Annotated in this window: 53 protein-coding genes and 1 pseudogene (2 of these 54 only partly in view); 43 read left to right on the top strand and 11 right to left on the bottom strand. The window is 44.3% G+C overall.

The genetic code is table 11. From position 1 onward, the window contains the following. From V1225_RS14620 to V1225_RS14555, 14 genes are all read left to right on the top strand, one after another. Positions 1–906, top strand: the 3' portion of a protein-coding gene (locus V1225_RS14620) for a hypothetical protein (RefSeq protein WP_338547059.1). Its footprint begins 78 nt before the window's first position; only the last 906 of its 984 coding nucleotides appear in the window; the start codon falls outside the window, past its left edge; its stop codon occupies positions 904–906. Positions 907–931: 25 nt separating this feature from the next. After that, positions 932–1,993: an NAD(P)H-dependent oxidoreductase gene (locus V1225_RS14615; protein ID WP_338547057.1), complete on the top strand. Its 1,062-nt coding sequence runs from the start codon at positions 932–934 to the stop codon at positions 1,991–1,993. 65 nt (positions 1,994–2,058) lie between these two features. Continuing rightward, positions 2,059–2,673 carry a cytidylate kinase-like family protein gene (locus V1225_RS14610; protein WP_338547056.1) on the top strand — a complete coding sequence of 205 codons (615 nt, stop codon included), beginning with the start codon at positions 2,059–2,061 and terminating at the stop codon, positions 2,671–2,673. Between the two features lie 55 nt (positions 2,674–2,728). Beyond that, positions 2,729–2,956 carry a hypothetical protein gene (locus V1225_RS14605; protein ID WP_160202321.1) on the top strand — a complete coding sequence of 76 codons (228 nt, stop codon included), beginning with the start codon at positions 2,729–2,731 and terminating at the stop codon, positions 2,954–2,956. A gap of 1,656 nt (positions 2,957–4,612) precedes the next feature. Continuing rightward, entirely contained in the window at positions 4,613–5,395 is a 783-nt protein-coding gene (locus V1225_RS14600) for an IclR family transcriptional regulator (protein ID WP_338547054.1), read from the top strand. A gap of 184 nt (positions 5,396–5,579) precedes the next feature. After that, positions 5,580–7,103 (top strand): CoA-acylating methylmalonate-semialdehyde dehydrogenase, encoded by a 1,524-nt coding sequence (locus tag V1225_RS14595; RefSeq protein WP_338547052.1) that lies wholly within the window; start codon positions 5,580–5,582, stop codon positions 7,101–7,103. Between the two features lie 60 nt (positions 7,104–7,163). Further along, positions 7,164–8,564 carry an AbgT family transporter gene (locus V1225_RS14590; RefSeq protein ID WP_160202325.1) on the top strand — a complete coding sequence of 467 codons (1,401 nt, stop codon included), beginning with the start codon at positions 7,164–7,166 and terminating at the stop codon, positions 8,562–8,564. Between the two features lie 67 nt (positions 8,565–8,631). Beyond that, entirely contained in the window at positions 8,632–9,483 is an 852-nt protein-coding gene (locus V1225_RS14585; RefSeq protein ID WP_338547050.1) for an FAD binding domain-containing protein, read from the top strand. Between the two features lies 1 nt (position 9,484). Next, entirely contained in the window at positions 9,485–9,961 is a 477-nt protein-coding gene (locus tag V1225_RS14580) for a (2Fe-2S)-binding protein (protein WP_338547049.1), read from the top strand. A gap of 21 nt (positions 9,962–9,982) precedes the next feature. Further along, positions 9,983–10,327: a RidA family protein gene (locus V1225_RS14575; RefSeq protein ID WP_201759581.1), complete on the top strand. Its 345-nt coding sequence runs from the start codon at positions 9,983–9,985 to the stop codon at positions 10,325–10,327. Positions 10,328–10,431: 104 nt separating this feature from the next. Beyond that, the gene (locus tag V1225_RS14570; RefSeq protein ID WP_338547046.1) at positions 10,432–12,747 is read left to right on the top strand and encodes a xanthine dehydrogenase family protein molybdopterin-binding subunit; all 2,316 of its coding nucleotides are present in this window, start codon (positions 10,432–10,434) and stop codon (positions 12,745–12,747) included. Between the two features lie 3 nt (positions 12,748–12,750). Then, a complete protein-coding gene (locus V1225_RS14565) occupies positions 12,751–13,806 on the top strand; it encodes an ABC transporter substrate-binding protein (protein ID WP_338547044.1) in 1,056 nt (351 codons plus the stop codon). Then, complete coding sequence (locus tag V1225_RS14560; protein ID WP_338547042.1) at positions 13,803–14,810, top strand: iron ABC transporter permease; 1,008 nt, start codon at positions 13,803–13,805, stop codon at positions 14,808–14,810. The genes V1225_RS14565 and V1225_RS14560 overlap by 4 nt, the downstream gene beginning before the upstream one ends. Then, positions 14,795–15,574 carry an ABC transporter ATP-binding protein gene (locus V1225_RS14555; protein ID WP_338547040.1) on the top strand — a complete coding sequence of 260 codons (780 nt, stop codon included), beginning with the start codon at positions 14,795–14,797 and terminating at the stop codon, positions 15,572–15,574. The genes V1225_RS14560 and V1225_RS14555 overlap by 16 nt, the downstream gene beginning before the upstream one ends. Before the next feature lie 27 nt (positions 15,575–15,601). Here V1225_RS14555 and V1225_RS14550 read toward each other — a convergent pair whose 3' ends face one another. Then, the gene (locus V1225_RS14550) at positions 15,602–16,186 is read right to left on the bottom strand and encodes a nucleotidyltransferase family protein (protein ID WP_160202331.1); all 585 of its coding nucleotides are present in this window, start codon (positions 16,184–16,186) and stop codon (positions 15,602–15,604) included. A gap of 212 nt (positions 16,187–16,398) precedes the next feature. Between V1225_RS14550 and metG the strand changes: the two genes are divergently transcribed. Both metG and gap read left to right on the top strand, forming a co-directional pair. Next, complete coding sequence (gene metG, locus V1225_RS14545; protein ID WP_338547038.1) at positions 16,399–18,324, top strand: methionine--tRNA ligase; 1,926 nt, start codon at positions 16,399–16,401, stop codon at positions 18,322–18,324. 537 nt (positions 18,325–18,861) lie between these two features. Beyond that, positions 18,862–19,878, top strand: coding sequence for a type I glyceraldehyde-3-phosphate dehydrogenase (gene gap, locus V1225_RS14540; RefSeq protein WP_251615386.1), 1,017 nt, complete (start codon positions 18,862–18,864; stop codon positions 19,876–19,878). Between the two features lie 71 nt (positions 19,879–19,949). Here gap and V1225_RS14535 read toward each other — a convergent pair whose 3' ends face one another. Continuing rightward, entirely contained in the window at positions 19,950–21,458 is a 1,509-nt protein-coding gene (locus V1225_RS14535; RefSeq protein WP_338547037.1) for a Na+/H+ antiporter NhaC family protein, read from the bottom strand. 280 nt (positions 21,459–21,738) lie between these two features. On the opposite strand from V1225_RS14535, the gene V1225_RS14530 reads away from it, so the two are divergent. Beyond that, a complete protein-coding gene (locus tag V1225_RS14530; protein ID WP_160202335.1) occupies positions 21,739–23,820 on the top strand; it encodes a sigma 54-interacting transcriptional regulator in 2,082 nt (693 codons plus the stop codon). Positions 23,821–23,881: 61 nt separating this feature from the next. Here V1225_RS14530 and V1225_RS14525 read toward each other — a convergent pair whose 3' ends face one another. Further along, positions 23,882–24,388: a hypothetical protein gene (locus V1225_RS14525; RefSeq protein ID WP_160202336.1), complete on the bottom strand. Its 507-nt coding sequence runs from the start codon at positions 24,386–24,388 to the stop codon at positions 23,882–23,884. A 334-nt stretch (positions 24,389–24,722) separates the two neighbouring features. Here V1225_RS14525 and V1225_RS14520 point away from each other — a divergent pair, with 334 nt between their 5' ends. Beyond that, positions 24,723–26,027, top strand: coding sequence for a D-serine ammonia-lyase (locus V1225_RS14520; protein ID WP_160202337.1), 1,305 nt, complete (start codon positions 24,723–24,725; stop codon positions 26,025–26,027). Positions 26,028–26,042: 15 nt separating this feature from the next. Here the strand turns inward: V1225_RS14520 and V1225_RS14515 are convergent, their stop codons facing one another. Further along, on the bottom strand, positions 26,043–26,642 hold the full coding sequence (locus tag V1225_RS14515) for a metallophosphoesterase (RefSeq protein WP_160202338.1): 600 nt from the start codon (positions 26,640–26,642) through the stop codon (positions 26,043–26,045). A gap of 73 nt (positions 26,643–26,715) precedes the next feature. On the opposite strand from V1225_RS14515, the gene V1225_RS14510 reads away from it, so the two are divergent. Next, positions 26,716–27,348 (top strand): Fic family protein, encoded by a 633-nt coding sequence (locus tag V1225_RS14510; protein ID WP_161908100.1) that lies wholly within the window; start codon positions 26,716–26,718, stop codon positions 27,346–27,348. Positions 27,349–27,444: 96 nt separating this feature from the next. On the opposite strand, the gene V1225_RS14505 is transcribed toward V1225_RS14510, so the two are convergent. Next, positions 27,445–27,684 (bottom strand): hypothetical protein, encoded by a 240-nt coding sequence (locus V1225_RS14505; protein ID WP_160202340.1) that lies wholly within the window; start codon positions 27,682–27,684, stop codon positions 27,445–27,447. A 217-nt stretch (positions 27,685–27,901) separates the two neighbouring features. On the opposite strand from V1225_RS14505, the gene V1225_RS14500 reads away from it, so the two are divergent. The 5 genes from V1225_RS14500 to V1225_RS14480 all read left to right on the top strand — a co-directional run bounded on the left by V1225_RS14500 (position 27,902) and on the right by V1225_RS14480 (position 32,641). Next, positions 27,902–29,137, top strand: coding sequence for an AI-2E family transporter (locus tag V1225_RS14500; protein ID WP_160202341.1), 1,236 nt, complete (start codon positions 27,902–27,904; stop codon positions 29,135–29,137). Further along, the gene (murB, locus tag V1225_RS14495; RefSeq protein WP_251631121.1) at positions 29,138–30,013 is read left to right on the top strand and encodes a UDP-N-acetylmuramate dehydrogenase; all 876 of its coding nucleotides are present in this window, start codon (positions 29,138–29,140) and stop codon (positions 30,011–30,013) included. Then, entirely contained in the window at positions 30,003–30,749 is a 747-nt protein-coding gene (locus tag V1225_RS14490; protein ID WP_160202343.1) for a PHP domain-containing protein, read from the top strand. Before murB ends, V1225_RS14490 begins: the two co-directional genes overlap by 11 nt. A gap of 15 nt (positions 30,750–30,764) precedes the next feature. Continuing rightward, on the top strand, positions 30,765–31,625 hold the full coding sequence (gene rapZ / locus V1225_RS14485; protein WP_160202344.1) for an RNase adapter RapZ: 861 nt from the start codon (positions 30,765–30,767) through the stop codon (positions 31,623–31,625). A gap of 185 nt (positions 31,626–31,810) precedes the next feature. After that, positions 31,811–32,641, top strand: coding sequence for a 3-keto-5-aminohexanoate cleavage protein (locus V1225_RS14480; RefSeq protein ID WP_160202345.1), 831 nt, complete (start codon positions 31,811–31,813; stop codon positions 32,639–32,641). Positions 32,642–33,146: 505 nt separating this feature from the next. Here the strand turns inward: V1225_RS14480 and V1225_RS14475 are convergent. Beyond that, entirely contained in the window at positions 33,147–33,380 is a 234-nt protein-coding gene (locus V1225_RS14475) for a helix-turn-helix transcriptional regulator (RefSeq protein WP_160202346.1), read from the bottom strand. A 365-nt stretch (positions 33,381–33,745) separates the two neighbouring features. Between V1225_RS14475 and whiA the strand changes: the two genes are divergently transcribed. Together whiA and V1225_RS14465 are read left to right on the top strand one after the other, a co-directional pair. Next, complete coding sequence (gene whiA, locus V1225_RS14470; protein WP_161908084.1) at positions 33,746–34,687, top strand: DNA-binding protein WhiA; 942 nt, start codon at positions 33,746–33,748, stop codon at positions 34,685–34,687. 305 nt (positions 34,688–34,992) lie between these two features. Further along, the gene (locus V1225_RS14465; RefSeq protein ID WP_338547030.1) at positions 34,993–35,115 is read left to right on the top strand and encodes a hypothetical protein; all 123 of its coding nucleotides are present in this window, start codon (positions 34,993–34,995) and stop codon (positions 35,113–35,115) included. A 318-nt stretch (positions 35,116–35,433) separates the two neighbouring features. Here V1225_RS14465 and V1225_RS14460 read toward each other — a convergent pair whose 3' ends face one another. Next, complete coding sequence (locus tag V1225_RS14460) at positions 35,434–35,667, bottom strand: helix-turn-helix transcriptional regulator (protein ID WP_161908083.1); 234 nt, start codon at positions 35,665–35,667, stop codon at positions 35,434–35,436. Between the two features lie 908 nt (positions 35,668–36,575). Here V1225_RS14460 and V1225_RS14455 point away from each other — a divergent pair. The 3 genes and pseudogenes from V1225_RS14455 to V1225_RS14445 form a co-directional block, all read left to right on the top strand. Next, a complete protein-coding gene (locus V1225_RS14455) occupies positions 36,576–37,085 on the top strand; it encodes a helix-turn-helix domain-containing protein (RefSeq protein ID WP_160202118.1) in 510 nt (169 codons plus the stop codon). A gap of 236 nt (positions 37,086–37,321) precedes the next feature. Next, positions 37,322–37,588, top strand: a complete 267-nt coding sequence (locus tag V1225_RS14450) for a type II toxin-antitoxin system RelB/DinJ family antitoxin (RefSeq protein WP_251615356.1) — start codon at positions 37,322–37,324, stop codon at positions 37,586–37,588. Between the two features lie 6 nt (positions 37,589–37,594). Beyond that, positions 37,595–37,843, top strand: a pseudogene (locus V1225_RS14445) (Txe/YoeB family addiction module toxin); the annotation flags it as partial. Positions 37,844–38,181: 338 nt separating this feature from the next. Here the strand turns inward: V1225_RS14445 and V1225_RS14440 are convergent. From V1225_RS14440 to V1225_RS14430, 3 genes are all read right to left on the bottom strand, one after another. After that, a complete protein-coding gene (locus tag V1225_RS14440; protein WP_160202183.1) occupies positions 38,182–38,727 on the bottom strand; it encodes an NADH peroxidase in 546 nt (181 codons plus the stop codon). A 223-nt stretch (positions 38,728–38,950) separates the two neighbouring features. Further along, on the bottom strand, positions 38,951–39,373 hold the full coding sequence (locus tag V1225_RS14435) for a DUF2000 domain-containing protein (RefSeq protein WP_338547027.1): 423 nt from the start codon (positions 39,371–39,373) through the stop codon (positions 38,951–38,953). A 10-nt stretch (positions 39,374–39,383) separates the two neighbouring features. Next, positions 39,384–40,220: an AraC family transcriptional regulator gene (locus tag V1225_RS14430; RefSeq protein ID WP_160202120.1), complete on the bottom strand. Its 837-nt coding sequence runs from the start codon at positions 40,218–40,220 to the stop codon at positions 39,384–39,386. A gap of 132 nt (positions 40,221–40,352) precedes the next feature. On the opposite strand from V1225_RS14430, the gene V1225_RS14425 reads away from it, so the two are divergent. The 11 genes from V1225_RS14425 to V1225_RS14375 all read left to right on the top strand — a co-directional run bounded on the left by V1225_RS14425 (position 40,353) and on the right by V1225_RS14375 (position 51,818). After that, the gene (locus tag V1225_RS14425; protein WP_160202121.1) at positions 40,353–40,865 is read left to right on the top strand and encodes a hypothetical protein; all 513 of its coding nucleotides are present in this window, start codon (positions 40,353–40,355) and stop codon (positions 40,863–40,865) included. Between the two features lie 444 nt (positions 40,866–41,309). After that, a complete protein-coding gene (locus tag V1225_RS14420) occupies positions 41,310–42,014 on the top strand; it encodes a phenylalanine--tRNA ligase beta subunit-related protein (protein ID WP_338547024.1) in 705 nt (234 codons plus the stop codon). 218 nt (positions 42,015–42,232) lie between these two features. Continuing rightward, on the top strand, positions 42,233–42,658 hold the full coding sequence (locus V1225_RS14415; RefSeq protein WP_160202123.1) for a GtrA family protein: 426 nt from the start codon (positions 42,233–42,235) through the stop codon (positions 42,656–42,658). Continuing rightward, positions 42,651–43,277, top strand: a complete 627-nt coding sequence (locus V1225_RS14410; RefSeq protein ID WP_338547021.1) for a hypothetical protein — start codon at positions 42,651–42,653, stop codon at positions 43,275–43,277. Before V1225_RS14415 ends, V1225_RS14410 begins: the two co-directional genes overlap by 8 nt. Then, positions 43,267–43,857 carry a class II aldolase/adducin family protein gene (locus V1225_RS14405; protein ID WP_338547020.1) on the top strand — a complete coding sequence of 197 codons (591 nt, stop codon included), beginning with the start codon at positions 43,267–43,269 and terminating at the stop codon, positions 43,855–43,857. The genes V1225_RS14410 and V1225_RS14405 overlap by 11 nt, the downstream gene beginning before the upstream one ends. Beyond that, positions 43,844–45,211 (top strand): aldehyde dehydrogenase, encoded by a 1,368-nt coding sequence (locus tag V1225_RS14400; RefSeq protein WP_338547019.1) that lies wholly within the window; start codon positions 43,844–43,846, stop codon positions 45,209–45,211. Before V1225_RS14405 ends, V1225_RS14400 begins: the two co-directional genes overlap by 14 nt. Positions 45,212–45,244: 33 nt before the next feature. Continuing rightward, the gene (glsA, locus tag V1225_RS14395; RefSeq protein WP_251615335.1) at positions 45,245–46,156 is read left to right on the top strand and encodes a glutaminase A; all 912 of its coding nucleotides are present in this window, start codon (positions 45,245–45,247) and stop codon (positions 46,154–46,156) included. Positions 46,157–46,325: 169 nt separating this feature from the next. Next, on the top strand, positions 46,326–47,522 hold the full coding sequence (locus V1225_RS14390; protein WP_338548193.1) for an FprA family A-type flavoprotein: 1,197 nt from the start codon (positions 46,326–46,328) through the stop codon (positions 47,520–47,522). A 228-nt stretch (positions 47,523–47,750) separates the two neighbouring features. Continuing rightward, positions 47,751–48,224, top strand: coding sequence for an NAD(P)H-dependent oxidoreductase subunit E (locus V1225_RS14385; protein ID WP_160202128.1), 474 nt, complete (start codon positions 47,751–47,753; stop codon positions 48,222–48,224). 1 nt (position 48,225) lies between these two features. After that, entirely contained in the window at positions 48,226–50,112 is a 1,887-nt protein-coding gene (locus V1225_RS14380) for an NADH-quinone oxidoreductase subunit NuoF (RefSeq protein ID WP_338547015.1), read from the top strand. A gap of 14 nt (positions 50,113–50,126) precedes the next feature. Beyond that, positions 50,127–51,818, top strand: coding sequence for a [FeFe] hydrogenase, group A (locus tag V1225_RS14375; RefSeq protein ID WP_251631091.1), 1,692 nt, complete (start codon positions 50,127–50,129; stop codon positions 51,816–51,818). A gap of 183 nt (positions 51,819–52,001) precedes the next feature. On the opposite strand, the gene V1225_RS14370 is transcribed toward V1225_RS14375, so the two are convergent. Beyond that, positions 52,002–53,102, bottom strand: coding sequence for a hypothetical protein (locus tag V1225_RS14370; protein WP_251615324.1), 1,101 nt, complete (start codon positions 53,100–53,102; stop codon positions 52,002–52,004). Positions 53,103–53,289: 187 nt separating this feature from the next. Here V1225_RS14370 and V1225_RS14365 point away from each other — a divergent pair, with 187 nt between their 5' ends. The 3 genes from V1225_RS14365 to nuoF all read left to right on the top strand — a co-directional run. Next, on the top strand, positions 53,290–55,281 hold the full coding sequence (locus tag V1225_RS14365; protein ID WP_160202132.1) for an Ig-like domain-containing protein: 1,992 nt from the start codon (positions 53,290–53,292) through the stop codon (positions 55,279–55,281). A 324-nt stretch (positions 55,282–55,605) separates the two neighbouring features. Continuing rightward, positions 55,606–56,091 (top strand): NAD(P)H-dependent oxidoreductase subunit E, encoded by a 486-nt coding sequence (locus V1225_RS14360; protein ID WP_160202133.1) that lies wholly within the window; start codon positions 55,606–55,608, stop codon positions 56,089–56,091. Positions 56,092–56,199: 108 nt separating this feature from the next. Further along, a protein-coding gene (nuoF, locus tag V1225_RS14355; RefSeq protein ID WP_243151062.1) for an NADH-quinone oxidoreductase subunit NuoF crosses the window boundary here: on the top strand, positions 56,200–57,671 show its 5' portion. The gene runs 268 nt beyond the window's last position; the window shows 1,472 of its 1,740 coding nt (coding positions 1–1,472); its start codon is at positions 56,200–56,202; its stop codon lies off the right edge, out of view.

Below are 57,671 nucleotides of genomic sequence, written 5' to 3'. Positions count from 1 at the left end.
GTCAGGCCTGGGAAGAAGCACCGGGTTAACGTTCTGGCTCTCGGCGACGTGGGAAGAACAGTTCTTCTGGGGCTGAAGCTGCTGGGTGGTGATGTGATTTCGTCCATCGGTATTTGCGACCTTTCAGCGGAAAACCTGCAGCGCCTTGAGATGGAAATGAATCAGATTTCCTATCCTTTTGAGGAGGCAGGATCGCTGCCGCAGGTTACGCCTGTAGCCGAAGAACAGCTCTTTGACTGTGATGTGTTTGTTTTCTGTGCAAGCAAAGGTGTGCCGCCGCTGGGAAGTCAAGGCGATGTGCGCATGGCACAGCTTGAAGCAAATAAGGAACTAATCAGTCGCTACGGAAAAATGGCGGCTGACACCGGTTTCAAAGGACTGGTGGCGGTGGTATCAGACCCCGTAGATCCACTTTGCAAGACATTTCTTACTTCCAGCGGTCTTGCGCCTTCCCAGATCCAGGGCTACGGCTTGGGGGTCATGAATGCAAGAGCTATATATTTTGCTGGAAGAGACCAAAGGCTGGCGCATTATCGAGAAGAGGGGCGCGCTTTCGGACCTCACGGAGAAGATTTGGTGATTGCAGACAGCATTGTGCATTACGACGATGAACTGTCAAAGGAGCTGACTGCGCTAACGGTGAATGCCAATGTAGCGGTTCGGGAGCTAGGCTTTAAGCCGTATATCGCGCCTGCTATCTCATCTGCGGCCATCTCTATTCTGCTGACTTTGCGGGGAGCGTGGCACTACAGCTCTCTATATCTGGGAGATGAGAATACCGGCGCTTTTCTCGGCATTAAAAACCGCATGGAGGCAGACGGTCCTGTCTACGAGGATTTACCTTTGCCGGAGGCCCTGTATGAACGGATTAATAAGGCATATAGGCATCTGTTGATTTTAAAATGACGTATGTGAAAAGGAAAAGAGGCGATTGAATTTGCTGACAGTGATTAAACCGTTTTGCAAAGAATTTAAAAGGGAAAGTCGGATGGATCAGGTGCTTTCGGAAGCACTTAAAAATGTCAAGGCGGAATATCTTCTGACCGCTGACGATTTAGAAAGAACCGACCTCAGAGGCAGGAGACTGCTCTTTGCTGTCTGCCTTTCTGAATCCGGTATCAATTTGGAATACTATCGTATGCTGGAGTATTTCCGCAAAGTGCCGGACTGCCTTGCAGGGGCTTGTGCAGGAGTCATTGTGGACGGCAGCGGAGAGCTTTTTACCAAAAGTCTCGCCCGACGCCTGGTATTTTCTGCGAACATGGCAGGCTGTACTTTCCCTGGCAAACCTCTGGTGGAAGCAACCGGATCCTTATACAATTTTCAGATTATCAGCAAAGTGAATCATACGGATTTGGCGGAGGCTTATGCCGGGCAGGTGAAAAAACTGGTGCAGCGGCTTCTTTCTTTCGAAATTCATGGGGAAAAGACGCAAAAAGTGTTGATGGTTCACGCTAGCAGCAGGAAGACGTCCAACAGTCTGCTTCTTTGGGAAAAGGTACGCAGATATTTTGATGACGATGTAGAGGTGGAGGAGATTTCTCTGCGAAACGGTCAGCTTCTTGACTGCCGCGGCTGTAAATACGAGACCTGTCTGCATTTTGGCGAAAAGGACGACTGCTTTTATGGCGGCGTCATGGTGGAAAAGGTTTATCCTGCTATCATTAAATGCGATACGCTGGTGATGGTTTGCCCTAATTACAATGATGCGGTCAGCGCTAACCTGACAGCCTTTATTAACCGGCTGACCTCTGTGTTCCGCACCCACGACTTCTCAAAGAAAAGAGTCTTTGCTCTAGTGATATCCGGCTACAGCGGCGGAGATATTGTGGCGGAGCAGGTGATTGGTGCGATGAATTTCAACAAGAACTTTATTTTACCGGGAAATTTTGCTCTGGTAGAAACCGCTAATAATCCGGGAAGCATTCTAAAAGTGGAAAATCTGGAAGAAAAAGCCGCCGCCTTCGCGGAGAGAATTTATTCTTCACTTTAGAACACTTTTGCGGTATAATAGAAGTATCCAAAGGGATAGGATAGAGAACAGAAAGGGTGTTTTTTATGAAGAAACTAGTTACAATCAGCAGAGAGTACGGAAGCGGTGGGCGCATTATCGGAAGACTTGTTGCGGAGAAACTGGGCGTGCCATTTTACGATAAGGAGATTATCGATATGGCGGTAGAAAAGAGTGGATTATCCAGAGAAATTGTGGAGACCGCGGAGCTTCGTGCAAAGAGTAGCTTCTCGTATAGCCTTTCTTCAGCAATGAACTTCGGTGAGGGCATGATGAGCGAGGCAGTTTCCGTTAACGTAAAGCTTTTTATCACCCAATTTGATGTGATTAATCAGATTGGCGAGGAGGGTGAAGGCGTCATCGTCGGAAGGTGTGCTGATTACATTCTCAAGGATATGCCAGGGGTGACGAATATCTTTGTTTATGCGGAACTGGAAGACAGAATTCGCCGTTGCATCGATGTTTATGGCATTGATGCCGCCGATGCAAAGGAGACAGTGCATACTTATGACAAAGCTCGTGCAAACTACTATAACTACCATACCTGCCAGAAATGGGGGCAGTTCTCCAACTATAATTTGGCAATCAACAGCAGTTATATTTCAGAAGAAGAGGCTGCAAGCTTAATTGTGGAATACGTTAATAAGAGAACATATAGATAAATTAAAGTGAAAATCAAGTGGATGAGTCGAGAATTTTGACCACGGAGGAAATGAAATGAGCAAGAAAAATAAACTGGAGCCGAATAAGGCGGATAAAGGAAGAAAAAGCGGCACGTCTGCAGCAGCAAAGGTAGCCCTTGCAATTTTAGGTGTAGGCTTTGTGGCAGGAACTACGTTGGTAGTGGGTATGGACCACATCATGAAGAAAATCTTTGTGAACGAAGACTGGCCAGATGAAGAATGGTCGAGAGATGACTGGGCTGAAGAAGATTTAGAAGGATAAGTGACACGACCGGTGAAAGGGCAGGAATTTCCGCCTTTTCATCGGCTTTATTTTTGCTTTGTTTATTACAGCTTAAGACTGGTCGGCCTATCATGAAGCACTTGTTTGGTGATACCCAGTTTTCGGCGGCTTCTGTTTTGGGGCGGCAGGAGGCAAGGGTTTTTGACAAAAGTTCCCGCTCAAAATCCTTTAAAAAATCTTGATAAGCTTGTTTTGACGAAGTGATTTCCAACGTCGTTTTTTGTGTGGAAAAATAGGCAGGCAAATCGGAAGGTGTAATCCATTCGCTTTCCGCAGAAGCAAATGCGCCTTCGATGACATTGCGCAGCTCCCGAATGTTGCCGGATCAGTGATAGCTTTGAAACAGTGATGCGGTGTCAGATGACAGACCTTTGATTTCTATAGAATATTAAAAAGCGACAATAAAATACAAAATTTAAACAGGACACTTTCACTTGTATAGAGACTGTCAAAACAGTTGTATATGTAACGGAGATAGAATGTTTATATGAAAAAGATACAGAATTTAGATGATAGGAAAGTTTTTCATCCTTTTTCCAACAAAAATATATATGCTATGGTCATGCACGACGAGATGCGCTGCAGAGAATTTTTAAAGTGAATTTTTCCGGAAAGAAAGGCTCGCCAGGTGCGCCTGTCGAAGGAATACAAATATTCTGAGCGAGAAGATGGATGCCGAGTCGAAGTAGAAAAGACAATTCTTAATGGTTCGTTTTACAAAAGCATCCAATTGAATGTACTTTTTGAGGATGATACTGCATGGTATGATCTTGAAATGCAGGTGGCAGATAGCGATAGTATTCCCAAGAGACGCAGATATTACCATAGCATGATAGATATCGATATTTAAACGAAGGATCGTGATTATGAAGCACTGAGACCATGTTATGTCATCTTTGTCTGTCAATTTGGTTTGTTTGGAAACGCGGAGACGGTATATCAATTTGAAAACTTTGACAGAAAAAATGACTTGCCATTAGGGGACTTTACAAATACAATAATATTAAATACAACCTGTGAAAAGGAGAAAATGCCGGAGTTTCTTCGACCGCTTCTGGAATATATCAGGAGCGGAAAGATTTCGGAAGACGATGTTTTGTGGAAGAGATCCATCATCAGGTGATAGAACTGAATGAAAAGAGGGATTTGATGGGTTTTATGACATTGAAGAGGATTCCAGACTCAGAGAAAAATGGGCAAGAGAAAAGGGTCTTGCCGAAGACGAGCAGAAGGGCAGGCTTGAAATCGCCAGGAACATGAAAGCGGATGGAATACCGGTAGAGCTAATCATGAAGTACACACAATTGACAGAAGAAGTTAGAAATCTTTAAGTGAAACAAAAACTGGCTTTTAAGAGCCAGTTTTTGTTTCATTGTACTTTATTAGGAAACCCTTGGAATGTACATATCTAAATAGATTTCTTCGATTTTATGTATGTTCGTGTGCATATTTCGGAGATTTTTTGATTTTTATGCATGACGCGGAAACAGGTGCAGCGAATTTGAGCAAGTCAAGCTTTCATACGTTTGCAGTAATAGGGCGTGCCAACAGCATTGACAGAAATTGGATTATACGGTATATTGATATAGAAAAGAATCACGTTGACTACTTGAAAGAAAGAGCAAGGATCGTACCATGGGGGAAAAGAAAGTATCGAATCAGACAGTATCCAAATTAGTACAATTAATATCTTGTATTGCAGAAAGTCGTACGCCGATGCGGCTGCAGGATATTTCAGAACATATTGGTGTGCCGGTAGCGACGGCATTCCGCTATTTGAATGCATTGGTGGAGGAAGGACTGGTATTTCAGGATGGGGCGACAAATCGTTATGCGATGACGTGGCGGGTCTGTGAATATGGAAAATTGGTACGAAATCATATGACGATAAGGAACCTTTCCGGAAGTTTGGTCAGCGAATTATCGGTTAAGCTTTCGCGAGGCGTAAGCTTGTCCATAGAAAGAGGAATGGAGTGCGTCTATATCGACTGCGTATATGATCCGACCAGTATCAGCGGCGGGGTACCGCTGCAGCGCATTGGGCTGCAGGCACCAATTCATGCGGTTTCTTCGGGAAAATTGTTTTTGACTGCATACGAAGAAAGTGATATTGATTTGCTGGTCAATCAAAAAGGACTGGAACAGCTGACAGAGAAAACTATTACGACAAAAGACGCCTTAATGGAGGAAATTCGTAGTACGAAGAATAATCAATATGCCCTGGATGATCAGGAATGTGAGCCGGGTCTGCGTTGTGTTGCGGTTCCCATTTATGACTATAGCGGTGAGATTGCAGCAGCGTTGAGCTGCTTCGGAAAAGTAGAGAATATGTCCTTTGAACAGATTCACAGTGACATTTTACCAGAACTTAGAAGTGTGGCAAAAGAAATCTCTTTTAGAATGGGCAGCTATGAATAAGTGAGAAGCGTGGTCTCTGTATAAGAAATAGAAAATCCCTTTGACAGAATCGAATCTGGACAAAGGGATTTTTTGTCGCATAATCAAAAATGAAATTAATTTTCATTTTTGATTGACAAAATAAAAAATATGGAATAAAATGAAATTAACTTCTAAAAAACTAAAAATTTGGAGGAATGCGAAAATGAATGTTGAAAGGAAGAAATATTGTGTAAATGGAGAATGGCATCTGTCAAAAACAGACAAGTATATGCCTGTCACTGATTCAAGCACAGGAGAAATGATTGCAGAAGTTCCCTGTTGTACGGCAGAGGAAGTAGAATCGGCTATTGCGTCGGCACAGGAGGCTTTTCCTGCATGGTCGAAGCTTTCGTTAAGTCAGAGAACGCAGATGATGTTTAAATGGAGAAACATTCTGATAGAACATCTGGAAGAATTGACACTGTTATGCGCGAAAGAGTTGGGTAAGACCTTAGCAGAGGCGAGAGGCGACGTGTTGAAAGCGATTGAGCCGACAGAACATGCTTGCTCCTTACCGACACTGATGCAGGGCGATGCATCTTTGCAGGTAACAACCGGATTTGATACAGCGACTTATCGGATGCCGTTAGGCGTTGTAGCGGGGATTGTACCGTTTAACTTCCCGGCGATGATTCCATGGGGCTGGATGGTACCGCTTGCGATCGCCTCTGGAAATACAGTTGTATTGAAAGCATCCAGCGCGACGCCACTTACAGCGATGCGCATATTAGAGCTTTTCTATGAAGAAGGAGGATTCCCGAAGGGCGTTGTCAATCTGGTAACCTGCAGCAGAAAAGAAGCAGATATTTTCTTGACAGATTCACGAGTTAAGGCAGTTACTTTTGTAGGTACGACAGGCGTTGGCAAGCAGATTTACTCTACAGCTGCGGCAAACGGAAAGCGTGTGCAGGCACAGTGTGAAGCGAAAAATCATGCGCTTGTTTTGGAGGATGCTGATTTGGAAAGTGCTGCAAGCGCAATTATCAACTCTACATATGGATGTGCTGGTATGAGATGTATGGCTCTTCCGGTTATTGTAGTACAGGAATCCATTGCTGATACGTTCGTTGCTTTGCTGAAGGAAAAGGCTATGGCAATGAAGGTCGGCTGCGCGTATGATCCGGAAACAAGTCTGGGGCCGGTTGTATCGGCGGAGCATAAGACAAAGGTATGTGATTGGATTCAGAAAGGAATTGACGAGGGCGCTGAACTCGTGTTAGATGGCCGTAACGTTACAGTTCCAGGCTTTGAAAAAGGCTTTTTCGTCGGGCCAACGATTTTTGACCATGTAAAGTCGGGCATGACTATTGGCGACAGAGAAATCTTTGGTCCGGTGACATTGATAAAACGGGTGAAGAATTTTGAAGAGGGACTTGCTTTGATGAATGAAAATCCATTTGCCAACGGCTCTGTAATCTTCACACAAAACGGATATTATGCCAGAGAATTTGAGTTCCGTACTGACGGCGGAATGGTAGGCATTAACGTAGGAATTCCTGTGCCGTCCGCATATTTTCCATTTTCCGGAAACAAGGATTCCTTCTTTGGAGATTTGCATGTACTTGGAAAAGACGGCGTTCGATTCTATACGCGGGCTAAGACCGTGACGAAGCATTGGTATGATGAGACAGCAAGAAAAAAGAAAAAAGAAGTTGATACCTGGGAAGGAACCGTTGAAAGAATTTAGCAATCGGATTTCAAGCGGTATTTATAAATGAAAGTTCACATTATGGAAAGGAGAAAAGGAATGGAAAAAGGAAAGAAAAAGAAAAGGTTTGCTGTGCCAAATGTTTTTATCATTCTGTTTGCAATGATTTTTGTTTGCAGCATATTATCCTATATTGTGCCGGCAGGTACATATGAGATGATGGAATTGGACGGCAGATCTGTTGTTGACCCGGATTCTTATCACACCATAGAGCAAACACCGGTGTCTCTAATGCAAATGCTGACTTCCATTACCAGAGGCCTGCAGGAGAGTGCGCAGATTGTATTCTTCCTCTTTATTGTAGGAGGTGCTATGGCAGTCATACAGTCTACAGGCGCACTGGAGGCAGGCGTTGGTAAACTTGCAAAGAGTTTAAAAGGAAAAGATCTGATTATTATTCCGATTGTTCTGGCATTGTTTGGCTTGGGCGGCGCAATTTTCGGTATGTGTGAAGAATCCGTACCTTTAGTTCCTCTCTTTGTTGCCCTATGTTTGGCTATGGGATATGACTCCATCGTTGGCGTAGCCATTGTTATGATTGGCGGAGCGATTGGTTGGGCCGGTGAGTTTATGAATCCATTCTGTTTGCAGGTTGCGCAGGGCATTTCGGAGTTGCCGCCGCTTTCCGGTATGGGTCTTAGAATTGCGCTGTTTGTGACGATGCTGGTAGTAACCTCTCTGTGGATTATGCGGTATGCGAGAAAAGTAAAAAAAGACCCGCAGCTTTCGCCGATGTATGAATTGGACAAGCAGAGAGAGGATACCCTGGATCTTGAACATTTGCCGAAGTTTGGCGGACGTGAAAAGGCTATTTTAATCGTATTCCTCTTGATGATTGTACTGCTTGTTTACGGTGTAATTGAGCTGGGTTGGTATATGGATGAAATCTGTGCGTTGTTCCTTGGAACTTCCATTATCTGTGCAATCATCGGAAAAATTGGTTTCAACCGTTATGCCGAGGTTCTTGGAAAGGGCATGATGGATCTTGCTACAGGCGCGTTAATCGTTGGTTTCTCCAAGGCTATTGTAGTCGTATTGACCGACGGCAGTATCCTTCACGTAATCTTACACGGCGCGGCTTCTGTACTCGGTGTGCTGCCGCCAATCTTCTCCGCAATCGGTATGTACATTTTCCAAAATTTGTTGAACTTAGTCGTTGTATCAGGATCCGGACAGGCTGCGCTTACCATGCCTCTCATGGCGCCGCTGGCAGATCTGGTAGATGTAACGAGACAGACGGCAGTTATGGCGTTGTCAGTGGGTAATGGACTGTCCAATGTATTGACACCGGTTTCAGGCTTCCTGATGGCGGGGCTTGCACTTGCAAAGGTTCCTTGGGAGAAATGGGCAAAATGGATGCTGCCTCTGATTGGAATTCAGTTTGTAATTGGTCTCGTGTTTATCATCATCGCCCATGTGACACAGTATGGACCGTTCTAAGAAAACACCGCGATAGAAAAAGAGATTGCTAAACAGAAGAACAAATTCTGTGAAAGGAGGCCTGTTCATGGCAGAATTTTTTAGACCCGACACATTGCAGGAGGCATTAGAAATTCTTGGGCACTATAAAGAGAAGGCGGTTATTGTAAACGGAGGCAGTGATATTGTAATAGATATCAGCCAGAAAAGGATTGCGCCTTCAGCTATCGTTTATATTGGACAGCTAGCGGAGCTACGATATGTTCGGGAAGAAAAGGACTGCGTTATGCTGGGTGGGAATATGACCTACAGGGAGATGGCGCAGGATCCCATATGCCAGAAAATTGAGGGATTGATTACGGCAATCTCCAATCTGGGAAGTCCAGGCGTTCGAGCTGTTGCAACGCCGGCAGGTAATATTGGTACGGCTGCGCCGGCGGCTGATTGCGCAACGATGTTAATGGCACTTAAGTCTGAAATCGTGCTTGTCAGTGAGCAAGGTGAGAGAAAAGTACCGCTGCAGGACTTGTATTTAGGAAGAAATCGAACAGTGAAGCATGCCGATGAAATCATTCGAGAGATTTGTTTTCCGGCAATACAGCTGGAAGAAGGTACCGGTTATTGCAAAGTGGCTCGCCGTAAGGCGCAGGACATTGGTAAAATACTGGTTGGTGCAAGAGTACAGCTAGAGGGTGATGTAATCAGTCGCGCCTCCATATCCCTGGGGGCGTTAAATGCAAATATTGTGCGCGCGTTCAGTCTGGAGGAAGCTGTGACAGGTATGAAACCAGAGCAAGCGCGGCAATATCTGAAAGAGACTTTTCCGAAGGAAGCGGTTTTGCGGGAGTCCTACTTTAAGGAATATAAAGAGCTTACAACCAGAGCTGTTATTGCGCAGGCATTTTCCAGGGCGCTTGCCAGCGCTGAAAGGAGGAAGTAATATGCGCCGTATATCATTTGTTCTAAATGGAGAACCTGTTAGCTGTGAAATTGAGGGTGATGAAATTCTGACAGATACGATAAGAAACAGGTTTAAGCTTACAGGTACAAAAAAGGGATGCGGTACAGGAGATTGCGGAGCATGTACAGTATTGGTTGACGACGTGGCTGTCAGGTCATGTACCATGCTTACCGGAATGATTGAGGGAAAACGAGTCATGACCATAGAAGGTCTTGGAACGACGGATCAGCTTCATCCGGTGCAACAGGCTTTTGTCGATGTAAACGCTGTACAATGTGGTTTTTGTATTCCGGGTATGGTTCTGGCGGCGTATGCCTTGCTCAAGGAGAATCCCAATCCGACAGAAGAAGAAATTCGCATTGCAATCTCAGGTAATCTTTGCCGCTGCACAGGATATCAAAAAATTGTAGAAGCGATTCAGCTTGCTGCCATGCGCATGCAGGCTCAGAAAGCATAAGAACATAGAAAGGAAGAAATTATGATTAAATATTATGAAGGCGACGGACGTTTATCTTTAGTAACGGAGCATAATGGAGTGCTGTATTTGACAGGAAGAACCAGTGAAGGTAAAGATATCAAAGAACAGACCCAGGGAGTTCTGAATATTATTGATGAAACATTAGCAAAATACAATTCGGATAAGGAGCATATCGTTCGCGTTCAGATCTTTTTGAAAGACGTCCTCAGAGATTTCGATGATATGAATGAGGTGTGGGAAGCCTGGGTTGTAGAAGGAAAGGAACCTGCAAGAGCGACAGTATCCGCTGATATGGCGTTAGAGGACAGACTGGTGGAAATGGTCGTTACTGCTGTTGTAAAATAAGAGCGTAACGCTGAATAGAAAAGATACCTTCGGTTGACACCGCTGTCTTTGGCTTCGGATACCAGCCGAAGGCGTTGTTTTTGCAAAATAGGAGTAAGAACATCATGAATAGGAATAACAGTCTTATTGGAAAACGAATGGTAAAGCCTGATACCATCGCAAAGGTGACGGGCGCGGCAAAATTCACTGCGGATTTAGCTGTTCACCGTACAGACCTGTTGTATGCAAAGGCCTTGTTTTCCCCTTATGGGCATGCTAAAATAGTGTCCATTGATACTTCACAGGCAGAAGCCCTCGATGGAGTGGAAGCTGTCATGACTGCTAAGGATTTGCCGCCGGGATGTGTGAATGGATATGGTTTAGACGAATATGATAAGCCTGTTTTGGCGGAAAATAAAGTGATCTACGAGGGTGACGCGGTAGCGATTTTAGCAGCTCGGGATTTGGCGACGGCGGAAAAAGCAATTTCTTTGATTCAAGTAGAGTATGAACCCCTTCCTGCTTATGACGATCCGAGAGAAGTTTTTGAGATGGAAGCCGGGGCGATTCATGAGAAACATCCTTTTTCTGGCGATCGTAATATTTCCTATAGCGCAAAGGTGCTGCGAGGCGATGTGGAGGCGGCTTTCGAGAAAGCAGACGTAATTCTCGATCATTACTTTGAAACGCCTATGGTTGACCACGCGTACATTGAACCAGATGTGTGCATTGCAGAACCAGATTTGATACAGGGCGGTATTACAATTTACAGTCCTCAGCATAATGTGCAGGGTGCGAAAAAATCACTCTGTAAAGTGTTTGGACTGCCGCAGAGCAAAATTCATGTGATCAGTACCATTGTAGGCGGCGCGTTTGGAGGAAAGGAAGACTCGACCTTTGATGTTTCTGCAATTGCCGGTGTATTGGCTCTGAGGACAGGAAGACCTGTATTTTACGAGGAGACACGGGAAGAAGTATTCCGTACTACTGGAAAGAGACATGCGGCATTTCTGCATCATCGGTTAGCCGCGGATAAAACGGGAAAAATACTAGGAATAGATGTATTCAATATTATAGATAAGGGTGCGTATCAGTCAGTAGACGCGATTCCAGACAGAACGGTGCTATATGCGGGCGGTCCGTATAAAATTCCAGTATCGAGAGCCCATGGCCATTCTGTTTATACAAATCATCCATATGGATGCGCGTTTAGAGGATTAGGCGCGCCGCAGGCACATTTCGCGATCGAATGTCAAATGGATATGTTGGCTCATGAGCTGGGAATGGATCCGATTGAATTACGATTAAAGAACATCGTAAGGGACGGCGATCGCATTCATACCGGACAGGTTATGCTGGGAGAGCGCGGCGTTGGCCTGGAAGAATGTCTGCTCAAGGTGAAGGAAGCGCTTTGCTGGGACGCGCCTAGAGATAGAGGAACCGGTGTGAAGAAACGGGGAAAGGGCGTGGCCTGCTTTATGTACGGCATAGGAACAGGCAGTTCTCCGGACGGCGCCCATTGTATCGTACAGGCGCAGCGGGACGGCTCTATTAACATTGGATTGTCTTCTAATGAATTGGGACAGGGACTTCTTGTGGCGATGAAGCAGATTGCAGCGGAAGCGATGGGAGTTTCCTATGAAAAGGTATACGTGGATTACTCTAATTCAGCAACCTCATTAGAAGCTGGCGCCACAGTTTCTTCAAGAACGACAGCCCTGATGGGAAACGCGGTTCTGGCAGGCTGCAAAACGCTGCGGGAACGGTTTATCAAATATGCGGCGGACGAGGTTTTCAAGGTAGGAACAGAGTCTCTAGCTATGGCAGAGGACACAGTTTTCGTCAAAGGAAAACCGGAAACCGCCATTCCACTGGAGAAAATCGTGACAGGCGCTTACAGAGCGCAGATACCGCTTGCAGCGATCGGGTCATGGTTTCCTCCGAGAGTACACCCGAATCCTAAGGGCACCCACGATCAAATGCATGCATTTACATTTGGAACCTGCGGTGTAGAGCTGGAAGTAGATACAGAGACAGGAGAGCTTACTGTTTTGCGGTGCATTTTGGCATGTGACGTCGGAAAAGCGATTAACCCGAGTACAGTAGAGGGTCAGATGGAAGGCGGCATGGCCCAGGGCATCGGCTGGGGCATCATGGAGGAGCATTTTATGAGCCAGGGCCGGATGAAGAATCATACCTATCATGACTTTTTAATTCCGACAGCTGTCGACGTGCCGAATCTGGAAACGATCATCGTAGAGCATCCGAATGTACTCGGTCCATTTGGCGCAAAAGGAATCGGAGAGCCGCCGGTGGTTGGCATCGCGCCAGCGATCAGAAACGCTTTCTTTGACGCGACGGGGGTCTTTATCAATACGATTCCGCTCACGCCGGTTCGGGTTATGGAAGCATTGCATAAATGTGACAAAGGAAAGGAATAGATTATGAATATAAGAAATGAAAATAGGAGATTTAAAAAGCTTCTCGTGCTGATGCTGATCTTCTCTATGATGTTCTCGGCAGCAGCTTGTGGATCTGAAAACGATGCGTCGAAGGACGGCAATACTTCTTGGGAGAAGGTGACCGTAACTGACCAGGCGGGTCGTGAGGTGACGATTGAAAGCAGGCCAGAGAAAATCGTAAGCGGTTATTATATCTCTACATCTATATTGCTTGCGTTGGATTGCAAGGAACGGTTGGTAGGCATTGAGGCGAAGGCGAAAGAGAGAAATATCTATACACTTGCCGCGCCTGAAATTATTGATCTGCCGAATACAGGGTCAGCAAAGGATTTCAACTTAGAGGCATGTATCGCGTTAGAACCGGATTTGGTGGTTTTGCCGAAAAAGCTTCAGGAACCGGCGCGGGCATTAGAGGAAATGGGTATTCCAGTATTACTGATCAGTCCCGAAGACGATCAACTGCTTGAGGAAGCGATCAGTATGATCGCTACTGCAGTAGGAGAAGGCGAGAGAGCCGAAGCGCTGCTGCATTACTACGATGAGGTGAATGAAAAGCTTCAGGAAAAAGGAAAAGAGGAAGATGCGCCGATTATTTATCTGGCGGGCAACAGTGATATGCTTAGAACCTGTCCGGCGGATATGTATCAGAATACGCTGATTGAAGCGGCGAAAGGTAAAAATGCAGCTGCTGAAATTAAAGGCGACAGCTGGTCCGGCGTTTCTTATGAACAGCTTCTGGCATGGGATCCTGACTATATTGTGATCGTACCGGAAGCCAGCTATACAGCAGAAGACCTGTGCGCTGTGCCTGAGCTTGCTAATTTAACCGCCGTAAAGGAAGGTAAAGTGCTGACTATGCCTTCAGACTTTGAGGCCTGGGACTCGCCTGTTCCATCAGGCGCGCTTGGAAAGCTGTGGCTTTTTGCCGCACTGCATCCGGAAGCGTATAGTTTAGATGAGCTGAGAGAAGACGTGGCAGATTTTTATCAGCGTTTTTATGGATTTGAAGCAGATAAGGAGCTTGTAACACTGTCGTGAACGGTAAAAAAGAAAATCGACTGATTTACATTTTTGGGATAGCGCTGCTGTGTTTTACTGGTATAGCGCTGCTGATTGGAAAATATCCCATTTCATTAGACGAGATTGTTAAGATTCTGACCGGCAGAGGACATGAGGTCGCCGGGGTAACCTATGACGTCTTTATGAGACTGCGGCTGCCGCGTACATTGATGGCGCTTATGGCAGGCGTAGGTTTAAGCTTGGCAGGATATATTTATCAGCTTCTGTTTAAGAATATTTTGGCGTCTCCCGATTTAATTGGCGTGGCCAGTGGCGCTAATGCGGGAGCTGCTGTGGGAATTGTAATGATGGGCGCAGGTTCAATACTTGTGCCCATTTACGCATTCCTCGGAGGGATAGGGGCTGTTCTGCTGGTGTTGTTTTTCTCGAAGAACGGACACAAAAATTCATTGGCCTCTATTGTACTTTCGGGCATTGTAATTAGCGCTATGGCTGAAGCTGTCATCATGGTACTGAAACTATTCGCGGATCCCAATCGTGAGTTGGCGCCTCTGGAATACTGGTCTATGGGAGGGCTTTCTGCAATTACGTTTTCTAAGGTTTTATGGGTATTTCCTTTCTTTGCAGCAGGTATGGCCGCCCTGTTTTTCGTTCGCTATCAGATTACAATCCTCGGATTATCCAATGAGGAAGCCGCAGCTCTGGGCGTTAGAGTAGGTTTGACGCGAACTGTGATTCTCGCGGCGACGACTATTATTGTGTCTGCCATCGTATCGGTTACGGGATTGATTACCTTTATCGGTCTGGTCGCGCCTCATGCTGCAAGAATGTTAACCCAGAAAAGTAATCTTAAGACGGCGGCGCTAGCCTGTATTTTAGGGGGGATTTTGATGGTTATGGCGGATTGTGCTTCTCGGGGATTTTTCGACATTGAAATTCCTATCAGCATCTTGACGTCATTGATTGGCGCGCCGTTTTTAGTTCTGTTGATGATAAAAAGGAGGGATTGGAGATTTTACTGAGAATAGAGGATTTGAAGTTTTCCTACAAGCGGGAAACGGTGCTGGACGGCGTTTCTTTGCAGGTGGAGGCCGGACAGCTTTGCGCGCTGCTGGGAGAGAATGGCTCTGGAAAATCTACTCTTTTAAAGCTGATCGGAGGTATGGAGAAGCAGCAGGATGGACAAATATTCATCGAGGAGAATCATGTATGGGATTTTTCAGCGAAGCAGCGCGCAAAATTGGCGGCGTATCTGCCGCAGCGATTTGGCGTATACTTTGATACAGGCGTATTGGATATGGTTCTTATGGGTGTGAATCCTGAGTTGTCTTTCGGGCAGACGCCATCGGAACGTCATATACGCAAAGCGCGGGCAGCATTAGAGTACCTCCACTTATCCTATTTAGGGGAGGCGAATTATATGTATCTGAGTGAAGGCGAGAAGCAGATGGTAATGATCGCCAGAGCAATGGTGCAGGGCGCTCCGCTTCTCCTATTTGATGAACCGGACAGCGCGCTCGATGTAAATAACAGGTATCATCTTATGCAGATGCTGCGAAAATTAGCTGATGAAGAAAATTTGGGCGCGCTGCTTGTACTTCACGATCCCCAGCTAACCTTATCCTATTGTGATAAAGTGTATCTGTTAAAGGCAGGTAAAATCTGTGCGGAGATGAAAATGACAGAAGTATCAGCAGAGGAAATGGAAGATAATTTGCGGCAAGTATTCCCTGGCGTGAAAGTGTACAGTAGAGGCAAAGAACTTTATATCGGTTACAGACAGTAACAGGCCGGGCAGTTTTCGCCCAGCCTGTTATTTGCGGACAGAGAGTAAATCTGTTTTTTTATCTATATCCTTTAGTTCCAGAGGATTGAGAACAGGCAGAAAGGAAACTGCTTCTGGATACTTTTTGCAAAGATATTTTCCACCGTGATTAGGGGGCAGAGCGCTAAGTTCCATGAAGTAACGCGATGGAAAGATAACCGGATTTCCCTGTTTACCGTTGCAAAGCGGAACGTGAATTTTCTCCGATTCTTCGCTGAAGTGAGCAGCGAGATTTTGAATGGTCCGTGTTGTGAGCCAGGGTTGATCGGAAACAAAGAACATACAGCCTCGGCAAAGAGGATTGATTTCAGCCATACCAAGGGCTATGGTTTTTGCGATATCATTGGTAGTATCCTCATTCCGGACTGCCATATAACCATATTTTTTTGATATTGTCAGAATATCGCTATAGGTGGATACGACGATGACCTGCTCAAACAGGCCGGACGGAATGGAGGAAAATAATTTCTCTATCATCGGCTTGCCGTCAACCGGATGGAGAAGCTTGTTTTCACCGAAACGACTGGCGCGGCCGGAAGCTAAAATGATAGCGGAAAGATGCGAAAGTTTCATATGATCTGTTTTTCCTTTCTGAGGATTTGCTTGTTACATTATATAATAAAAAACGAAGTGCGTACAGCCCCCCCGACTGAGAAATCTAAACCAAAGGATTTACGGATGGACTTTCTTTCCTTTTATTGACTAACCCAACCATTGTGTGGTATCCTAAAAGATAGAAACTGCCTCGCCCCATTCGGCGCAGGAGACGAAAGGAATGAATAGAAATGACTGAGAAAAAGGGAACTTATTATATTACGACCCCGATTTACTATCCAAGCTCCAACCTTCATATAGGACACACATACTGTACAGTTATGGCAGATGCTATGGCAAGATTCAAGAGACTGTCAGGCTATGACGTGCGTTTCCTTACAGGAACAGATGAGCATGGACAGAAGATCCAGACCATTGCAGAAGAAAAGGGCGTTAGCCCGCAGGAATACGTGGATGGTGTAGTTGCTGGCATTAAAGAGCTGTGGAAGACCATGGAAATTTCTTATGATGACTTTATCAGAACCACTGAGGATAGACACGTAAAGCGGGTGCAGGCTATTTTTAATAAAATGTACGAAAAAGGCGATATCTATAAAGGCGAGTACGAAGGTCTGTACTGCACGCCGTGCGAATCTTTCTGGACAGGAAGTCAGCTTGTGGACGGCTGCTGTCCGGACTGCGGAAGACCTGTGCAGAAAGCCAAGGAAGAAGCTTATTTCTTTAAACTTTCCAAATATCAGGACAAGCTGATTGACCTTTTGGAAAATACCAACTTCCTTGAACCTGAAACCAGAAGAAACGAAATGCTGGGATTTATCAGACAGGGGCTTGATGACCTTTGCATTTCCCGCTCTACCTTTGACTGGGGTATTCAGGTACCAATTGATGAAAAGCATGTCATCTATGTATGGCTGGATGCACTTTCAAACTATATCACTGCCTTGGGCTATCCTGACGATCCGGAACTTTTCGAAAAATACTGGCCGGCTGATGTGCACCTTGTAGGAAAAGAAATTGTTAGATTCCATTCTATTATCTGGCCCGCAATGCTGATGTCTTTAGATTTGCCGGTTCCAAAGCAGGTTTTGGGTCACGGCTGGCTGCTTCTTGAAGGCGGCAAGATGAGCAAGTCCAAGGGCAATGTGGTTGACCCGGTGAAGCTCATCGACCGTTATGGCATCGACGCGCTGAAATATTTCCTGCTTCGCGAGTATACCTTTGGACAGGACGGCGTGTTCACCAATGAAGTGATGCTGAAACGGATGAACTACGACCTTGCTAACGACCTTGGAAATCTGGTGTCCAGAACGGCTTCCATGATTGAAAAATACTGCGGCGGCGTCGTGCCGGAAAGCAACACGGAAGACGATATCGACAAAGACCTGAAAGCAATCGCGACTGGCGCGGCCTCCAAGGTGGAAGCACAGATGGACAAGTTCGCGTTCAATATGGCGCTGGAAGAAATCTGGATTCTTGTTAGACGTGCCAATAAATATATCGACGAAAAAGCACCTTGGATTCTTGCAAAGGACGAAGCAAAGAAGCCGGAACTGGATACCTGCCTGCACAATCTGGCAGAATCCCTGAGAATTATTTCTATTCTGATTCACCCATTCATGCACACGACTTCTGAGAAAATCAGAAAGCAGATGGGACTTTGGTATGCAGACGTTGTATGGGAAGATGCATTTACTTTTGATATGATGTATCAGGAACAGGTGAAGAAGGGTGAAGCCATTTTCCCGAGACTTGATATCGAAAAGGAACTTGAGGAACTGGATGCTATGCAGAAAGCTGGCGCAGAGCCTGAAGAAGAGAATATTCCGCTGGAATTGAAGGCGGAAATCGAATACGATGATTTTGACAAGATTGATTTCCGTGTAGGTCTTATCGAAAAGGCAGAGAAGCACCCGAAGGCTGATAAGCTTCTGGTCTTCCAGATTAAGATGGGAACAGAACGCCGCCAGATTATCTCCGGCGTAGCAGAAGATTTTAAGCCGGAAGATATGGTCGGAAAGAAAGTAATCATCGTCGCAAACCTGAAGCCACGCAAACTGCGCGGTCTGGAGTCAAAGGGCATGATTATGTTCGCTGAAAACGGTGAAAGATGTGAAATCGTTACTACCATAGCTGAAGACGGCGTAGTGGTAGATTAGAAGAATGGGTTTTAAAAGCCGCCTGCTTGTGAATTGCAGGCGGCTTTTTGCAAGGTGAATCCTCTTAGTTTGCCTATTGAAAAGAAAGTCTTCTATAGAACTATAAATAATTCACGGCAAATGCACGAAAAAACTTTCAAAAATTGAACATTGACAAATTCCTGGATATTTTGTATTTTTGTCAATAAATAAGCGTTAAAATACCGATTATTTCATATTTTACGTTCTAATATTGACAAGATTGACAAACTCTCAATTTTTTGTCAATTTTGGCAAGGTAGAAGGGATTCAAGAGCGGTTTTGACCTGCTGCACTGATGGTTTATTGACAAAAATACGCGGGATGAAAGAATTTTGTCAATGTTAGCTGGCATAGAACGTCTTCGTGCGTTTGCCATGATAAATAATTTGACTGAACTCGATTTTTGTGATTAACTTTGGTTGGGTTTGTGCTATACTATAGTTAACAGACTGCCTGCTGACAGGGGATTACATGCGGGTGTTAAAAACGGGCAGTACAATGAGGAGGGTGTGAAACATGACAAAGATTGCAATTAATGGATTTGGACGAATCGGCAGGCTGGCATTCAGACAGATTTTTGAAGATGAAACTATGGAGGTCACAGCCATCAACGACCTGACAGAACCGGCGATGCTGGCACATTTACTGAAGTATGATAGTGTGCAGGGAGGCTATCGTGGTCATACTGTGACCTGCGATGACAATTCTATCACTGTAGATGGTAAGAAAATCACGATTCTCTCTGAAAAAGATCCGGGGCAGCTGCCATGGAAAGAACTGGGTATAGATATCGTGCTGGAATGCACAGGCTTTTTCTGCTCTAAGGCAAAGTCAGAAGCCCATCTTCGCGCTGGTGCAAAGAAGGTTCTAATCTCTGCTCCTGCTGGAAACGATTTAAAGACTATCGTTTACGGAACTAACCATGAAACATTGACTGCCGAAGATGATATCATTTCCGCAGCGTCCTGCACCACCAACTGTCTGGCTCCTATGGCAAAGGCTCTTAATGATTACAGGGAAATTCGTACCGGCTTTATGACGACCATCCATGCGTATACTGGAGATCAGATGCTTTTGGACGGACCCCACAGAAAAGGCGATTTTCGCCGTGCAAGGGCTGGTGCAGTCAATATCGTGCCTAATAGCACCGGTGCAGCAAAGGCTATCGGTCTGGTGATTCCAGAACTTGATGGAAAGCTGATTGGCTCTGCACAGCGTGTACCAGTGCCTTCCGGATCTATCACTATTTTGGATGCTACACTGAAAGACGAGACAGAGTCTGTAACGGTAGAAGGCATTAATGCGGCCATGAAGGCTGCTGCCAGCGAGTCTTTTGGCTATACAGAGGAAGAGTTGGTATCCAGCGATATCATCGGCATGAACTACGGTTCCCTCTTTGACGCTACACAAACCCTTGCTCAAAGATGCGGCACCAAGATTTATGAGGTTCGTGTGGTTGCATGGTATGATAACGAATGCAGCTACGTGTCTCAGATGATAAGAACGCTGAAATATCTGAGAAATTTCCTTTAATATGCGGATAAGAAAAGGCGCAGGCTTCTTTGATGAGAGCCTGCGCCTTTTAGGTGGGATTATACTGGAATTTACGCGATGTTTTCTTTGTCTGTTTTTTTCCTGAGTTTGACTTTTGGTTCTTTTGGCAGTCCGAAGAGCGGAATCACTCTATCCAGACCGGTGACAGTCAGAATCAGAATAGAAGCTACAGCAATCATTGCCATAAAATTATACTTGATGAAGTCTGTGTTAGAGAATTGGAACAGCGGATATACGTTTGCTGCGATACCAACATAGAATCCAAGGTATACGTGCCATGGAATTAGCTGAGAGCCGAATACACCCATTGCGTCACCGAAAGTAGCATTTCGCAGTTTCAGCTTATACATGTCTTCTTCTGTTTCAGCCTCTACGTTTTCTTCTGTAATTCCTTTGATGATTGGACCAACCGTTACAATCTGTGCCATCTCATCGGACAGGATTGCATTACCAGTAAGGCAAAGCAAGCCGTTGCAGAACATTAGCTGTCTTACATTGTGGGAAACTCTTACAATCAAGTTTGCCAGCGGATCGAAGGCTTTCATCTTGCCCATGATGCCGCCGAATGCAGCAACCCACATCATCATGATGATTACCCAGCTGCCTGCGTCAGCAAAGCCGTCCATACACATGTTCAGATAGTCCTGCAGTCCGCCGCCGTTGAAGGAAGTAGTGCCTGCGAAAAGTCCAAGAACGTAGGCAGATACGATACCGGTGCCGATACAGCCGAATGTGTTCAGCCCTGAAATTGCAAGGCCAATTACCAGAATGAGAGGAACTATCATGTAAAGTGCTACGCCGTTTTGTACCTGATCCAGAAGATTAATCGCTTCAGGCTTTTCTTCAGCCAGATAATCCAGCGCGCTCTGTGGAACGGAGTCCAGTACGTTGGGGGCTTCTACCGCCTGATTAGGAAGCCCCATTACGGTAGCGGCAATGAAGAATACGATAGCAGCAAGAACCAGACACAGTACAGACCATACGCCCTGACTTCTGATTCTGTCTACAACTTCTACGCCCTGAATACCGGAGGATACGATGGTAGTATCGGAAATCAGACCGATGTTGTCACCAAAGCATGCGCCCCCTGCGATTGCACAGGTAGTCAGAAGCAGGCTGCCGGTTTCGATGCAGTTAGGGTCAACGATATGCACCAGCCACAGGAAAATCGGAGCACATGCTGCAAAGGTGCCCCAAGATGTGCCAGTAGCAACAGAGAGTATGCCTGTTACGCAAAGCCCTACAATCGCAACAGTTCTCGCTGTGATACCCAGTGATAAAGCGATGTTTACAACAGAAGCCCCTACGCCTGTTGACATGAAGGCGCTGGCCATTGCATAGGCAAACATCAGAATAAATAATGCCACAATAATGTTTTTTACACTGTCCATAGCAGCGTCCATACATTCTTTAAAAGAAATTTTTTCTGTCAGCTTAGCTACAACAACCGCAGCAACTGCAGCGATAGTAGCAGCAAGCAAAGCGTCCTGTCCGGACATCATCAGTCCTGCCAGAATAAAAATTGGCACGAACTTGAAGATTGCTTTTAAAACGTTCATTTTTTTCTCCTTTACTTAATAAATCCCACCCATGTAAAGAGCAATATCTGTGCCAAGAGTAGAAAGTTGTCTGAAAATTACGCAATGAGACAGTATTTGCAAGGTATGAAAAGGACTTTAAGAACATAGAAAAATTGTGTCTTGTTCACGCATACGAACCATTTTTGAGAAAAATATAAAAATTACACGCCAAAAATGACTCAAAAGGTTGACTTTTTTCTGGTTCTATCATAGGATTAAGAAAGGATAGCCTTGCATTGTTAAGGAATAGGAGTTAGGAATGGACAGAAATTATGGTTTAAATCGGGTATTAGAACCCAAAGGTGTCGTGCCGGCGACGGCATGGAAAGTTGACAACAGCCGCACGCTTTTTAGCAAGGAAGCGAGAGTTTCTCTTGAACGAATTCACTTAGAATGGGGGAATTTTCAGCAGATTTGTACCAGCAGCGGATATGATGAAAACAAAATTCGGAGTAAGATTTTGGATTTAGTGGAGAAGCGAGGCAAACTGCATAATCCTTTTATTGGTTCCGGCGGTGTGCTGATAGGTACGGTGGAAGAGATTGCAGAAGATCTGACTTCGGAGGTAGGTGCAGTGGAAGGCGACCGAATTTACTGTATCGCCTCGTTGAGCAGCATTCCTGTATATATTGAAGAAATTCACGAGATAGATTTTAACTATGGACAGATTGTTTGTAGTGGTTATGCGATTCTCTTTGAGACATCGCCCGTTCACGTAGCAGATAGGGATCTAAGTCCGGACTACACCTTGGCGGCAATTGATGAGGCGGGCAGTCTCTTTGGGGCGTATAATATTGCGCTGGAGCATGCCAACAAAAAATTGGTCATTATCGGAAGAACTGTCTATGGTACACTGCTGTATGCGGCGGCTTTGAAAGAAGCGGGAATTGCAGATTCTCATGTGACGGTGGTGATGGATGAGGAAAGCAGGGAAGGACTTTCGCAAAAAGAAATTAGAAATGTGATGAAACCCCTTGTAGGGCAAGTTTTCTTTACGAATCTAGCAATGCCGGTTGCGTCCTTTGAAGCACTGCGAAAAGAAGAACCGAATTTGGATCAGGTAGATCAGATTATCGTAGCGGAAGATATTTTTGGTGCAGAAACCTTAGCGGTACTGATGATAAAGCCTTTTGGCGATGTGTATTTTACGTCGGTAGAAAATCATTATGGCGCAGCCCAATTGGCGGCGGAGTCTCTTGGTAAGATGACCACCATGTATGCTTTCGACCAGTATCTGAAGGATTATCCCCAGTTTACTTTGCGAATTGTGCGTAAAATCAGGAATCAGCTGGAGGAAATCAATCGTCTTTACGAGAAAAAGAATCGGAAGAAAATACTGACAAAAAGTCAGGCGGAGAACATCATGCGGATTGCAGCGGGCAAAGAGGATGATTTTGTCTATCAAAGCAAGGTGACGAAAAGTATGATTGAGGAAGTCATGAATGTGGCAAAGTACGACTGCAACGTAATTATTCAGGGAGAAACCGGCGTCGGCAAGGAAAAGATTCTTTCTCTGATTCATCAGAACAGCGATCGCTGTTTAAAGCCCTGTGTGAAAATTAACTGCGCCACTATTGCAGAAGGTCTAGCGGAGTCTGAGTTCTTTGGATATGAGGCGGGCGCTTTCACCGGGGCAGCATCATCTGGAAAAACGGGGTATTTTGAGCTTGCTGACGGAGGAATTTTATTCCTCGATGAAATCGGCACCCTGTCAATGAACATGCAGTCAAAGCTTCTTCGGGTGCTCCAGGAAAATCAGTTCTTCAAAGTAGGCGGTACCAGACAGATTTCTGTCAATGTGCGGGTTATTGTTGCCAATAATGTGCCTTTAAAGGACCTAGTGGAGCAGGGAACCTTCAGAGAAGATTTGTACTACAGGCTGAATATTTGTAAAATTGATGTACCTGCTTTGAGGGAAAGAAAGGAAGATGTGCTGTGTCTTGCCCAGACTTTTGCCGACAGCTGGACGAAAAAATACAGAATCCACAAGGAACTGTCGCCGGAGGCTTTAGGTCAGCTTTATAAGTATCACTGGCCGGGCAACGTGCGGGAACTGGAAAATGTCATGCATCGCCTAATTATCAGCAGCAGGAACGTGGTGATTACAGCCGAAGATGTGGATGAGATTCTCAATGAAAATGCTTATGGAGATATGATGATTAATATCAGGAAAAGCTTTGAATATAGCGACAGTCTGGACTTTCATCAGCTGATGAATCAGCAGGAGAAGCAGATTATTGAGTATGCTCTGAAAAAAGAGGGAACCACCAGACGGGCGGCAGAACTTCTGGGTTTGCCCCAGACCACCCTCGCAAGAAAGAAATTAAAATACGGATTATAATAGGAGAAATGAAAAAGCTGCGAGACCGAAGGAAAACGCAGCTTTTTTAGTGTGGGAAAAACTATTTCATTGCATTAAATTCATAGGAAAAGTCTTTTGCAGCTTCATTCATTTCGTGGAAAGATTTTTTGATATAATCTACGATTTCCTGTTCAGTGACTTCGATATTGCATTCCTTTGCGAATTCTGCCATACCATTTTTGATGATAGTGAAATCAAGTTTTTTGTCATAAAATGCGATAGCCGGATTTGAAGCAGCACGGGCAAATGCTTCTTTTAACATCTCATCTTTGGAAATTTCCAGCGGTTTGTAGTTTTCGGAAATCTGCTCTATATCTACATGCACACCGTCGCCGGTGATTTTAGTGGAGAGACTTTTTAACTTTTTCTGCTGGTCCTTGATGAAACTTTCAACTTCTGCGGCGGAAATATCGACACTGTTCTTCTTTGCATAGTCCAGAATATAGGTTTTGATGACTAAAAGGTCGGTGTCTGCGTCGGTAAAGCGAACTGCGCCAGTGGCGACAGCCTGATTAAAGGCTCTTTTCAGCATAACTGTATTGCTCATTTTTTTACCTCCATGTTTTTATATAGGGAAAGAGAAATTATATTGATTACTGTTAATTATAGCATAAACTGTGCCAAAAAGAGTAGGACTTTTCGAAAAAATCCATAATTTTTGCAGGGATGAAGAATGTGTATTTTTCAATGTGTAGCGGCATGAAAATTTGGAAGAATAATGACGTACGTCGAATTTTGCAGAATGTACGGGAAAAACTTGCTGAAATTGAGCCGATTATGGGTCAAAAGAGTGAAAATCGTACCGAAATTGAAACTTTTTTTTATACCAGAAATAGTGTATAATAGTAGCGACTCTTTGTATGTATAGAAAGGAGCGGACAATGGACATCGACAAATTAATTGTGGAACATCCCATAATACAGAATATGATAAATTGTGATGAGATTTTCTGGCTTAATGAGAAAGCTGGAAGAGAGAAAGAGTTGCCTTTTTCTTTAGCAGATATCGAGGATGCCGGTGCACGGCTTGCACGTTTTGCATCGTATATTAAGACGGCCTTTCCTGAAACGGAAAATACGGACGGTATCATTGAGTCGCCTCTTACGGAAATCACCAGAATGAAGAAAGTTTTTGAGGAGGAGATGAATCGGGAAATTCCGGGCAGAATGTTTTTAAAGTGTGACAGTCACCTGGCTGTTTCTGGCTCCATCAAAGCACGGGGCGGTATTTATGAGGTGCTGAAATTTGCAGAAACCATCGCCATAGAACGAGGCATGCTTTCTATCGGGGATGATTACGCAGTACTTGCGCAAGAGCGCTTTAAGAAAGTTTTCGGGGAATACAGTGTAGCAGTAGGATCTACGGGGAACCTGGGACTATCTATCGGCATTATCAGTGCAAAGCTGGGTTTTAAGGTGACAGTGCATATGTCAGCTGATGCAAGAGCATGGAAAAAGGAACTGCTGCGCCAGAAGGGAGTTACTGTTATTGAATATCAAGATGACTATCAGAAAGCAGTTGCGGAAGGGCGTAAAGAAGCAGCAAAAGATCCTATGTGTCATTTTGTAGATGATGAAGGCTCTTCGGATTTATTTTTAGGGTATTCAGTAGCAGCAAAGAGACTGGCAGATCAGTTCAAGAGGCAGATGATTACCTGTGATGAAGATAACCCGGTTTTCGTGTATATTCCATGCGGCGTTGGCGGCGCACCGGGTGGTGTGGCATTTGGACTGAAAATGCTTTTTGGAGAACATATTCATATTTTTTTTGCTGAACCAACCCATGCGCCATGTATGACACTGGGTATGCTGACAGGTCTTCACGATGAGATTTCCGTCGGAGATGTAGGCCTTGACGGAAAGACGGCGGCAGACGGACTGGCTGTAGGAAGACCGTCCAGACTTGTGGGCAGTATTATGGAAACTCTTTTGGACGGTTGCTATACCATCGAAGATGACAAGCTCTACCCATATCTGGCAAAGCTGGCAGATTCTGAGGATTTGTGGATTGAACCGTCGGCATGCGCGTCTTTTACAGGACCGGGGCATGTGCTTTCTGCGGAAGGCTATCTGATTAAAAACAATTTAAAGGACAAACTAAAAAACGCCACACATATTCTCTGGGCTACCGGCGGAAGCATGGTGCCGGAAGCAGAAATGCAGGCGTATTATGCGATGGGAAAATAATTGGAACTGGTGTCTTTAAAACCGGTCGCTATAGTTGAGTAATTTGCGCAGGAAGCCGCCTTTGACTTTCGGCGCATTTTTCTTTTGGGAATTGGACTCGGAATTGACAGGAGGTTCGGCTTTTCGGTGAGAGTCCATGAACGTGTCGTAGCGGACGATGTCCACGTAGAAGTCATTTTCTGTGCTGGTAATGATAGCAAAGGTGCCGCCGCTGCCGTCTCTGGGGTCTGTTAGACTGCCCGGATTAATCAGATGGATGCCATCCACTTCTTCATAGGCGGCAATATGGGTATGACCGTAGCAGGCTGCAGTGCAGTCCTTTTCCATTGCCTGATAGAGCAAGTTGTCAAGACGAAACTCTACCAGCTGCATGTGACCATGGATGACCAGTATTTTGCCGTAAGGGGTGTCAACGGTAGTGAAATCGGAAGGATTGCACCGGTCGCTGTTTCCGTGGACACAGACAGCGGGGATGCCAGTCACTTCGCTGAGCCACTGGCCGTCATCTTTGTAGTCGCCGCAGTGGATAATCAGGTCAATATCGGAAAGGTTCGCAAGGACTTCCTGGGCTTTTGTGATAGAGCCGTGGGTGTCGCTGGTTAAAAAAATCTTCATAAATTGTTCCTCCGTAAATATAGTATAACACACCTGCGCACTTTTGTGTTAAAATAATAGTATGAAACGAGATATGAACAGAGATGAAAAGCGAATACAATGGGTTTTGATGAATCTGCGCCTTTCGGGAAGTGCTATGGATATGGAGCAGGCGGCACGAATTGCGGGAGGGGAATATGTACTGGAGGCCTCTCTGGAAGAGCACCTGCTGGTAACCAATCTGCTGGAAGCGCTGACGGAGATGGAACGGGTTTTAGGAATTGAAGAGGAACTTTGCGTGCGCACTTTGCAGCGTTTTTACAGTGTGTTTTCCGGAGGAGAGGAAGGGGTGTTTCGCAAACGAACACCGATTTTGACCCACCTCAGCTATAACCCGGTACTGCCGCAGGAAATCGAGGGAGAACTTTCCAAGCTGTTTCGCGGGCTTCATGCACACCCGGTGGTAAACGGGCTGGAAGCTGCCGTGTTTGTCCATAATGAGCTGATTAGAATCTACCCTTTCGATAGGTATAATGAACTCATTGCCCGTGCGGCGATGGAATATGAATTGCTTTACTGTGGTCTGGACTTGTATCCTCTGACCTTGAGTGAGAGCGAGTATAACAGCGCTCTGGCGGATTATGTGCGGTTCGGCAGGGAATCAAGGATTTTGGAAAACCTTAAACTGAACAGGCTGATGGCGGAAAGTAAAGAAACGCCGCTGTAAATTTTTTGCAGACATAAACAAAAGAACTGTTTCCCTGGGGGTGCCGGATTTCCGGCGGGAAAACAGTTCTTTTTAGTGTAGAATAAAATGAAGTTGTTATACGGCAGTTACCATGCCGTCATAAAGTTTGAGAGTAACAACACCATTTACGGTATTTAGCATCTGGACTTTTTCGAATACGTCTTCTGCCTTTACATCTACTTCTTGTCCCAGATAGTTGATGACGTGCTCGACGCCTTCCTTATTCAGTTCTTTGCCATTAATCATAGATATTTCGTTGTTTGTCAGTTCTAGTTCAAGATAAGTAGGACATTCTGCATGAAGTTTCTTTTGCATAGTGTATATCCTCCGTATGTTTATTTGAATGATAAAATAATTATACAACTTGAAGCGGAATTGTCAAGGGGAAATTTATAAAAATTTAAAACTATTTATGAATATTCTATGGGAGATATTATGGTAAAGATAGGAGTTTTGTGGTAGTATAAAATAGTATAGAAGTATAGGCGAAAGGTTTTATGAAAATGAGAATTAGAAATAGGGGTGTAAGTCATTGAAAGAACGTTTTCAGAGTCATTATGCAAAACTGGGGCTTACTATTTTTGCTTCTGGTGCAGCACTGATTGTGCTGTTTGAGTGTATTATACATTTAGATAGTATCAGAGAAGCCTGGTCGGAGGTCACTTCCATATTATTCCCATTTATTTTTGGTCTGGTGGTGGCATATTTGCTCTGTCCGATTTACAATGCGGTGGTGCGAAGAGTGTACCGGGTTTCGGCATGCAGATTCAGAGAGAAAAAAACGGCATTTCGTCTTGCCAGAGTTGTAGGAACGCTGGTTTCTCTTTTCGTGTTCTTCGGTGTGGTTGGAGGACTTTTTGCCATGGTGCTGCCGGAGACCATTCGCAGCATTGTAGGTCTGGTGCAGGAGGCACCGGATAAGTTTAATGATTTGATTCTATGGATTGAGAATACTTTTACAGCGGAGCGCTTTCCGGAACTTGCAGGTACGGCGGAGGCTATTTTAAGCAGGGCCAGAGATTCCTTTATGACTTGGACAGAGGCAGAGTTTTTGCCAAGAATCGGTGAATATATGACCCAGATTTCTCAGGGAGTCATCGTAACGGTGCGTACTCTGATGGATATGTTTATCGGTGTGATTATCTGTGTATATTTTCTTAACAGCAAGGAGCAGTTTAAGGCACAGACAAAGAAACTGATTGCAGCAACGATGAGCAGAAAGCAGGGGCAGGAGCTGCAGGAATTTGCGAACTTCTGCAATAAGACTTTTGGGGGCTTTATTAACGGGAAGCTGATAGATTCTTTAATTATTGGGATTTTGTGTTTTATACTGATGACTATATTTGGACTCCCTTATACGGTGCTGGTCAGCACTATTGTGGGCGTTACCAATATTATTCCGTTTTTTGGACCGTTTATCGGTGCTGTTCCGTCAGCTGTGATTATTTGCTTTTCCAGTCCAATGCAGGCGCTGTATTTCCTGTTATTGATTTTGGCTCTGCAGCAGTTTGACGGAAACATTCTGGGGCCGAAGATTCTGGGAGGAACTACTGGTCTTGCCAGCTTCTGGGTACTTTTTGCCATTTTGATGGGCGGCGGGCTCTTTGGATTTGTCGGTATGGTGCTGGGGGTACCGGTTTGTGCAATCGTATTCTACTATCTGAACCAGTATCTGAGAAAACGGCTGATACGCAAGAGTATGCCAGCTGATACAGTGGATTATCAGGACTTTAACAAATATGACATAAATAGGAAGGACGTATTATAGATGGAGAGATTAAAAAATATAGAGATGAAGGAGTATACTTCTTTTAAGGCAGGGGGAAAGGCTGCAGAACTTATCATCGTAGAGTCTGTAGATGAGTTGAGGCAGGTGCTTGCTGAGATTGACAGAGAACAGAAGCCTTATCTGATTCTTGGAAATGGTTCTAACACGCTAGTAAAGGACAGCGGATTTGCTGGCACAGTGGTGAAGCTGGGTGAAAATTTTAATCAGGTGAAGGTTCATGGAGAAACCGGGGAAAAGCTGGTCTGCGGCTGCGGCGCACTGATGTCTTCTGTGGCAAAGTTTGCGCTGGCAGAGTCTTTGACTGGCTTTGAATTTGCAAGCGGTATTCCGGGCAGCATTGGCGGCGCTGTATTTATGAATGCAGGTGCTTACGGTGGCGAGATGAAAGATATCGTCGAAAGTGTGAATCTGGTCAGCAGAGACGGTCGCATTTTGCGAACGGTGTCCGGCGCGGAAATGGATTTTTCCTATCGCCATAGCATTTTACAAGAGACCGGTGAGGTGGCGGTCTCGGTAGTGCTTCGTCTGTCTAAAGGAGATTCCGCAGAGATTTCGGATACTATGCGGGAGTTGACCAGGCGGCGCAACGAAAAGCAGCCGGTGCAGTATCCAAGCGCCGGAAGCTTTTTCAAAAGACCGGAGGGCTTTTTTGCAGGTAAGCTGATTCAGGATGCAGGACTGAAGGGGATTTCTGTAGGTGGTGCGCAGGTGTCTGAGCTTCACAGCGGATTTATTGTCAATAGAGGCGGCGCCACGGCAACGGATATCATCGACCTGATGCATCTTGTACAGAATACGGTTTTCGACCAATTTGGTGTTCAACTGGAACCGGAGGTAAGAATTATTGGAGATTAAAGGCAGACAATACAAAATGATCTTTGACTATCACACCCATACTACCTTTTCTCACGGTAAAGGGTCCATCGAAGATAATGTCAAAGCGGCAGTTGCCGCAGGGCTTTCCGGGATTGCTATTACAGATCATGGACCGGGACATTTAACTTATGGTGTAAAGAGAAGTGATTTTCCGGTGATGCGTGCGGAAGTGGACAGACTGCGGAATATTTATCCGCAGATAGACATTTATCTTGGTGTGGAAGCAAATGTGGTGGCAAGGGAGCCATATCTGGATGTGAATACTGAAGAATTGCAGTATTTTGATTTTATCATCGGCGGTTATCACTATGGAATCCCTCACGGTTATTGTATAGGAAACTGGCTGGATTCCCATGGTTTTGTGGGTCAGCGTACCGGTAGAAAACTGCTTGCAAAGAATACAGATATGACCCTAAAGGCTCTTTATGAGAATGATATGCGGATTCTGACCCACCCAGGAGATAAGGGCAGGTTTGATATTGCAGCGATTGCGGCAGCCTGTGCTGAGACCGATACGCTGATGGAGATCAGCACATGGCATGCCCATTTGACTGTGGAAGAAATCAGAATTGCGGCAAAGACAGAGGCGAACTTTGTAATCAGCAGTGATGCACATACCCCGGGCAGAGTGGGAAGCTTTGCAGGCGGTGTGGAGCGAGCGCTTGAGGCTGGGCTTGACATAGAAAGAATTGTGAATATTGCTTTGGTGAAGTAACAGGGAGAATTTTGCATGGAGAAGATGAAAGTAGTCATCGTGACGGGTCTTTCAGGTGCGGGGAAGACCAATGCGGCAGACTGGTTTGAGGATCAGGGCTATTACTGTGTGGATAATATGCCGCCTGCACTGATGAAGAATTTTATTGATTTGGCTGCTTATTCGGGGCAGCGCATTGAAAAGGCGGCTTTCGTGGTTGACGTGCGAGGCGGCGAGTTTTTTGGTGATTTAAATCAGTGTCTGGAATTTTTGTCGGAGAGTCCTGCGGTCAGCTGCAAGATTTTGTTTATCGAAGCTTCCGATGAAACCTTAATTAAGAGATATAACGAGACTCGGCGCAGCCATCCGCTTTCGGCAGGTTCCACCACGCGTGAAGTCATCGAAAAGGAACGAGAACAGCTTTTGGAACTTCGCAGACGCGCTGACTACATCATCGATACCACCAATATGAAAACAGCAGGGTTTAAGAACGAGATGGAAAGAATTTTCGTTGGTGAAAATCCGCAGACCACTTTTTCGGTCAACGTGACGTCTTTTGGATATAAGCATGGTATTCCGATTGAAACAGATCTGGTATTTGATATGCGGTTTATTCCAAACCCGTACTATGTGCCAAGCTTGAAGCGGTTGACAGGCAACAATAAAAAGGTCTTTCAGTATGTGATGAAGCAGCAGATTGCAAAGGATTTTGCAGCGCAGCTTACTGTTATGATGGACACTGTTATTCCATGCTATATAAAAGAAGGCAAGTACCATCTGAACGTTGCTTTCGGCTGCACAGGCGGTCAGCACCGGTCTGTTACCATGGCAAATCATATGGCGGAGGTTTTTCGTGAAAAAGGTTACCGTGTTACGCTGCGGCATAGGGATTTGTAAGCGATGGGCAGGTGATTCATTGTCGACTCACTGCCGCAGAATCGGGCAGAGGAGCAGGGATTTCTGAATTTCACCCCTATCCAGGAAGTGGAATTTATGGTATACTACATGTATGCTAGTTTGAAGAGGAGCATTGCGCAGATTATCTTGCGTGAAGAAGAATATATTTATAAAGGAGAAGACCAATGGACAAATTAATTATCAGTGCTTGCATTTGCGGCGCAGAAGTAACCAAGGAACAGAATCCGAACGTTCCTTACACTGTAGAAGAAATCGTTAGAGAAGCAAAATCTGCTTATGATGCCGGCGCATCCTTAATCCACCTGCACGTTAGATGGGATGACGGTACACCAACTCAGGATAAGGGCAGATTCCAGGAATGTATCGATGCAATCAGAAAAGAATGTCCGGACGCAATCATTCAGCCTTCCACCGGTGGTGCTGTTGGTATGACCGATTTGGAAAGATTACAGTCCACAGAGGTAGTTCCAACTCCAGAAATGGCTACTTTAGACTGTGGTACCTGCAACTTCGGCGGAGACGAAATCTTTGTAAACACTGACAACACAATTGTCAACTTTGCAAAGATCATGCAGGAAAGGGGCATTAAGCCTGAATGTGAAGTATTCGACAAGGGTATGATTGATATTGCTATGAAGACTGCACACAAGAAGGGTTTCCTGCCTAAGCCAATTCACTGGGACTTCGTACTGGGCGTACAGATGAGCGCTACCATCAGAGACCTGGTTTACATGGTAGAATCCATTCCTGAAGGTTCCACCTGGACTGCAACAGGTCTTGGCAAGAACGCTTGGCACATCGCTGCTGCTACTATTTCCTTAGGCGGACACGTTCGTGTAGGTTTCGAAGATAACCTTTACATGGAAAAAGGCGTTTTAGCTGAATCCAATGGACAGATGGTCGCTAAGGTTGTAGAACTGGCTAAGCTGCTCGGCAGAGAAGTTGCTACACCTGCTGAAGCAAGAGAAATTCTGGGTCTTGCTCCACTGAAATAAGTATATTAAGCAAAGATCTTTAAAGCCGCTGGGGGATTATACCGGCGGCTTTTGCTGTGCTTATATATATGGCTGCTGGTCATGTTAACTTCTAGGATGGTGGAGTTCAGCAAACGAAGTGTTTTTTGCTTTTGCAGAATTTTGCCCTTTATCCGTGCAAAAAAAGGAAAAATTTCGTATGGAGCAGTGAATCAGAATGGAAAGTGAGATATTTGGTGAACGTTTAAAGAAACTAGAAAGAAATTCATCAAATTTTCTTGGACAGAAATACTTCTCAGTTCAAAAGTTAATGCGAAATAGCCGTGGAGGCGTTATTTGAGTTGAAACGATAAACACTTTTTCCTTTTTTTGCGCCTGCAAAGGGTAAAGTTCTGCAAAGGGAATTTTTGTTTCAGAAGTGCAGGCAGGAAGAGATTGAACGAAGTAGACAAAGACACCGCTTTCGCGATGTCTTTAGTCTTTCTATCAGTGCGTGGCAACTGATAGATTTACAGCTTTACATCAGCTAGTCTTCAGCATTATTTCCGAAGATTAAATAATCAGCGGAAACATTCAGGATTTGAACCAGCAGTATGAATTTTTGCATTGAGAGTCCTCTGCTGCCGCGCTCAATGTTAGCGAGAAATTTTGGCGTAATACCCAGACATTCAGCTAACTGTTCTCTGGAAAGTGCTGCATGTTCTCTGCTGAGACAGATCCGCATACCCATGGCTACTTGGTCAAATGTTTGTAATGACATATCCTATTTACCTCCTTTCGTTCTTGATGGTTTTGGTATGACATAAGTTGTAAAGTAATGTCAATAGTAAAAAGGGGAATAGGTCAAATTGACCTAAAAACTATGCAACGGTTTTCCTCACATAACCAACGGTTATATAGATTTTTTTATCGGAAATTGCATTTATCATGTTGGAAGGGGATGGGTATTAACAAAGGGCTTGAGTTTAGAATAAAAATCTGTCATAATAAAACAATAGATTTATTTCGGGAAATGTTATTGTGATTGCTGGCAAATGAAAGGAAATGCAACCCCATAAATTTGGGTTTTAAGCAATCCCGTGTAGAATATAAAAAGATGCAGATGTGATAGATGGAGGACAGATCATGTCATTTGCGGCGGAAACGAAAAACGAGTTGGCTAGAATTGAGCCAGAAAAGAAATGCTGTATGCTTGCAGAAATTGCGGGCTTTCTTAGAGTGTCTGGCAGTCTCAGGCTGGCAGGAGGCGGAAAGTTTAAGATTGTCATTACTACGGAAAATCCGGCAGTGGCGCGGCATTATAAAAAACTGATTAAAGAATATTTTCAAGTAGATACGGAATTAGAAGTGGAGGACGCACCACCGCCCAAGAAAGGCAGAATCTATATGCTTGCCATCAGTCCTGAAATGCGCAGTGAGCAAATTTTGCGTGAAACAGGAATTTTGATGGTGCGGGAAGGCAACAATTATATTTCTGATGGGATATTTGATGGTCTTATTCGCAGCAAGTGCTGTAAGAAAGCGTATTTGCGCGGCATTTTTATGGGTGCGGGAACGATGAATGACCCTGCGAAAAGCTACCATTTAGAATTTGTGTGCGCCAGCAAGAATCTTGCCATGGATCTTCGAAAAATGATAAACAGCTTTGTGGATTTATCCGCAAAGGTGGTGCAGCGAAAAGAAAGCTATATTGTATATATGAAAAATTCGGAGTATATCAGTGATACGCTGGCTATTATGGGTGCTCATACTCAGGTTTTTGCCTTTGAAGATGTGAAGATAAAGAAGGAGCTTGTCAACAACGCGGTGAGGATTACAAACTGTGACAACGCTAATACGGATAGAACTTTGGACGCTTCTCAGCGGCAAATTTCAGCAATCCGAAAAATTGAGAACGCAAAGGGGCTTGGATGGCTACCTGAAAAACTACAGGAGGTTGCAGAGTTGCGCCTGGCGCATCCGGAGGCGAATCTATTGCAGTTAGCGGAGATGATGAACCCGCCGATGAAAAAATCAGGTATCAATAACAGGTTCAGAAGAATAGAGGAACTGGCTGCAAAACTGTAAGGCTTCAGATTAATGTTTTTGGAATCTTAAAAATTGAGAATGAAATATATTAAATAAGAAAAATTTTGAAATTTACTATTGAAAAGTTAATCGTTTAGATGTAGAATGAAAGAACCTAAAAAATGGTGTTACGGTCAGGCAAAGGCTTTACTCCCCTCTGCACGACTTTAACATAAATTATCATATTGCATCTATGAAAAGAAAGACTGCTGCTGCGGTCTTTCTTTTCATTTGAGCACAAGCTTTACTTGGACATAAGAGAAAATATAAGTATTATTTAACAGAAGGTTTAGAGAGAGGGAGCTATGGATGCGATGAAGATGTTTGGAACAAAGATTAAGGTTTTCATTTGCACTGCAGCAGTGATTTCGCTGTTTTTTGTGCCGATGAGCGTGTATGGAATGCAGAAACGAGCTTGGGTTATATAAACCGTATGGGAGGATTTTATAGGGGAAGAAAAAGTAAGCGTTGAAGGAAAGGCACTTACACAATTTCTACAAGTCCGTCTGGAGTATTCTCTTCTACTGGAAATAACAATAGTGTAGAATTGAGTCGGTTGATTTACGTTCTTTCAAAGAAAAATGTAAGTATTCGTATATCAGGAAAGATTGGCATATTTTCAGAGAGGGATGCTTCATCTCGTATAGAACGTTATCATTAAAACGAAAAGACCAAGGCACCGCTTTTGCGGTGCCTTCAATCTTCCTATCAGCATGGAAGCTGATGGAATTACAGTCCTACTTTAGTTAGTCTTCGGCAGTATTTCCAAAGATTAAATAATCTGCAGAAACGTCCAGGATTTGAATAAGTAGTATGAATGTCTGCATAGAGAGTCCTCTGTTGCCGCATTCAATGTCAGATAGAAATTTAGGCGTAATATCCAGATGTTCAGAAAGTTGTTCTCTGGAAAAATTTGCACGTTCTCTGCTGAGACGGATGCGAACACCCATTCCTACCCGGTCAAATTCTTTTAATGTCATATCCTATTTACCTCCTTTCATTATTATGATTTTGGTATGACATAAGCAACGAGGTAATGTCAAGACTTAAAATAAAAATAGGTCGGATTGCCCTAAAAGACTGCAAAGTTTAAAAGGGTACGGATATTTTTGTAGTCATACCTTTTTATGCGGCATTTGCAGCAATTTCTTTTATAAATTTAACTGAGAAGAGGTTGTCGAAAAGTACTAATAAGTATAAGGAATCTTATAATAAATAATTATAATTTATTATAGTAAAAATCATAGTGGGTTACCTATATCAGAAATGATATAATATACTTGCCAAGAGGACAAGCGAAAGCGGTTAGCCTTCCTCGAAACTCGAAAGGGGTTTTGGACTAAAAGGAAGGTGGTAATATGATGAGGATTACAATTACCTTTGGTAGAGTAAGAATCACTATTTACATAAAAAAATAACTGCCCACAGCTTGCAACTTTGGCAGTTATTCGTAAACTGTTAGGTTAGCCGTTTTCAATGGCTTTCCTCTTGAAACCAATATACCACAAAGAAGAATAAAATTCAATATCAAAGCAATATTTTCCACATAGCAGCGGCTGTGTTTTTGTCTACTAAAATTTCCAACCTCTTCAAAATTTGAACCTTTTTTAAAATCTATATAATATTATAGAAAGAGAATAAAAGAGAAATTGCGGCAGACGCAATTTTACCGCAAAGGAATCGACCTTAAAATTTATGGCACTTTTACCATCTGAAATTAGTAGAGGAGGTCGCTCCAAATACGTGCATATATAGATATAATATATTAAAATTCTTTACTACGGCTTAGCCGTTATAGATATATGTGAAGCGCGCGGCAGAACTCCACCTGCTACGCGTTTCTTTTTTATCCTTTTCAAAGAAATTTTTAAGATAGGAGGAATACAAAATGAGTTATAAACAGAGTTTTGTATTATATGAAAGCGCATATGCGCAGTTTGAAAGGCTTTTAAAGGCAAAGCAAGTAGAGGGTGCGAACAATTATATTAATGCGGTTATGCAATATGGATTATATGGCGTACTGCCAGATGAAGAAGATAAAGTATGGCTTTATGGTCTTGATAATGTGATAGCGAGCATTGATAGCGCCAAGCCAAACTATCGAAAGAAAATCAATATTCAAAAAGATGAACTTGCAAAGTGCTTGATGGAGGGAAGAACGCAAGCAAATATTGCGGAAATATTTAACTGTTCAGTAGATACGATTCAAAGAAGAATTAAAGAGTATGGTTTAAATACTCTGCCGCCAGAGGATTATTTTTTTGAGGACGATACCGCAGATACCGCAACAAGCAGTATAGAAACAGGGCGCAATTATCTTTCTCATTCACATTCTTTTTCCCATTCTGATTTCTATTCTACTTCTCCAAGGAGTAAAGAAGATAATAACGGGAAATGATGACGGCGAAAGTCCTAGGATTTTAAGGGAAGAATGAAATGGGAGATGGATTTTAAAAAATCGGTTATAGGTATCTGCAGAATTCTTTCATGGGACGTATGTTTCTGGGGTAAAATAGTTTTACTTTAGAAATTCGCTCTTTTCACAGAATCTATCCTCTGACTCGCGAAAAGCGAATACGTTGTATTGACATAGTATGAAAAAGAAGTACAATAATCTTGAAAGGAGTTGATAACATGGCTACTATTTCCATTAGAATGGACGATAATCTGAAAAAGGATGTTGAAAATGTATGTGAGGAACTAGGTTTGAGCATGAGCACGGCATTTACTATTTTTGCCAAAAAGCTTAGCCGGGAAAAGAGAATTCCTTTTGATGTTTCCATAGACCCGTTTTATAGTGATATGAATATGACCTGCTTACGTGAAAGCATTGAACAGATGGAAAAGGGAAACGTGATAGTGAAAACGATGGAAGAATTAGAGGCAATGGCAGATGAGTAAAATCATTTTACACAAAGGGCTTTTGAAGGATATCTTTATTGGCAGTCGCAGGATAAGAAAACCTTAAAAAGAATCAATGCTTTGCTAAAGGATATTGGGCGAAATCCTTTTGAAGGATTTGGAAAACCTGAAGGATTAAAAGTAAATCTGAATGGCTACTGGAGCAGACGTATAGATGGGGTGAATCGCTTGGTTTATCGCATAGTAGATGGTGAAATAGAGGTTTATCAGTGCAAAGGTCATTATGGTAACTAAAGAACTCAAAAACGCAGAAAAGGCGTGGCTGCTTTTGCAGTCATACCTTTTCTTTTTTTTATGCACATTTGCGGTAACTTTCTTAAGCTGTTGTGAGATGTTACGATGTAGTTCGGATTTGTAAAATGATGTTAAAATATGTTGCGAAAATGTTTTAAAACGTTGAAATTTCAATGAAATTGTAGTATAATGTTATTGTAAAAAGTGACAAGTTCTTTAAGAATTATTGATTGCACAATCAGAAAGTGACAACTTCATCCGCTTTCTCACGCTGAATCTCCCACGAAAAAAGGAAGCCTTTCCAAGCTTCCTCTATCTTCTAAGCATTGAATTTTCAATTAACCGAAGTATCTCTTTAACAGACCTTCGAAAGCAGCGCCGTGTCTTGCCTCATCCTTAGCCATTTCATGTACGGTGTCGTGAATTGCATCCAGATTCTGCTGTTTAGCCATAGTAGCCAGAGCTTTTTTACCAGCGCAAGCGCCAGCTTCAGCTTCTACTCTCATTTCCAGATTCTTCTTAGTGGAGTCGGTTACAACTTCGCCCAGCAGTTCTGCAAATTTAGCAGCGTGCTCAGCTTCTTCCCAAGCAGCCTTTTCCCAGTACAGACCGATTTCCGGATAACCTTCTCTGTGAGCAACTCTAGCCATTGCTAAGTACATGCCTACCTCAGAACATTCACCTTCAAAGTTAGCGCGAAGACCGTCGATGATTTCCTGGTCAACTCCCTGAGCAACGCCTACAACGTGCTTGTCTGCAAATTCTACTTTACCTTCTTCCTGCTTGATGAACTTGTCTGCAGGAACTTTGCACTGTGGACATTTTTCAGGTGGCTGGTCGCCTTCGTGAACATATCCGCAAACTGAACATACCCATTTCATAATGTTAAATCCTCCTTGAATTTCATTTTTTAATTATGTCTATTGTACCACATTTTTTCTTAAATCTAACACTTTTTTATAAAAGTTCTATGGAATTTTTATAAAAACTTTATGAACAGTGAAAGATATCGATTAGGGTTAGAGTGTACCCGCAGAAAAACCTTGACGAAGGGTCACGAACAGAAACAGCAGATTGCTGCTGTTTCTGCCTTTTTATGCATCTATTTTATCGAAGCAGTGCAATACTGCCTGCTAGTTTATTGACTTTTTTCTTGGATCCGCATATGGCAATTCCCATGTAATTGAGGTTGCTTTCGGCAGTGTTGCCCATCTTGAAAGTGAACTCTTCATAGGTTTTACAGGTCTGCGCCAAATCCGAAAAATCTACTGTCAGCAAGTCGGAAAATTCCGGTCTGCAGAGTTTTTCTCGAATTTCCCGCAGAATTTTTTTGTTTCCTGAAAGGATGGGAACAGGAAATTCGATGATTCCTTTGTGTAAAGAGCCGGAACTGTCGGTCACATCACAGCCAACGACCTCAGGCAGTTCTTTGCCCAGAGTAATTCCCAAAATTGCTGCGGTGTTGGCAATAATGCCAAGGGGCAGCGTCTCATCAATAATCATAACACATTTTTCTTCTTGTAAATTCATGACAAAATTCTCACTTTCTTGTTAATTTTTTTTGAAGGATATCACGGTACAGGGCTGGTGTCAGACCGGTAAACATGGTGAAATAGCGATTGAAATGGCTTTGGTCCGAAAAGCCTGTGTTGAGAGCAGCCTCAGCAGGATTTAAACCGTCCTCCAGAAGTTGGCGGGCTTTGTTAATCCGAACCGTTTCCAGATATCGATAGGGTGTGATTCCCTTTTCCCTGGTAAACGTGCGCAGCAGGGTGGACTTGCTCTGACAGGCAATATCGCATAGGTCATTCAGTGAAATGTGCCGATCAAAATTTTCGTCGATATAATTACAGACTTTTTCTATGCTGCTAGGATTAGCGCAGTCTTTCTGCGAATCATCCTCTTGGACAAACCCATGACGGCGGAGCAGACGTTCAATGAGGCAAAGGAAAAGTTCCTCTTTCTGAAATTCCTTACTTTCTTCAAAGATTAACTGGTTAAGCTGGTAGATGTACGAGTAAAGTTCCTCGTCCTGCAGCAGCGGTGATACGAAAGCAGGAAGAAACTTTTTGCCGGTTAGCTCTAGGCATCTTTCTTCCATGATTTTCGAGGAAACGTTGAGCCCATAATAGGAAAGAGCGGCGTTGCCATCGGGCAGGCATGCGTGATTCTGGTAAGGAGAAAAGACTATCACATCACCTGCGCGAGCACAGTAGTCGATATTTTTGACAGTCATATTCCGCGAACCCTCAGCGATAATTCCAAGTACATAGTAACCGTGGAAGTGATTGGGAAAGGGCTGCCTTATATGTGCGAAGCGATAGGCTTCAATTTTTAAATCGGTATCGTAGCAGATTGTTCTAGTTTCTTTTTCCATGGAAAGCCATCCTTTCTGGTTTTGATTAGTGATAGTGTATCATGGATTTTAAATACATGCTTGTAAGATATCTTCATTTTGAGTTCTGTTTTTTTTGTCCGCACATACACTGTTTGCAGGAGGCGGTATGGAATGAAAGTAAAAATAAGGACAATCACTCTAGTTTCTTTTGCAGCGGTGATGATGTTTCTCGTGACAGCATGCTCAGGCAAAACCCAAGTGCAGACAAAAGGACAGATTTTAATGGAAAAAAGCTGCGCAGCCTGGACTGACGTCATCGAAAAAGCGTGTGAAATCAAAGACTTTGGGAGACCTTGTGGTACAGCAAAAGAGAGTTTGGAAGTAGTGGATGGTACATATAGTATCCTTTTTGACATTGATGAAGAAATGAACCAGGAACTGGTGGACGGCTATGCGCAAAGCGTATGGCGCGCTTGTGAAAAACGAAGTGGAGAGTCAAATCAAAGCAGCAGCGGCTATCACTATGCCAGCATGACGGAGGCTTCCAAACGGCAGGAACCGCTCAATTATTATATCTGGTATTATCGGGCAGGCGAACAGAAATTTCGCGTGGGGCTTTACCCGACCAATATGGAGACTGGTATTCCTGGCGGACTGGTGCTTCGGATTGAACCCTGGGAGTAACGTAGAAGGCAAGCAGAGGTAACACGGCAGATGCATGAATCCCCTTCCTACGAAATGTAGGACTAGTACCTTTAGTCGTTTTTTACAAAAAAGGTACTAAAACCTTTGAATTGTACTATCCATTATATGGAATTTGAGGGGTTGACTTTCATAAGATGGCAAGTTTTTACGAGAATAGACGCATGAAAAACAGAAAAATACGATAAATTCCGTTTTATTTGCTAAAAATCTTTTAATTAATATAAAATAGCTCCTAATTCTTAGTACCTTTTTTGCAAAAAAACGGATTAGGTATGAAAATCCAATATCCATGGCATTTCACAGGTTTGCCGTGGCAGAAGTAAAATATACTCTTGTACTTTACTCCAGAACTGTGTTAGACTAAAAAAATAGGAGAAGTTGTAGACTTTACTGGGGCAAAAAATGTAAAGGAGACAAGAGAATATGAGATTTGAAATTGCAAAAGAAGTATTTGACCTTCTGCCTAATGGATATTTTGGTATTGTAGCAGTAAAGGGCATGGACAATACCAAGGAAATTCCGGAACTTGAGGCAATGCTGCAGGCAAATATCGAAGTCTGCGAGAAGGATTTTGAGGGAATTAAAGTAAAGAATGCTGACGATATCGTTCCTTACAGAGAAGCATTTCGTGCAATGGGCATCAACCCTAACAGATATATGTGTTCCATAGAGGCACTGCTTGACCGCATTGCTAAGGGCAAGGGATTCCCGCACATCAACGCCATCGTAGATTTGGGCAATGCTGTATCGATTAAGTATCATCTGCCGATTGGCGCCCATGATATGGCGACCATCGATGAAGCGCTGGAAGTGCGTCATTCGAAGCCGGAAGATACATTCATTCCTTTTGGTAACGGCGAGATGGAAAAGCCAGAAGAGGGAGAAGTCGTATATGTTTCCGCAGGTGAGGTCAGAACACGCCGCTGGACATGGAGACAGAGCGAGATTGGTAAGATTACAGAGGAAACCCGTGATGTGCTGTTCCCGATCGATGGATTTACAGATCTGAATAAGGACAAGGTAGAGGAAGCGGCGCAGGAACTGGCAGCCCTTGCTGAGAAATTTTTCGGAGTCAAGGCATCTGTCGGATATATCGACAAGAATAATAGAGTCTTTGAGGTAGAATAGGGGCAGCCGCTCTAAAGCGCTGAACCAGCGTTGACGGATTTCTATTTTTGTCAACGAATTTGGCCATGACAGCAAGGCAAGACCCCACATTTTCTGCCTGACACGTTTGCCATGGACGCATTAGGCAGCCGGCTTGACTTTAGGTTGAATTATTGAGATAATATTACCGTAGCCAATGGCTGCGGTATATTTTTTTAAAAGTAAGGGTGGAGAAGGAGATGAAGAAACTATCGAAGCAAGAAAATCGTTTACAGGTGTTAAAGTTTGTATTGTTTTCCATATCGGCAGGTGTCATTCAGACCGGTGTGTTTACACTGCTCAATGAGTTGTTGCACTGGAGGTATTGGCCGTGTTATCTGATTGCGCTGATCGCATCAGTACTGTGGAACTTTACGCTGAATCGGGAATTTACCTTTAAATCGGCGGGCAACGTGCCTCTTGCCATGGCAAAGGTATTCGGGTTTTACTGTGTGTTTACACCGCTATCTACCTGGTGGGGCAGCGTACTGACTGATGGCGGCATAAACGAGTATATTGTGCTCTTTGGCACCATGTTAATCAACCTGATAACCGAATTTCTTTATGACAGATTTTTTGTATTTGGTAGCAGTATCAATACGAATAAGAGGGCAAACCGTGAATAAGCAAATTGCTGTAATGATAAATAAATACGCCAAAATGCTGACGCAGATAGATGATAGTCAGCTGGCGAAGTATAAAGTCCTCGTAAGGGTGGACGGCGTTTTTTACGAGACTGAGGGTGATCTTGCCGGCGCATTTACGATTAGAGAAAATGCTGGTGATAGACTTCGGCAGATCTATCCTGTCGAAGGATCAATCCTTATGGGCGGCAGTGAAGTCTGTGCAATCGTGCTTTCCAATACTCGTTATTGCAGGCAGGCAGCACAGGGACAAAAACCTCTTAGGGCTTCCCTCGATGATATGGCGCAGGTTATAGGTCCGAAAGTAGAAGTGCTGCCTTACGAGGAACCCCAGATTAAAGCGGCGCTGCAGCATGCCGCAGGCTGTTTTGTAAAAGATCGTTATACCATCTGCACGGGGCGCAGCCTTTTCGAAGCGGTAACTGCGCTGCAGGTTTTGGAAAAACAGGCAGAAGTCGCACTCAAAGCCCAGGTACTCGGCGGTGCGGTCCCTGTTTCCGAAGAAGAGGCGGTTTTCATGCGGGAGAATTATCTGCAGAATTATTCTAAGGCAGAAAACGCTGTGAAATCCCAGGAAGGAAGGGCGAACCATGGAGCATGAGTACAGAGAGAATTTAGTCGTCTATGGGAAAAAACTTTTGGAAACTGGACTCGTCCAAGGTACTTATGGCAATCTGTCTGTGAGGCGGGACGAACGCTCTATGCTGGTGACGCCTTCGGGATTGGACTATGCAGGGCTTCAGCCGAAGGATATGGTAAAGGTAAATCTGGAAACTCTTGTCTGGGAAGGTTCATTGAGACCTACTTCTGAGAAGGGACTACATGGGGAAATTTACAGGGTGCGAAGGGATGTGGGCGCAGTAATCCATACCCACTCCAAATACTGCGCTATTTTTGCGGCGGCAAGAAAAGACGTTCCCATAGAAGATGTGAAAGTGCAGGAAATATTTGGAAAGACGGTAAAGCTGGCAGCTTATGCACTGCCGGGAACCGAGGAACTCTGGACGCATACGCTGGAGGCTTTAGGGGAAAATAACGGATGTATCATGGCAAATCACGGCATGTTATGTGTGGGAAAAACTCTTAAAGACGCTTTCGAAAACTGTTGCATGCTGGAAGAGTATTGCGGCAGATATATCGAAAGAAGATGGAAAGCGGGTGGAGCAAATGGAATTATATGAGATTTTAGAAAAACAGAGAACTTTTTTTCGAGAGGGTATTAGTAGGAATCTGCAGTATAGACGGCGGGGACTTTTGCGACTTCGGGAGAATCTTAGACGTCACGAAGAGGAACTCTATGCGGCATTATATGCGGATCTGGGCAAATCCAGGTACGAAGCCTATGAAACGGAGATTGGGATTGTATACAGCGAAATCACCTATATGGTGCGACATCTCTCGTCTCTGGCAAGACCTCAGCGGGCGCGCACGGCGCTGGCAAATTTTCCGGCAAAGAGTACCATTTACAAAGACCCTTACGGTGTTGTTTTGATCATGTCGCCGTGGAATTATCCGCTGCAGCTTACGCTGGTGCCGCTGATCGGTGCGCTGGCAGCAGGCAACTGCGCAGTCGTAAAACCTTCGGCATATTCACCGGAAACGTCCAAAGTCATCGAAAAGATCTTGCATGAGACTTTCAGCGAAGGCTATGTGTACACGGTAACTGGCGGCAGGCAGGCCAATGAGAATTTGCTTGCTGAAAAGTTTGACTATATCTTCTTTACCGGTGGAAAAACAGTGGGCCGGCAGGTCATGGAAGCCGCAGCAAAGCATCTGTGTCCAGTTACCTTGGAGCTTGGCGGAAAAAGCCCCTGCATTGTAGATGAAACTGCCGATATTGCTATGGCAGCACGGCGTATTGTCTGGGGCAAATTTTTAAACTGCGGGCAGACTTGTGTAGCGCCGGATTACGTGCTGGTGCACAGCAGTATAAAGGAAAAACTCCTTGCAGCAATGGTTGCTAATATAGAAGCGCTCTATGGACCGTATCCGCTGGAAAGCAAGGATTATGGCAAGATTATCAGCGAAAAGCATTTTTACAGGCTGGGCGCAATGTTAGAGGGAGAAGCCCCTTACTACTTTGGTGGTGCAGACGACAAGTACTGCAAGATTGGACCGGTGATTCTGGATGACGCTGACTGGAGCAGTCTGTCCATGCAGGAAGAAATCTTCGGACCTATTCTGCCGGTGCTGACCTTTACGGATCTGGCAGAGGTAAAGCGGGAAATCGAGGCTCGCCCGAAGCCACTGGCGTTGTATTTCTTTACAAAGTCAAAAGAAAGGGAACGGTATCTCATGACTCATTTGTCCTTTGGCGGCGGCTGCGTCAACGATACCATCATGCACCTTGTCAGCAACTCCATGCCTTTTGGCGGCGTGGGAGCAAGCGGCATGGGCTGTTACCATGGAAAATACAGCTTCAGGACATTCACCCATGAAAAGAGTGTGCTGAAAAAATCTACGCTGATCGATATGCCGATGCGCTATGCACCTTATCCGGACAGCTTGAGATTTCTGAAAAAGTTTTTGAAATAAATTGAGATCGTTTGATAATGAGAGGATTTTATTATGGAAAAAGTTTTAAATGCAGTGCTGGAGGACTGCAGAAGGTACACCCTGGAAGGGCAGGTTGCCTCCTATATTCCTGAACTTGCTAAGGCTGACAATGAGAAAATCGGCGTTTATGTAGCGATGAAAGAAGGAGAATTTTGTGCAGGCGATTGGGACAAGAATTTTACCATTCAAAGTATTGCCAAAACCATTTTTCTCATGCTCGCCGCCATTGACAATGGTATTGATGTGGTGAAGTCCCATGTAGGTGTAGAAGCAACGGGAAAACCGTTTAATGCCATTGACTACGGTGATTCGGTGATTTTGAAGGAGCATATCAATCCAATGGTAAATATTGGTGCGATTGCAGTCTGCGGCATGGTAAAGGCGAAGGATAATGAAGAGCGATTCCGCCGTCTGATGGAGTTTTCTAAAAAAATTACGGGAAACCCGGATCTGGAAATCGACAGAGAGGTCTACCGCTCAGAGCGGGAAACGGGAAACAAGAACCGGGCGCTGGGCTATCTTCTGAAAAATTCCGGCATGATTTACGGCAGTGTAGATGAACTTTTAGATGTGTATTTTGCTATGTGTTCGATGAAAGTCAACTGCCGGGACCTTGCAAATATCGCGCTGATGCTTGCGAATCACGGAAAGAATCGTCAGGGAGAGCAGATTATTCCAAAAGCTGATGCTCGTTTTCTCAATGCAGTACTGATTACCAGCGGCATGTACGATGGCTCCGGCGAATTTGCAACGACAGTAGGCATTCCTGCAAAGAGCGGCGTTGGCGGTGGTATTATGGCGGACTGCCCGAATCGCATGGGAATCGGAATCTATTCACCTGCCTTGGATCGCAAAGGCAACAGCGTTGCCGGGATTAAAATGCTGGAAGCACTGAGCAGAGAATGGGAACTGAGTATCTTTTAATGGAACCCATCTTTTAAGCTGAAAGAAATAGGGTATAAAGGAACTATTAAAGATTTTTATACTTTTGCTGAGATTTTTCATGATACGAAAAATCCCAGCAGTGTTTGACATTGAAGAACTCTGTGGTAAAATGATAACGATTAGAGTGATAAAGGAGGAATGAGTGATTATGCATTGTGTTAGAAAGGTAACAGATGATCTCTACTGGGTTGGAGCAAACGACAAGAGATTAAATTTATTTGAAAATATTCATCCGATTCCGAGAGGAACTTCTTACAATTCCTATTTGCTGATGGATGAGCAGACGGTTCTGTTTGATACAGCGGACTGGTCTGTCTGCAGGCAGTTCCTGGACAATATTGAATATGTATTAGACGGAAAAAAACTGGATTACATGGTGATCAACCATATGGAGCCGGACCATGGTGCATCTATTGAGGAGATTCTTCTCAGATATCCGGATGTAAAGATTATCTGCAGTGTCAAGGCAGCTGACTTTATGAGACAGTTCAGATTCCATACAGACAATGTGGAAACCGTGAAAGAAGGCGACGTGAAGTCCTTTGGAAAACATCAGGTGACTTTCGTTATGGCGCCGATGGTGCACTGGCCTGAGGCGATGGTATCCTTCGATACGACAAACGGTGTGCTCTTTGCTGCTGATGCGTTTGGATCTTTTGGATCTCTGGATGGTAAACTCTTTGCAGATGAAGTGAACTTCGATAGAGACTGGCTGGACGATGCCAGAAGATACTACACCAATATCGTTGGCAAGTTTGGAGCCAACGTGCAGAACCTACTGAAAAAAGCGGCTGGTCTGGATATTAAATATATCTGCCCGCTCCACGGACCGGTTTGGAGACAGGATTTTGACTACATTCTGGACAAATATAACAAGTGGTCCACTTATACGCCGGAAGAAAAGGGCGTGATGATCGCTTATGCTTCCATGTATGGGAATACAGAGGCGGCAGCTAATATTCTGGCAACAAAGCTGTGCGAAAAAGGCATTGCTAACGTAGCGCTTTACGATGTGTCCTGCACTCACGTATCCTATCTAATCGCAGAGGCATTTAAGTACAGCCATCTGGCGCTGTTTTCCGTTACATATAACCTGAATGTGTTCCCGGTTATGGCAAATTTCCTGGAGGACATGGCGGCGCTGAACCTGCAGAACCGAACTGTGGCCACGGTTTGCAACGGCACATGGGCACCGCAGGCAGGTCCAAAGATAATCGAAGCTGTCAGCAAGATGAAGAACACGACCCTTTTAAACGAAGGGCTGACTGTGGCTTCTTCCTTGAACGAAGATACTTATGCACAGCTGGAACAGCTGGCTGATACGATTGCAGAAAGCCTGCAGTAAGATAACAGTCCATATTACAATAAAATAGGATTATTACCCAAAAACTGCTGCTAAAAAGTAGCAGTTTTTGTTCTTTTTACGCATTTTTATATATTTTTTTGGATAATTTCGCGTTTGCCTGTTGACAAGCAAATATCAAACCAATAGAATGAAAGCATAACAAAAAGATAGAAAGGAAAAGGCGTCGTTTTTGCCGAACAAGGCATTGATGCGAGGTGTACAACAAACATGCTGGAAAAAGAGTATTATGACAAAACCGATGAGATTATAGCGTCCCATGGGCGAACCCAAAAGGACCTAATTCCAATTATACAGGAGATACAAGAAGAGTATCGCTACCTTCCGCCGGAGCTACTCAGTTATGTTGCAGGTAAGCTGAACATACCGGAGTCCCAGGCCTACAGTGTAGCGACTTTTTATGAGAACTTCTCATTTGAGCCAAAGGGCAAATATTTGATTAAAGTCTGTGACGGAACTGCCTGTCATGTGCGCAAGTCCATTCCAATTCTGGAAGCGCTGTACAGTGAGCTAGGGCTTTTTAAGGGAAAGCAGACTACAGAAGACATGCTGTTTACCTTGGAAACCGTATCCTGCCTGGGAGCATGTGGTCTTGCACCGGTATTAACGGTCAATGATAAGGTGTATCCGGCAATGACGCCGGAAAAGGCGATTGATTTAGTTCGCGAATTGAGAGGAGTGTAACATGAATAAAATTACAGACAGACAGTCTCTCGCTAAAGTTCGTGAGGCTTCGAAGAAAGAAATAGAAAGCAATAAGTGCAGAATTTTAATCTGTGCGGGCACCGGCTGTATCGCAGGAGGTTCTGCAGAGATTTACGATAAGATGTGTGAGCTGGTTGCACAGAATCCAGATGTGGAGGTAGTATTTGAACCGGAGGTTGTTCATGGTGATGGAGACGTTGTAGTTCGCAAGAGCGGCTGTCACGGTTTCTGCGAAATGGGTCCTCTGATGAAAATTGAGCCACAGGATATCCTTTACACTAAGGTGAAGCTTGCTGACTGCGAAGAGATTTTCCACAGAACCATCGAAAGAGGGGAACTGATTACCAGACTGGTGTTCCAGCAGGATGGTAAGGAATGTCCAAAGCAGGATGAAATCCATTTCTACGAAAAGCAGCACAGAAGCGTACTGAAAAACTGCGGTTCCATCGATGCGGAACACATTCAGGAATACATTGCAATCGGCGGTTATACGGCTTTGGAGAAGGCTTTATTTGAAATGAGCCCGCAGCAGGTCATCGATGAAGTGCTTGCAGCAGGTCTTCGCGGCAGAGGCGGTGCAGGTTTCCCGACGGGCAAAAAGTGGGCCCAGGTTGCTAGACAGGAAGAGAAGAAACGTTACGTTGTCTGTAACGGTGACGAAGGCGATCCGGGCGCATTTATGGACAGAAGTATCATGGAAGGCGACCCGCACAAGATGATCGAAGGTATGGCGCTGGCAGCTTACGCTGTAGGCTCTGATGAAGGTTATATCTACGTTCGTGCAGAATATCCTCTGGCAATCAGCCGTCTGAAAAATGCTATTGCACAGGCGGAAGAAGCAGGACTTCTGGGCGACCATATTATGGGCACAGATTTCAGCTTTAAGTTACATATCAACAGAGGTGCCGGCGCTTTTGTATGTGGTGAAGGAAGTGCTTTGACCTCCTCCATCGAAGGAAACCGCGGTATGCCGAGAGTAAAACCTCCTAGAACAGTAGAACAGGGGCTCTTTGACAAGCCGACTGTTTTGAACAACGTAGAAACCTATGCCAACGTGCCGATGATTATCGCAGACGGCGCTGAGGCTTTTGCAAGCATTGGAACAGAAAATAACTCCGGAACAAAGGCGTTCGCCCTGACCGGAAGCGTAAAACATACAGGGCTGATTGAGGTGCCGATGGGAACCACTTTGCGCGAAGTTATCTTTGATATCGGCGGCGGCATTAAGGACGATAAAAAGTTTAAGGCGGTACAGATTGGCGGTCCGTCCGGCGGTTGTTTGACGGAAGAACATCTGGACATGAAGCTGGACTTTGACTCCCTGAAGAAAATCGGCGCGATGATCGGTTCCGGCGGTATGGTAGTCATGGATGAAAATACCTGTATGGTAGAGGTATCCCGTTTCTTCATGAACTTTACCCAGAACGAAAGCTGCGGTAAGTGCGTTCCATGTCGTGAAGGCACCAAGCGTATGCTGGAAATCTTAGAGAGAATCGTTGGCGGCAAGGGAACACTGGAAGATCTCGACATGCTGGAAGAACTGGCGGAAACTATTACGGATACAGCACTTTGCGGTCTTGGAAAGTGCGCGGCACAGCCTGTTATGAGTACGCTGAAATTCTTCCGTGAAGAATATGAGCAGCACGTGCTGGAAAAGAAATGTATTTCCAGAAACTGTACTGCGCTGCAGAAATTTATTATTGACCCTGATAAGTGCAAGGGCTGCAGCAAGTGTGCAAGAAACTGCCCGGCAGGTGCGATTTCCGGTCAGATTAGAAAAGCATATCATATTGACACTGAGACTTGTATCAAGTGCGGCGCATGTCTGTCTGACTGTGCGTTTGATGCAATTCATATCGAGTGGTAGGAGGAAGAAAAATCATGGGATTTATGACAATCAACAATAGAAAAGTAGAATTTACAGATGAAAAAAATGTCCTGACGGTCATTCGTAACGCAGGCATTGACATCCCTACTTTCTGTTATCACTCCGAGCTTTCTACCCACGGCGCCTGTCGTCTGTGTGTAGTGGAGGATGACAAGGGAAAAGTCTTTGCTTCTTGTTCCGAAAGACCCAGAGATGGCATGAAAATTTTTACACATACCCGTAAAATTCAGCACCACAGAAAGATGGTCATCGAGCTGTTGCTTGCTGCTCACTGCAGAGACTGCACAACCTGTGCTGCAAACGGTGTCTGCGATCTGCAGAATCTGGCAAACCGTCTGGGCGTAACTGACATTCGTTTTGAGAATTATAGAGAGCAGTATCCGATGGATACCACATCTCCTTGTGTTGTGCGGGATGCAAATAAGTGTATTCTCTGCGGTGACTGCGTGCGTATGTGCCACGAAGTAGAGGGAGTCGGTGTTCTGGGTTTCACAAACAGAGGCTCCAACATGCTGATGACAACACCGTTTATGCGAGATTTAAACGAAACCAATTGTGTTGGCTGCGGACAGTGCCGCGTGGTTTGTCCGACCGGCGCAATCACCATTAAGTCTGATACAGAACCAGTTTGGCAGTTATTGGAGGACAAGAATGTACGCGTTGTTGCACAGATTGCGCCGGCAGTTCGTGTGGCAGTTGGTGAAGCTTTTGGCATGGAAAAAGGCGTCAATGCGCTGGGACATCTGGCAGCTGCAATGCGTTATATCGGCTTTGAAGAGGTTTACGATACAGATTTTGGTGCTGACCTGACGGTCATCGAAGAAGCAGGAGAGCTTGTAGAGCGACTGAAATCCGGCGAAAATCTGCCGTTATTCACTTCTTGCTGTCCGGCATGGGTGAAGTTCTGTGAGGACAAATATCCGCAGTTTGCAAAACATATTTCTACCTGTCGCTCTCCGCAGCAGATGTTTGGGGCGCTGATTAAGGAAGAGGCAAGAATGAAGAAGGCGGAGGATTCCAGAAGAACTGTTGTGGTTTCTATCATGCCTTGTACTGCGAAGAAAGGTGAAATTATCCGTCCGGAACATTTTACCGATGGCGAACAGAATGTGGATTACGTTCTGACTACAACCGAGATTGCCAGCATGATTAAATCCACTGGTATCAACATGGCTGAAATCACACCGGAAGCTCTCGATATGCCGTTTGGAATGTCCTCTGGTGCAGGAGCAATCTTCGGAAACACAGGAGGGGTAACAGAAGCGGTGCTTCGTTATCTGACAAAGAGCAGCAGACCGGAAGAACTGGATGAAATCAAGTTCTCTGGTGTTCGCGGCAATGACGCTATTAAGGAAGCAACGGTGAGCCTTGATGGCAAGGATGTAAGAATTGCTATCATAAATGGTCTTGGTAATGCAAGCAAGATTCTTGATGAGATGGAAGCAGGCAATGTGAAGTATGACTTTATTGAGGTTATGACTTGTCCTGGCGGTTGTGTAAACGGCGGCGGTCAGCCGGTTTCTAACGGTCAGGAAACTACCAACAGTGCGGCAAGACAGGCGGGACTTTATCGTTTTGACAGCCGTTCCCAGATTAAGTCATCAGATCAGAACCCGGTGGCACTGAGCCTGTATGATGGTATCTTGAAAGGAAGAGAGCATAAGCTTTTGCATAACGAGAAATAAAATGTAGAACGCTATGAAAAATGCCGGGGCGGCTGAAAAGATTTCAGCCGTTTTGGCATTTTTACGCGGCCTTTGGAGACAAAAGTGTGAAGGTGGCCAGCGCAAGCAGCATAAAACGAGTTTTTGTCTGTAATCGCAACAGAGTGCGCCGAAATTTTCGGTGCACTCCGCGATAAGACCTATTTATTTTTTAACGGTAATAGATTTTCGATTGCTGTAAGGTCCTGTTATTTTTTTGCCATCGATTATCTTATACGCGCGCACTTTATAGTAATATTTTTTTCCAGGGGCTTTTTTGGTATCTGTATAGCTAGTTTTGGAACTACTCTTGATGGTGGCTATTTTTTTGTAGCCACTGGATGGGCTGGTAGATCTGTAAATTTCATAGCCGCTGGCAGTCACGTCCTTCTTCCAGCGAATGGTCACTTTCTTTGCGGAAGAAGAGATGCTGCTGATTTTAGATTTTAAGACGCCAGTGGTTCCTGTTACCGTTTTGGAAGGAGTTCCATGGTGCAAAAATCCGACATACTTTGCAGCGGGTACTACATAGTAATAGTATGTTCTGTTAGGAAGACCTTCGTCAATCCAGTATGTGGAGACTTCCTCTCCAGGAAAAAATTCATTCACAGTTCCCATTTCGTAATATTTACCTTTTAAGCTCTTTGCGCGGTAAACGATATAATCGGATGCGCCCTCAACAGGATCCCAAGATAGAAGTACTTCTGTAGAACTTAAAGTTTTCGTTTTTACGACGGGCTTTTTCATATTCAGGTATAGACCGCCGCCGGTGACCCACTCTGTGTAGAATTCTCCTTCTTCCCAGTCGTCCCTGTAGCAGGCGCGGACTCTGAATTCGTAATACCCTCTTTTGGTAACTGGAAAGTCAAATCCGTAAGCATCCATTTCTGCCCATCCGTCTTCATCATCGCCATATTCGTCTTCAACCTCAACTGGGACCCAGTACTGATATTCTTCGTCATCACTGGCAATTTTTTTAAGAAATACAAACTCATCGCTTTCAGGATATTTGACAGAAACCTCGTAGTGGAGTACATCGTACTCGTTGAATCCGTGCTTAGGTACCCAATAAACAAATAACTGTCCTTTTTCTTCGGTTGCGTCAATAAATTCGATTTCGTAATCGTCGCCACCTAATTCATCATCATCGTAATCGTAATCGTAGGCAGGACTAAAATCAGCATAAGATAGGAGCATATTACCTGGAATGCATGCAACAATCAGTGCAAGTGAAAGAAAAATTACAAAGATTTTCTTTTTCATCATGTTGATTCCTCCATATTTATAATAATTAATCGTCTTTTTAATTGTATTATATCATGTGGCTACTTGAGTGACAATCCCTTTTCATTTATTGAGTATTTTCTATAAAAAACAGTGGGGGCTTTACAGATGTGATTGGCTGGAATATAATAATAAGTAATAAGACACAACGAAAGAAAGGAAGAATGAAATGAAACGAGCCATTGTGATTGTATTATCTTTGATGATGCTGCTTTGCAGTTTCCCTGCGGGTATTTTTGCAGAAGATGCAGGGGATGAGACACAGTCCCCCGGACAGGAAGAAGTGCAGAAAATAGATATATCCAGGGATTCATTTATGCGTACAGATCCATCGACTTTTACGTATACAGGGGAAGAGCTGATTGCGAACAAAGTAGAAGTATGGGTGGCGAATCACAGATTGACGGAAGGTGTTGATTATACACTGGAGTATAGAAACAATGTGATGCCGGGCAAAATGGAGGTTATTGCTAAAGGAATTAATGATTACTGTGGAGAACTGCGTAGTGAGCTAGACATTTACCCGAGATCAATCGGAACTTATTGCAAGTTTAACTTTCCGGAATTCACAGAAAAGGGAGAGCGGCCGCAATTTACCATTACCTATGGGAAAATGCTTTTAGAAGAAGGAAAAGACTATACTGTTGGTAATTATACTGATGAAGAAACCTGTGGCTATATTGAAATTCGCGGTATCGGAGGATTTTCTGGAAAAGTGAATTATCGTTATGAGACACGTATCAACATCGCAAAAGCTGAAGTGCAATACGAACCTAAAAAAGTTTATAACGGTAAGCGCCAAAATGCCGAGCCAATCATTGTAACTTATCAAGGAAAGAAATTGAGCGAGCTTAGTGATTATGTTCTTAAATACTCTAATAATATAGAAGTTGGTACGGCTCGAGTAGATATTATAGGGAGAGGCAAATTTCACGGCACTATTACCAGATACTTTGAAATTGCACCGAAAGAACAGGAAATCACAATTAAAGAAAATACATTTGATTTGTTTCCGAAAAGTGATCCGGTGCAAATAAAGGCGAAGGCTTCGGGAGATGGTACAGGCTTTTCTTATACGTCGGATAATCCTGCTGTAGCGACAGTAGACGCCGACGGAGTGATTCGGGCAAAGGCGCCGGGGACTGCCATTATTACTGTAAAGACAGTCGGCTCGAAAACTTTTGGTGAGGTATCTACGACTGTAACTGTCAATGTGGGGCAGAGCAGTACGGAGTTCTTTCTTGTTATTGCAGAAAGAAAAGGAATGGGGGCATTTATCAGTAAACTCCCCGATGAGAAAATTGTAAAAGCAACAGTTACGGTAGGCGGCGAAACATACCCGTGTAAAATTATTGATGATGAAATTACTGTTGCGCTGGATGCCCCTTATCCGCAGCAAAAGTTGGGCGAAAAGATAATTATCACGGCGGAAGATGATTCCGGAAAGGTAATTACAACAGAAGGAACTGTTGAAAATGCAGAAGTTTATATTAAGGTCAATAATATCTACGATAAAACGAGTACGATTGTCGGCGAAGCAGCGCTGGGCGCAACGGTAAAGACAGTGTTAGATGGCAAAACCTACAAAACTGTTGCTGATAAACGAAGCGGTGAATTTGAATTGAAAATTCCGAAGCAGAAATTTGGAAAGAAAATCAAGATTACTGTAACAAATGATTACGGAAGCAGTACCAGTATCACAAAGACGGTGAAAAAAAGAAAGTCTGCCAATCTTGAGATTTATAAATATGTATATAAATCATCAAAATATGCGTATGTGGAGTGTTCAAATGTTTCTGCAGGCGATATGATAAAAATAAAGATTGGTGGAAAGACATATAAGAAAAAAATTAATCAATCGAAGAAATTGCTGAAGACTAAGGTATATATCGGCACCCATGCTGCTGGCACAAAAATAAGTGCATCGTTATATAATTCGCGCGGGCAGAAATTGGATTCTTATAGCGATATGGTGTATTTTGGGAATAAATTATATGTCGGCATGACCAGTAAGCAGGCGCTCTTGACAACTTGGGGGAAGCCTGTCAGCAAAGCGACTTACTACGGCATTAAAGAGTGGGTTTACAGAAGTGGAAATCAAGTGGTGTACGTATATATCTCAGGTGGAAAAGTAATAGACTTGATACAATTTGTTTATTGAACATAGGCAGCAGTTTTGTAGAGAATTGATGCAGCACGCCGAACGGCAGGTTCGGCGTGCTGCGTTTTTTGTTATGATAAAACCCATAAAATTCGTTGCATATACATTTGGATTTTGTGGTAAATTCACAAATCTTACTTTAATGTCATAAAATCTTTTATTTTTTATCTGACGAAAAGTTGACAAATCAGAAAATTTGTTATAAAATGAAAACGATGGTAAAGGTTAAAAAATTAACCAATTCGGGTTAAAAATTTAACGGGTGGTTGCCATCTTATGGAATTATATCTATATCTATATCTATCATTTTCGAAGGAGAAAAACATGTGTAACTGCAAAGAAATGACTGCAAAGTTTGCGCAGCTTGACGAAATCATCGAAAAGCATAAAGATGAGCGAGGCGCGCTGATTCCAATCCTCCATGAGGCGCAGGAGGTCTTTGGCTATCTGCCGTATGAGGTGCAGGAACGGATTGCTGATGGGCTGGGCGTTTCCATGGCGAAGGTTTACGGCGTCGTAACATTTTATTCCCAATTTTCCCTGAAAAAGAAGGGAAAATACAAAATTAATGTCTGTATGGGAACGGCGTGTTACGTAAAAGGTGCTGGAGACATTTTGGGAAAATTCCTGGAACGGCTTTCCATTGATGTTGGAGAATGTACGCCGGACGGTAAATTCTCCCTGGATTCCTGCCGGTGTATTGGCGCTTGCGGTCTGGCGCCTGTCGTCACCATCAACGATGAGGTTTACGGAAGACTGACCCCGGAACAGGTAGACGAAATCATGAATCAGTATGAGTTTATGGAATAACGGGAGGAAACGATGGTTAAGACAATCAAAGATATCCAGAAGATTAAAGATACAACACTGCAGTCTTTTGGCAACAGAATCGGAAACGATGATAACAGAATTTACATAATGACCTGCTGCGGTACAGGCTGTACTTCATCAGGCGCAATTAAAAATCGGGAAAAACTCAATGAACTGATGGACAGAGACGGGCTGCATGATCGTGTGCATATCGTGCAGACGGGATGTTTTGGTCTTTGTGCGGAGGGTCCGATTTTGATGGTTTATCCGGAAAACGTCATGTACACCAACGTAACGCCGGATGACATCAACGAAATCTGGGAAGCTCACATCAAAAATGGCAGAGTCGTAGAACGTTTGAAATCAGAAAATGAACTTGATTTCTTTTCTAAGCAGATGCGTATTTCTCTGAGAAACTGCGGCAGAATCGATCCAGAAAACATCGACGAATATATCGCTTACGGCGGATATGAAGCGTTGGCAAAGGTGCTGACAGAGATGGAGCCGGAAGACGTCATCAAGACGATGAAAGACGCAGGGCTGCGCGGCAGAGGCGGCGGCGGTTTTCCGACTGGCGTCAAGTGGCAGTTTGCTGCTGACCAGCAAGAAAAAGAAAAGTACGTGGTATGTAACGCTGACGAGGGCGACCCGGGCGCGTTTATGGACAGATCTGTTCTGGAAGGCGATCCCCATGCCGTCATTGAAGCAATGGCAATTGCAGGATATGCCATCGGCGCGTCCCAGGGCTATGTATATGTTCGTGCGGAATATCCAATTGCAGTACAGAGACTGGCCCTTGCCATCGAGCAGGCGAGAGAATATGGTCTTTTAGGAGATAATGTACTGGGTCTGAAATTTAAATTCGATTTAGATATCAGATTGGGTGCTGGCGCTTTTGTATGTGGTGAAGAAACTGCGCTTTTGACTTCCATCGAAGGAAACCGCGGCGAACCAAGACTGAAACCGCCATTCCCGGCAGTAGAAGGTCTCTTTGCAAAGCCGACCATTATCAATAACGTGGAAACGCTTTCTAATATTCCGCAGATTATCATCAAAGGCGCAGATTGGTTTGCCGGCATCGGTACGGAGAAATCCCACGGCACCAAAGTCTTTGCCCTTGGCGGAAAGATCAACAATACAGGACTTGTAGAAGTCCCGATGGGTACGACGCTGCGTGAAATCATTTACGAAATCGGCGGCGGCATTCCAAACGGAAAGAAATTTAAGGCAGTGCAGACCGGTGGACCTTCCGGTGGCTGTATTCCGGCAGAATTCCTTGATAGCCCAATCGACTATGACTCTCTGATCGAGCTGCAGTCCATGATGGGTTCCGGCGGTATGATCGTCATGGACGAGGATACCTGTATGGTGGATATCGCAAAATTCTATCTGGAATTTACCGTAGACGAATCCTGCGGAAAATGTCCTCCATGCCGGATCGGTACGAAGAGAATGCTGGAAATTCTGACGAAGATTACCGATGGAAAAGGTACGTTGGAAGATCTGGACGAACTGGAATATCTGGCGAAAAACATCAAGAAGGGTGCACTTTGCGGTCTGGGTCAGACGGCGCCGAACCC

Origin of the sequence: Emergencia sp. JLR.KK010 (genome assembly GCF_037018265.1) — a bacterium.
GTDB classification, from domain to species: Bacteria; Bacillota; Clostridia; order Peptostreptococcales; family Anaerovoracaceae; genus Senimuribacter; species Senimuribacter intestinalis.
This window is presented reverse-complemented; position numbering and strand designations above follow the sequence as displayed.

Excerpts from the sequence above, each read along its gene's own strand:
- metG (WP_338547038.1), top strand. The coding sequence starts at position 16,399 with ATGACTGAGAAAAAGGGAACTTATTATATTACGACCCCGATTTACTAT.
- V1225_RS14430 (WP_160202120.1), bottom strand. The coding sequence starts at position 40,220 with ATGGAAAAAGAAACTAGAACAATCTGCTACGATACCGATTTAAAAATT.
- V1225_RS14600 (WP_338547054.1), top strand. The coding sequence starts at position 4,613 with ATGGGGGAAAAGAAAGTATCGAATCAGACAGTATCCAAATTAGTACAA.
- V1225_RS14465 (WP_338547030.1), top strand. The coding sequence starts at position 34,993 with ATGGATGCGATGAAGATGTTTGGAACAAAGATTAAGGTTTTCATTTGC.
- V1225_RS14425 (WP_160202121.1), top strand. The coding sequence starts at position 40,353 with ATGAAAGTAAAAATAAGGACAATCACTCTAGTTTCTTTTGCAGCGGTG.
- V1225_RS14460 (WP_161908083.1), bottom strand. The coding sequence starts at position 35,667 with ATGACATTAAAAGAATTTGACCGGGTAGGAATGGGTGTTCGCATCCGT.
- V1225_RS14380 (WP_338547015.1), top strand. The coding sequence starts at position 48,226 with ATGAATAAAATTACAGACAGACAGTCTCTCGCTAAAGTTCGTGAGGCT.
- V1225_RS14525 (WP_160202336.1), bottom strand. The coding sequence starts at position 24,388 with ATGAGCAATACAGTTATGCTGAAAAGAGCCTTTAATCAGGCTGTCGCC.
- V1225_RS14405 (WP_338547020.1), top strand. The coding sequence starts at position 43,267 with ATGGAGCATGAGTACAGAGAGAATTTAGTCGTCTATGGGAAAAAACTT.
- V1225_RS14360 (WP_160202133.1), top strand. The coding sequence starts at position 55,606 with ATGTGTAACTGCAAAGAAATGACTGCAAAGTTTGCGCAGCTTGACGAA.
- V1225_RS14565 (WP_338547044.1), top strand. The coding sequence starts at position 12,751 with ATGAATATAAGAAATGAAAATAGGAGATTTAAAAAGCTTCTCGTGCTG.
- V1225_RS14370 (WP_251615324.1), bottom strand. The coding sequence starts at position 53,102 with ATGATGAAAAAGAAAATCTTTGTAATTTTTCTTTCACTTGCACTGATT.
- V1225_RS14435 (WP_338547027.1), bottom strand. The coding sequence starts at position 39,373 with ATGAATTTACAAGAAGAAAAATGTGTTATGATTATTGATGAGACGCTG.
- V1225_RS14450 (WP_251615356.1), top strand. The coding sequence starts at position 37,322 with ATGGCTACTATTTCCATTAGAATGGACGATAATCTGAAAAAGGATGTT.
- V1225_RS14375 (WP_251631091.1), top strand. The coding sequence starts at position 50,127 with ATGGGATTTATGACAATCAACAATAGAAAAGTAGAATTTACAGATGAA.
- V1225_RS14515 (WP_160202338.1), bottom strand. The coding sequence starts at position 26,642 with ATGAAGATTTTTTTAACCAGCGACACCCACGGCTCTATCACAAAAGCC.
- V1225_RS14580 (WP_338547049.1), top strand. The coding sequence starts at position 9,485 with ATGCGCCGTATATCATTTGTTCTAAATGGAGAACCTGTTAGCTGTGAA.
- V1225_RS14455 (WP_160202118.1), top strand. The coding sequence starts at position 36,576 with ATGAGTTATAAACAGAGTTTTGTATTATATGAAAGCGCATATGCGCAG.
- V1225_RS14605 (WP_160202321.1), top strand. The coding sequence starts at position 2,729 with ATGAGCAAGAAAAATAAACTGGAGCCGAATAAGGCGGATAAAGGAAGA.
- V1225_RS14550 (WP_160202331.1), bottom strand. The coding sequence starts at position 16,186 with ATGAAACTTTCGCATCTTTCCGCTATCATTTTAGCTTCCGGCCGCGCC.
- V1225_RS14505 (WP_160202340.1), bottom strand. The coding sequence starts at position 27,684 with ATGCAAAAGAAACTTCATGCAGAATGTCCTACTTATCTTGAACTAGAA.
- murB (WP_251631121.1), top strand. The coding sequence starts at position 29,138 with ATGGAGAGATTAAAAAATATAGAGATGAAGGAGTATACTTCTTTTAAG.
- V1225_RS14390 (WP_338548193.1), top strand. The coding sequence starts at position 46,326 with ATGCATTGTGTTAGAAAGGTAACAGATGATCTCTACTGGGTTGGAGCA.
- V1225_RS14595 (WP_338547052.1), top strand. The coding sequence starts at position 5,580 with ATGAATGTTGAAAGGAAGAAATATTGTGTAAATGGAGAATGGCATCTG.
- rapZ (WP_160202344.1), top strand. The coding sequence starts at position 30,765 with ATGGAGAAGATGAAAGTAGTCATCGTGACGGGTCTTTCAGGTGCGGGG.
- V1225_RS14365 (WP_160202132.1), top strand. The coding sequence starts at position 53,290 with ATGAAACGAGCCATTGTGATTGTATTATCTTTGATGATGCTGCTTTGC.
- gap (WP_251615386.1), top strand. The coding sequence starts at position 18,862 with ATGACAAAGATTGCAATTAATGGATTTGGACGAATCGGCAGGCTGGCA.
- V1225_RS14420 (WP_338547024.1), top strand. The coding sequence starts at position 41,310 with ATGAGATTTGAAATTGCAAAAGAAGTATTTGACCTTCTGCCTAATGGA.
- V1225_RS14530 (WP_160202335.1), top strand. The coding sequence starts at position 21,739 with ATGGACAGAAATTATGGTTTAAATCGGGTATTAGAACCCAAAGGTGTC.
- V1225_RS14480 (WP_160202345.1), top strand. The coding sequence starts at position 31,811 with ATGGACAAATTAATTATCAGTGCTTGCATTTGCGGCGCAGAAGTAACC.
- V1225_RS14520 (WP_160202337.1), top strand. The coding sequence starts at position 24,723 with ATGGACATCGACAAATTAATTGTGGAACATCCCATAATACAGAATATG.
- V1225_RS14570 (WP_338547046.1), top strand. The coding sequence starts at position 10,432 with ATGAATAGGAATAACAGTCTTATTGGAAAACGAATGGTAAAGCCTGAT.
- whiA (WP_161908084.1), top strand. The coding sequence starts at position 33,746 with ATGTCATTTGCGGCGGAAACGAAAAACGAGTTGGCTAGAATTGAGCCA.
- V1225_RS14575 (WP_201759581.1), top strand. The coding sequence starts at position 9,983 with ATGATTAAATATTATGAAGGCGACGGACGTTTATCTTTAGTAACGGAG.
- V1225_RS14590 (WP_160202325.1), top strand. The coding sequence starts at position 7,164 with ATGGAAAAAGGAAAGAAAAAGAAAAGGTTTGCTGTGCCAAATGTTTTT.
- V1225_RS14535 (WP_338547037.1), bottom strand. The coding sequence starts at position 21,458 with ATGAACGTTTTAAAAGCAATCTTCAAGTTCGTGCCAATTTTTATTCTG.
- V1225_RS14415 (WP_160202123.1), top strand. The coding sequence starts at position 42,233 with ATGAAGAAACTATCGAAGCAAGAAAATCGTTTACAGGTGTTAAAGTTT.
- V1225_RS14510 (WP_161908100.1), top strand. The coding sequence starts at position 26,716 with ATGAACAGAGATGAAAAGCGAATACAATGGGTTTTGATGAATCTGCGC.
- glsA (WP_251615335.1), top strand. The coding sequence starts at position 45,245 with ATGGAAAAAGTTTTAAATGCAGTGCTGGAGGACTGCAGAAGGTACACC.
- V1225_RS14385 (WP_160202128.1), top strand. The coding sequence starts at position 47,751 with ATGCTGGAAAAAGAGTATTATGACAAAACCGATGAGATTATAGCGTCC.
- V1225_RS14610 (WP_338547056.1), top strand. The coding sequence starts at position 2,059 with ATGAAGAAACTAGTTACAATCAGCAGAGAGTACGGAAGCGGTGGGCGC.
- V1225_RS14400 (WP_338547019.1), top strand. The coding sequence starts at position 43,844 with ATGGAATTATATGAGATTTTAGAAAAACAGAGAACTTTTTTTCGAGAG.
- V1225_RS14585 (WP_338547050.1), top strand. The coding sequence starts at position 8,632 with ATGGCAGAATTTTTTAGACCCGACACATTGCAGGAGGCATTAGAAATT.
- V1225_RS14475 (WP_160202346.1), bottom strand. The coding sequence starts at position 33,380 with ATGTCATTACAAACATTTGACCAAGTAGCCATGGGTATGCGGATCTGT.